Source organism: Pseudarthrobacter ribosi (genome assembly GCF_055412865.1).
Window position 1 is genome coordinate 57672 of sequence record NZ_JBVAYZ010000004.1, and the last position, 54929, is coordinate 112600.

Consider the following 54929-nt stretch of genomic DNA (forward strand, 5'->3'; position numbering starts at 1 on the left):
GCGGATGTCGTCGCCGCGCAAGGCCCTTCGCAGATGAGTATGGATAGGGGCGGTCTGAGTCCGGCGCCGCGGGTATAGGCCGTTTCCGGTGCGGCGTGGTGCGGCGGGAAAGAGGTCAGGGCCTCTTTGAATTGGTAGCGACCAAGCAACCAATATTCAAAAGAGACCCTGACATGACTACCTCTATGTCTGGTTCCGATGGCCGCTGGTGCACGCGCGCGGACACGTTGCTCGGTGTCGAAGGCGTCCACATCAGCTCCGTCACAGCACCCCAGGCGGGCTGGTTCTTTGCGTCGAGACCGGGGAGCACATGACCGGCTCCCCGGACTGCGGCGGCGTCGCGATCGGGGACGGACGCCGGCATGTCCGGATCCACGACATCCCCTGTTTCGGCCGCCCGGTGCGGCTGCTGTGGGCCATACGTGTCTGGCGCTGCCCGGACCAGGACTGCCCGAGAACGACGTTCACCGAGGAGCACCCGCCGGCCGGCCCCCGGGCGAAACTGACAACACGTGCTCTGAACTGGGCAACCGATGCGCTCCAGCGTTTCGACACCTCGGTCTCGGCCCGGCCCCACCAGCTCGGCGTCTCCACACCGTCTGGCACGGGATCAGGGTAGAAGCCGCGCGGCGGATCGCTGACACAGGCCGGTTGAAGGGCGCGGATGCCCTCGGCGTCGACGAGCATGCTGGGCCCACACCGGGCCGCCCGGCACCGGGATGGTCACTGGGATTGTGGATCACACCCGTGACGCTTACGGCGTTGTTCACGCCAGGCTACTGGACCTCGTTCCGGGACGTTCCGGGACGGCCTACGCGGACTGGCTCAAAGACCGCGGCGCCGGATTCGCGGTCGGGATCAGGACCGCCGCGCTGGATCCGTTCCGCGGTTACGCCAACGCGATCCGCGACGAGCGGCCCGGAGCCATCACCGTTCTGGATGCATTCCCTCTCGTGAAGCTGGGTTCGGCCATGGTCGAAGAGGTCCGCCGCCGGGTCCAGCAGGACACCCTGGGCACGCGGCCGCAAGGGCGATCCGCTCCACGGGATCCGCCGGACCCTGCAGATCGGCGGGGACCTTCATATTCGACACGGCGGTTGAACCTGTGGTGACCGAGACAGCAGGCCAGGGTGCAGCGGTGAGGGCATCCTGCACGAGCGTGGAGCCGCGAGTGGCCGAGTTCTCCGACGGTGTTCTGAGCACGCTTCGCGGGTCGCTCGGCGTAGGCCGGGAAGAGCTGCACCCTGCGTACCCTCCGATGATCCCTTTCCCAGGGAACTGGCACCCCATTCTCGTCTTCGCAGCACAAACGACCTTTGACTCATTCGTTTTCGACCCGGTCCCCATGCGCACGCTGATGGATGCCCAAAACTGGGCTGGCACCGTTGCAATCCACTTCCGTCAGCGTCCCGAGGGTGCCAGAGTTGAGCGATGAATGAGGAAGCGGGAGGCAACGTGCCGCATACTCTTGAAGCTGTCCTGCACGACGGCACCGCCATTCACGTGTCCATCCAAGGAGCGGGTCGTTCCGTGCTGCTCCCGGTCCGGATCGAGCCTTACCCGCCGTCGGAAGCGGAGACGATGCGGCGGTGGGGTGCGGACCCTGAGCTGGGGCCGAACTTGGCCGCCGGCCTTTCCCCCTCGTATCGCGTCATCTCGGCGGACTACGAGGGTCACCGAATGGAACACCCCGCGCCGGACACCCTGACGCCGGCCAATGTTGTGACCGACCTGCTGGCCATCGCGGACGCGGCCGGTACGTTCGCGTATTACGGGTACTCGTGGCTGGCGCTGGCCGGGCTGCAGCTTGCCGTCCGCACGGACCGGCTCTGGGCGCTGGCCATGGGCGGCTTTCCGCCTCTCGACGGCCCGTACCAGAGCATGCTCTCGATCACGCGCTCGGCGCACAGGATGGCCACCGAAGCGGCCGCGCAAAGACAACCCTCCGACGTCGAAGCTGGTGTTGCCGGGATTGACGCAAGCGACATTGAACCGGGCGACTGGGACGCCTTCCCGATCCAGACGTCGCCGGCGCAGACCCGGCAATTCGTCACTTTGTATGAGGCGCTTCAAGACTTCGACGACTCTAAGGTGACGCTGCCGCCGCGTCTTGCACGGCTGGCTTTTGCCGGCTCGGCAGACAGGATCGACTACGGTCCGGCCTGGGACAACGTGCAAGTGAGAATCGGCGAGCCCCTCGCCGCCCACGAACGCGAGCTCACTGCCGCCGGATGGGATGTGCGCGTCCTCCCCGGCCTTGATCACATCAGCACAATGAACAGCAGTACCGCGTTGCCCCTGCTTCAAGACTGGCTCCGGAATCTTTAGCGTCAGCCGAAGTGCAGGTGCGGGCATGCGGCTTTCATCGAGATCATCGCGCTGGCTCCTGCTTACTACGCGAACTGCGCAGCGGTTCGGGCTGCCAGGGCAGCGCCGATACGCGCCGGCCAGCCCGGCTACAGTCGAAGCCTGGACCGCGACGGCGACGGCGTCGGCTGCGACAAGTAGAGACCCTCGTGGGCTAGATGGCCGCACACTTCGATGCTCGGAAAGTAGATGTCAGGTAATGAGGAACCCCCGTTAGTCATTGTGACTAACGGGGTTCCTAGCGAACAAGACGTCCCTCACCACCAGCGGTGGCGGCATCATGGGTTCTGGCATGCGCACTTCGGTGTGCCTACCTCCGCTTCTCCGGTGGCCGGTTTTCTCACGGACCTTCATGTCGATGCAACAGCCGGCGAACTCGGGTTTCAGTCGATGAGCACCGGGGCCTTGGCACGCTCCGAGGATTCGACAACGGGCAAAACGTTCCCCGAGCGGTGGTGAAGCCAGTTAGCCACCGCCAGAAGCGCCACCAGTGCGAACGTGCTTAGGAGCTGGGGACGGGAATCCTCGCCGATGAAGCCCACCGTGAAGATCGCCGCCAGGATGAGCAGGCCAAAGCACGTAAGCCACGGGAAGCCGGGCATCCGCAGGGGAAGCTCCGTTCCCTCGCGGTCGGCACGGAGGCGCAGCGCGAGCTGGGCCAGGAGCGCGGACGTCCACACCAGCAGGCACGTCGAGCCCACAATGTTGAGCAGGACCGGAAGCACCTTCTCGGGGAAAGCCAGCTCCAGCACAACCGTGACAACGCCGAAGGCAACGCTGGCCAGGACTGCGACAACCGGGACACGCGCCTTGGACACCGAGGCAAGCAGGCGCGGCGCTTCACCGCGCTCGGCGAGAGAGAACGCCATCCGCGAGGCACCGTAAAGGTTGGCGTTGAGGGCGGAAAGCAGTGCCGCCACAGCCACCAGGGTGATGGCGGTGGCCGCGCCGGGCATGCCGGCGGCGTCCAGCACGGCGGCGAACGGGCTCTTCAGCCCCGCCGAACCCACGGGAACCACCGCCGCGATCACGAAGATGGCGCCGATGTAGAAGATGAGGATGCGCCACAGCACGGTCCGGACCGCCGTCTTCACGCTGCGGGCCGGCTCAGCGGTCTCAGCTGCCGCCACGGACACGATCTCGGTGCCGCCGAACGCGAACGCCACCACGAAGAGTGCCGTGGCGATCCCGGCGAAGCCGCTGGGTGCGAATCCGTCTCCGGTGAAGTTGGTCAGGCCCGGCGACTGCACGCCCGGCAGCCAGCCGAAGAGCAGGGCAGCGCCCACCAGGAGGAACCCGACGATTGCTGCCACTTTGAGCAAAGCGAACCAGAACTCGAACTCGCCGAAGTTCTTCACACTGGTGAGGTTCACAGCGGTGAGCACCACGATGAATACGAAGGCCATCAGCCACACCGGCAGCGCCGGGAAGATGGTGGCCAGCAGGCCGGCCGCACCGAGCGCTTCGGCCGCGATGACCACCACGAGCTGGATCCACCAGAGCCAGCCCACCGTGGCGCCGGCCACCGGCCCGTAGGCCTTGGCGGTATAGACGGAGAAGGCACCGCTGTCCGGATTGGCGGCGGCCATCTCGCCGAGGGCCCACATCACCAGGATGATGAGGGTGCCGGCTACGAGGTAGGAGATCAGCACGGCCGGGCCGGCAGCCTGGATGCCGGCGCCGGAGCCGATGAACAGGCCCGCGCCGATGGCGCTTCCGAGCCCCATCATGGTGAGCTGGCGGGGTTTGAGTGCGGCGCCCAGTGCGCGGCCAGACGTCTTTGTCTGTTGTTCCATGGGGAGTCCTCTGGTTGTAGGTGGAACGGATTGGGGTTTCAGGTCAGTCGCTTATTGAAGCAGCGTGGGCTGCCAAAAGCCGGAGCACGCGGTCGTTGGAGTCGGGGCCGGCAACGGTGATCCGGATGCCGTCCCCCTGGTACGCCCGGACCAGGATGCCCGCGCGGTCAAACGCGTCCACCAGCCTCGCCTGGAGCAGCTCATCCGCACGGATCCACAGGAAATTGCCCTGGCTCGCCTGCAGTTTCCAGCCCTGGGCGTCCAGCTGCGCGGCCATCCGGGCACGTTCCTGCCTGACGGCGGCGACGCGCGCTTCCATCTCCTCCCCCGCGTCCAGCGATGCGATGGCCGCCTTCTGGGCCAGTGCGCTCACCGAGAAGGGAAGGGCGGTCCGGCGAAGTCCCTCGGCGATGGCGGGCGAGGCCACGGCGTATCCCACGCGCAGCCCGGCCAGTCCGTAGGCCTTCGAGAAGGTGCGCAGGATGCAGACGTTCGGGTACTGGCGGTAGAGCGCCAGGGAATCGGGGCCGCTGCCCGCTTCGGCGTATTCCACGTAGGCCTCGTCGATCACCACAAGGATGTCGGAGCGGACGGACCGCAGGAAGGCCTCAATACGTTCATGGCTGATCGGCACGCCGGTGGGATTGTTGGGGGTGCAGAGCAGGATAACCTTCGTGCGGTAAGTGACGGCCGCGGCCATGGCGTCGAGGTCGTGCCCCTCGGCGTCGTCCAGCGGGATGCGGACCGGCCGGGCGCCTGCGAGCTCCACCAGGATGGGGTACGCCTCGAAGGAGCGCCACGCGAAGATCACCTCATCCCCGGCGTCGCACAGTCCGGTGATGATCTGCTGGAGGACGCCCACGCTGCCGGGTCCCACTGCGACCTCCCCGGCGGTGACGCCCAGGTGCCGGGCGAGCCGTTCGCGGAGTTCGACGGCGGCACTGTCCGGGTAGCGGTTCATGGTGCCGGCCGCTTCGGTCACCGCAGCGGCGGCAGCAGGCAGCGGAGCGTAGTGGCTTTCGTTGCTGGCGAGGGCTGCAACGTCCAGGCCGGCGCTGCTCCGGCCCGGGACGTAGGGCGGAAGTCCGGCCACCGCGCCACGAAGGGTGGGAAGCGCGGTGTCCGGTGCGGTCAGGATCTGGTCACGGGTCATGAGGAACGATCATGATTGTGACCCGGCCCACAATGCAAGATACCCTCAACCCATTGGGACTTCTGCTCAACATCTACTGTCTGTGGTGAAAATATGACCATCCCGAACCCCCGCACCCTGGATTCACTCGACGGCAGGATCATCCTGGCCCTCGACAAGGATCCCGAAGCCAGCGCCCTGGCACTCTCGCGGACGCTCGGCGTCGCGCGGAACACGGTCCACGCCCGGCTGGCACGGCTCGAGCGCAGCGGCGCCCTCCGCTCCTTCAGCCGGAGGCTGGATCCCGCCGCGCTGGGCTATGACCTGATGGCCTTCCTCTCCCTGTCCATCAGCCAGACCCGGACAGGCGCGGTGGAAGACGGGCTCGCCGCGATCCCGGAGGTCATCGAGGTGCACGCCACCACCGGGGACGCGGACCTCATGGCCAAGGTGGTGGCACGCAGTACGGCCGATCTCTACCGCATTACCAACGAGATCCTGGAAATCGAGGGGATCCAGCGGACCAGCACGGCCATTTCCGTGCTGGAACTCATGCCGCCCCGCTACGACGGCCTCCTGGGCAGGCTGTCGACCCAGGAATCCCGCCCTTCCACCTGACCGGGAGATGCGCACCACAAGTGCGCAGATTTTCAGTTCCGGCCGCATCTTACTGCCAAATATCCCAATCGAACTGCACTCTCTTGCCTATCTGTGAACCAGCCCACATGATTCCTGCATGACTTCACTTACCGTCTCCGGCCGCGTGGCGCAGGTCCTCAGCAGCTATCTCAGCGATGTTTTCGGTGTGATGGGCAACGGCAACGTCTACTTCCTGGACGCCGCGGAGCAGCTGGGCCTCCGCTTCTCCCCCGTCCGCCATGAAGGCGCCGCCATCGCCGCGGCAGACGCCTACTACCGGACGTCAGGACGCCTCGCCGCGGGCACCACCACCTACGGCCCCGGCTACACCAACGCACTCACCGCCCTCGCCGAAGCAGTCCAGGCGCAAATCCCCGTGGTGCTGGTCACCGGAGACGCCCCGAGCAGCGGCGCCCGGCCCCAGGACGTGGACCAAGCGGCGATCGCCGCAGGCCTCGGCGCGGCCACCTTCACCGTCACCCGCGACGCCGCGGGCTCCATCACACAGCAGGCGGTGGAGTACGCACTCACCAAGCGGACCGCCGTCGTGATTGCCATTCCCTACGACCTCGCGGCACTCGAGGCTGCGGACGAAGAGCTTCCCGCGCCGCTGGCACCCGCGGTGAGTGAGGACGTCGACGGCGGCCTCGGGCAGGTAGCCCGCCTGCTCGCCGGGGCGAAGCGCCCGCTGATCCTCGCCGGCCGCGGTGCGCATCTCGCCGGCGCCGGCCCGGAGCTTCGGGAGCTCGCCGACCGTCTGGGCGCGCTGACCGCCGGAACCGCCCTGGCGCTCAACCTCCTCGAAGGCGACGGATACCTCGGCGTCGCGGGCGGCTTCGGCACGGACACCGCGGCCGGACTCATGGGCGAGGCCGATGTGGTCCTCGTGGCAGGGGCAAGCCTGAGCCCCTTCACCATGCGGTTCGGGCACCTGCTCGGCCCGGACAGCACCGTCATCCAGATCGACGCCGCCCTGCAGCCGACGCACCCCCGGGTGGATACGTTCGTCAGCGCGGACGTGAATTCTGCTGCGGGACGCATCCTGAAGATGCTGGATGGCCCGGCCGCGCCGGACGCCAGCCCCGCAGAAGCCTGGCGCGCGGAAGCCCGCAAACGCCTGGCTGAAGGACCGGCCCACCATCCAGGCTCAGCGGAGACCCCGGACGGCCGGCTGGACCCGCGCTCCCTTGCCACGGCACTGGATGCAGTGCTGCCGGAGCGCCGCACGGTGGTCCAGGACGGCGGGCACTTCGTCGGCTGGGCACCCATGTACTGGCACATCCCGCGACCGCAGGACCTGGTCATGGTGGGCACGGCCTTCCAGAGCATCGGGCTGGGCCTTGCCAGCGCCGTCGGAGCAGCCCGCGCGGTGGAGGACGGCCGCACCCTGGTGCTGGCCTCCGGCGACGGCGGTTTCCTGATGGGCCTGTCCGACCTCGAATCGCTGATTGGCGCGGCCAGCAGCGCCGTCGTGGTGATCTACAACGACGCCGCCTACGGAGCCGAAATCCACCAGTACGGATCCCAGGGCCTGACCGAGAAGCCCATGCTGATCCCCGAGGTGGACTTCAGCGGCATCGCTCGAGCGCTCGGTGCCGAATCGGCGATCATCCGCTCACTGGCGGACCTTTCCGCGCTCACGGACTGGATCGACGCCGGCGCCAGGGGAACCTTCGTGGCCGACTGCCGGATCACGTCCAGCGTGCGGGCCCCGTGGCTGAGCGAGTGGATGGCGGCCAAGCAGGAGGCGAAGGCGGCGGTGGCGGGGTAGCTGCCCGGCTGGCACGAAAAAGGAGGCCGACGACGACACCCAGTGTCGCCGTCGGCCTCCTTTCGTGTCCGGCGGAGGTGCTATCCCCCGCAGGACCCTGGACCCTAGGCCGCCGTTGGAAGCGTTACGTAGCTGCCCTCGATGACGCTGGCGGCAACAACGGGAGTGCCGTCCACTGTGACATAGCTGCCACGGGTGACAGGGGGCAGGTTTCGGGCGCCAGCGACGGTGACATAGCTGCCCTCGACGCCGGCGGGGACGCTGCCGGCGGGGAGAGTCACGTAGCTGCCGCCGCGCACTGCGGTGTCGGCGACAGTGTTAGCTGTAGCGGCCTTGAGGGTGGTTTCGGTGGTGGCTGAGGAGGTTTCGGGGCGTTCGGTCAGCAAAGTCATGGGTTCTCCGTGGGGTTTCGGGATGAGGGCCATACAGGTTCTTGTGCCGCTCAAGCAGGAGGGCGGTTGCGCGTTGTGTCGCTTGCCCCGCTGGCCCGGGTATGTTCACCGGTGCGGTACTCAAGGGCTACGGTGGCCTGTACCTAACTTTACAGGCTTATCGTGAGCTACTCGGAATAAGGTGGGAAGGCTCACGTTTTTACGCAGGGCGGCTACGGATGGCTTCGTACGGCGGTGGCGGGCTGATTCACAGGTCCTCCCCCTAACATGGCCCACATGAAAGCTGCCCGGGACGCACGCTCTGCCGCCGTTGTGATCAACGCCGGATCACGCCGAGGGGCGGCACACGAACTTGCCGTGGACACGATGCGAAAGGCAGGCGTGCCCATCTCCGCCGTGCACCACGTGCTGTCCGGGGTAGACCTAGCCGGGACGCTTGACCGGGTGCTTGCGGACGGGCACGACCTGGTGGTTGTCGGTGGTGGCGATGGGACTGTGTCCTACGCCGCCGGTCGGGTTGCCGGCACCAACGTTGTGCTCGGCGTTCTTCCGCTGGGCACCGCCAACGACCTCGCCCGCACGCTGGAGATACCGAACAATCTTGTCGAGGCCTGCGCTGCCGTCGCCGAAGGGAAGGTGGTGGACATCGACCTCGGCCGGGCCAACGGTGAGCCGTTCCTCAACGTCGCGTCCGTGGGCCTGTCGGTAGCAGTTACCGAAGGTCTCAGCCCCCGCCTGAAGCGGTACATCGGGCCATTGGCGTACAGTGTCGCCACGCTAACGGCTTATGCCCGGCACAAGCCGTTCCGGGCCCGTCTCGAGTTCCCGGGAGGGGACCACGAGCCGCTGGAGCTCGAGGACCTGCTTCAGGTGGCGGTCGGCAACGGCCGGCATTACGGCGGCGGCAACACGGTCTCCCCCACCGCAGGGATCGATGACCACATCCTCGACATCTACGCCATCCTGGCCGGCCCGCTCCGGGAGCACGTGAGTATCGCGCGGTTGCTCAAGGACGGAAGCTTCATCAAACACGACCGGGTGTACCACCTGACCAGCCGGCATGTCCGGCTGGTCACCGAGCCGCAGATGCCGGTGAACCTCGACGGCGAGATCGCCGCCACCACCCCCACCGACTTCACCGTCCAGCGCAACGCCGTCCATGTGGTGGTGCCCCAGAGCAGTACCAGCGCGTTGTTCGACGGACCGGGCGCCGCGAACTGGCCGTCCTGAGAGCGTTGTTTCCGAAACAGGCACGCCTCCGGCACCTCCACCCTTACTGTTGATGAGGCAAGTCACGTAACCGTTTACGTAAACCGTTTGCGTACCTGCCGCCAGACCGCAGTAGAGCCAAGGAGAATCAGTGGTAACCATCAGGGACGTCGCCGTGCACGCGGGCGTATCCCCCGCCACCGTCTCCCGGGTGGTCAACGGGCTGGTGGGCTACTCGGACGAGACCCGCGAGCGCGTGGAGGACGCGGTCCGGAAGCTCAGTTACGAAACCGATTCCCTCGCGCGCGGGCTGAAGACCCGGCAGACCTCGGTCATTGGACTGCTCGCGCCCATGGTGTCGGATGCACTCGCCTCCCAGGTGATGCAGGGCGTGGAGGAGGAAGCGCAGGAGCGCGGCTACGCCGTGATGCTGGGCCGCACCGGTGCCAAGTCGGCCTATATCGCCAGTTACCTGCGGACCCTGCGCACCTACCGGGCAGCCGGCGTCATCCTGGTGTCCGCGGTCATCAAACCCGAGATCCGGCAGCTGCTGGGACCCACAGTCCCGGTCATCTCCGTTGCCATCAGCGACAAGTCGGGCTCACCCAGCGTGGCCATCGACGACGAAAAAGCAGCCTACGACGCAACCCGTCACCTGCTCAAACTCGGCCACCGCCGCATCGGGCTGCTCACCGGCGACCCCGAGTCCATCTTCGTTGCCCAACCCCGGCAGCGCGGCTACCTCAAGGCCATGGCCGAGGCCAAGTGCGAACCCGTCACCGCCACGGGCAGCTTCTTCTACGAAAGCGGCGCCCCCGGTCTGGACCACCTGCTGGAGCAGGACCCCCGCCTCACCGCCGTCTTCGCCGTCAGCGACGAGATGGCAGCCGCCGTGGTCAACGAACTGCAGAAGCGCGGCCGCAGGGTCCCGGAAGACGTCTCCGTCCTCGGCTTCGACAACACCTCCACCGCCCTGCACGTCCACCCGCCGCTGAGCACCATGGCCCAGCCCCTGGAGGAAATGGGCCGCATGGCCGTCAAGAAACTCCTCCGCTCCCGCGACCTCGGGCCGCGGATCATGCCCCACAAACTCATCGAACGCGGCTCCACCGCCCCGCCGCCAGCCGCCCAACAGACCTAGCACCAACACACCGAATCCCCAGCCAAGGCGACAGCCGGCACTTCCTCGTGCCGCCGTCGTCGTACTCCCCTGCGCCCTAAAGCAGCCACCCAAACAGGCAAGAACCCCCACTGAAGGAGCAACACATGAGGCAGCGTCGCCACACCTGGCAGACACTTTTCACCACCACCGCACTGGTCACGGCAGCCGCCGTCGGCCTCACCGCGTGTGGAGGTTCCGCCACGGAGCCGAAGGCCGCCCAGAGCGCGGCAGCCTTCGAGGGCAAGGGCCCCATCAACTACGTCTCCAACCGCGACGCCTCCGGTGCCGCGAACAAGAGCATCGAGGAGTGGAACGCCGCCCACCCGGAGGAGCAGGTCACGTTCATCGAACTGCCCGATTCCGCGGACCAGCAGCGCCAGCAGCTCATCCAGAACGCGCAGATCAAGTCGGACACGTTCAGCGTGCTGAACCTGGACGTCGTCTGGACCTCCGAGTTCGCCGCCAACAAGTGGATCCTGCCGCTGCCCGCGGACGCCGTCCCCACCGAGAAGATGATCCCCGCCACGGTCAACGCCGCGACCTACCGGGACTCCCTGGTCGGCGCCCCGTACTACACCGACGGCGCCCTGTTCTACTTCCGCTCGGACCTGCTGAAGGCCGCCGGCATCGCCGCCCCGCCCAAGACCTGGGACGAGATGAAGACCGCCTGCAAGGCGATCCTGGCCCTCCCGGAAGCGGCCGGCATGTCCTGCTACACCGGCCAGTTCGACAAGAACGAGGCCCTCACGGTCAACTTCTCCGAGGCCGTGGCCTCCGCCGGAGGAACGGTTGTCGACGCCGAGGGCAAGCCCACCGTGAACACCCCCGAGGCCAAGGAAGGCCTGAACCTGCTGGTGGACGGCTTCAAGGACGGGATGTTCCCGTCCGACGCCATCACCTACCTCGAGGAGCAGGGCCGCCGCGCATTCCAGGACGGCAAGCTCGTCTTCATGCGCAACTGGCCCTTCCTGCACGCCTCCCTGAGCGCCACCGACGGCTCCAGCCAGGTGGCCGGCAAGTTCGGCATCACCTCCATCCCCGGCACCGACGGCCCCGGCGTCTCCACCCTCGGCGGCCGCAGCCTCGCCATCTCCCCGTTCACCCCGAACAAGGCCACCGCGCTGGAGTTCGTCAAGTTCTTCACCAGCGAGGAGCAGGCCCAGAAGCGCCTCGCCCTGTCCTCCCGTGCCCCGGTCTACGCCTCCCTGTTCGAGGATCCCGCCGTCGTCGCCAAACGCCCGTTCTTCCCCACCCTGCTGACCTCGCTGAACAACGCCCAGCCGCGGCCCAAGGTGGTCCAGTACGGCGCCACCACCAAGGCGATCCAGGAAGAGGCCTACGCCGCCATCACCGGCGCGAAGGACACGGACACGGCCCTGAAGGACATGCAGGCCAAGCTCACCGAGCTGACCAAGTAATCAAGCCGTAGCCCCAGCAGTTCAGACCACACGCCTGGCCGGCCGGTCCACCCCGGCCGGCCAGGCACGCTGCAACTCCAGTTAGGTACCCCGCATGACGACGACGACCGCCCCGCCCGCCGGCGCGCAGACCGGCACGCCCCACGCCCCCGGGCCCCGCAAACGCGGCAACCGCTCCCCCGGTGAAGGCCGCATGGCCGCGATGCTGCTCTCCCCCACCCTCCTGGTGCTGGCCCTGGTGATTGTGTACCCGCTGCTCTCCGCGGTGCACCAGTCCCTGTTCCGCGCCGAATCCGGCCTGGACGCGGACGGCTTCGTCTCCGACGTCGAATCCTTCGTGGGCCTGGCCAACTACGCCGACCTCTTCGTCGGCGAATCCGGCCGGCGCTTCCTGAACGCCTTCGCCAACACCACCTTCTTCACCGTCACGACGGTGTTCCTCGAGACCGTCCTGGGCCTCTGCCTGGCCCTGGCCATGAACCGCGCCTTCCGCGGCCGGTCCTTCCTCCGCGCCAGCATCCTGGTCCCGTGGGCCGTCCCCACCGCCGTCTCCGGCCTGCTGTGGCGCTGGATCTTCCAGTCCGACGGCATCGCCAACACCCTGCTCGGCAGCGAAATCCTCTGGACCGCAGAAGGCAACGCCTCCAAGCTCGCCGTCATCATCGCCGAGGTCTGGAAGACCGCCCCGTTCATCGGCCTCCTGGTCCTCGCCGGCATGCAGATCATCCCCGGCGAGGTCTACGAAGCCGCCCGAATCGACGGCGCCGGCTGGTGGCGCCAGCTCGGCTCCATCACCCTCCCGCTGGTCAAGCCCACCCTGCTGGTCGCCGTGCTGTTCCGCATGCTCGACGCCCTGCGCATGTTCGACCTGCCCTTCGTGCTGATCGGCCCCGGCAAGGAATCCGTGGAAACGCTCTCCATGCTGGCCTGGGACGAATCCAACCAGCTGCGCTACGGCTCCGCCTCCGCGTTCGCCGTCATGCTCTTCCTGTACGTCGCCGTCGTCGCGATCGTCTTCGTGAAGGTCCTCGGCGCCGACGTCACCGGCGCCAAGGAACTGAAGCTGCTGTCGAAGAAGAACGCCCGGAAGAACCGCCTCGCGGCAAACCAGACACAGGCGACCGCTGAACAGTCGAACTCTGACCAGAAGAAGGCCGAGGCCACCCGATGACCATCTCCGACCTCCGCAACGCCGCTGTTGATTCCGGCGCCGCCGCCCCCGCCACACCGCCGCCGTCGAGCCGGCCAAAAGCCAAGCGCACCTGGCGCTCCTACAGCGTCTACGCCGGCCTGGCGCTGATCTTCGCCTACTGCCTGGCCCCGTTCTACTGGATGCTGGTCTCCAGCCTCCGCCGCACCGCGGACATCTTCGATAACACCCTTCTGCCGGCGCCGTTCTCGCTGGAGAACTACGCCAAGGTTTTCGACGGCTCCACGATGTTCGGCCAGGCGCTGCTGAACTCCCTGATCGTCGCCGGCACCACTACCACCTTCGCGCTGGTCCTGGGCGTGTTCGCCGCGTACGCCATCTCCCGGCTGAACTTCCGCTTCAAGTCGGTGATCCTGGGCGTCATCATCGCGACCTCGATGTTCCCCGGCATCTCCGTCGTGGTGCCGCTGCTGCGCCTCTTCACCGACGTCGGCTGGATCAACACCTACCAGGCGATGATCGTGCCGAACCTGTCCTTCGCGATCCCGCTGGCGGTCTGGAACCTCACCACCTTCATGAAGGCCCTGCCGTTCGACCTCGAGGAGGCCGCCATGATCGACGGCTGCACCAAGTGGCAGGCGTTCCGCCGGGTGCTGCTGCCCCTCGCCGCGCCGGGCGTCTTCACCACCGCGATCCTGACGTTCATCCACAGCTGGAACGAGTTCATCATCGCCCTGTCGATGATCAACGACCCGAAGATCCAGACCGCCACGGTCGCGATCTCCAAGTTCACCGGCGCCACCGAATTCCAGGCGCCCTTCGGCGAGCAGATGGCCGCCGGCGTGATCGTCACCGTCCCGCTGGTCATTATGGTGCTGATCTTCCAGCGCCGGATCGTCGAGGGCCTTACCGCGGGCGCCAGCAAATGAGCCCTGTTGAATCCGGCACCGTCGAGGAAACCACCCTCACGCCCGACGTGCAGTGGTGGCAGTCCGCCGTCATCTACCAGGTCTATCCGCGCTCCTTTGCCGACGGCGACGGCGACGGCGTGGGCGACCTCGCCGGGCTGACCGCCCGGCTGCCGTACATCGCTTCCCTCGGCGTCGACGGGATCTGGATGACCCCGTTCCAGCCCTCCCCGCAGGTGGACCAGGGCTACGACGTGTCCGACTACTGCGGCGTGGACCCGCTGTTCGGCACCATGGAACAGTTCGATTCCCTCCTTGAGCAGGCGCACGTGCTGGGCCTGCGGGTGCTGCTCGACGTCGTCCCCAACCACTGCTCCTCGGAGCACCCGCTGTTCCAGCAGGCCCTCGCGGCCGCCCCGGGTTCCCCGGAACGGGACATGTTCCACTTTGTCCCCGGTCCGGAGGGCATGCCCGACGACGGCGGCGGCCCGGGTGCCGGGCCTGCCGACTCCCCCGACGCCGGCGCTGCCGAAGGCGATGTCCCGCCGAACAACTGGCAGAGCGTCTTCGGCGGCCGCGCCTGGAGCCGCGCCAACCCGGATTCGCAGACGGACAGGGACTGGTACCTGCACCTCTTCTCGGCCGGGCAGCCGGACTGGAACTGGCGCAACCCCGCCGTCGGCGACTACTTCGACGGCGTGCTGCGCTTCTGGTTCGACAAGGGCGTGGACGGCCTCCGGATCGACGTCGCCCATGCCCTGTTCAAGGCCGAGGGCCTGCCCGACTCCCCCTCCGCCGGCGGGGTGGTGGACGGGCTGCGGTCCAACCCGCAGGTCTCGGACCAGGAGGAAGTCCACGAGGTCTACCGCCGCTGGCGCACCCTGGCCGAGGAGTATGAGCCGCACCGCCTGCTGGTGGGCGAGGTCAACCTGGAACCGGCCCGCGCCGCCCGCTATACCCGGCCCGACGAGATGCAGCAGGCCTTTGCGTTCGCGTTCGTGAAGCTCGGCTGGGATCCTGCGGCCTGGGCCGCCGCCGGGAACGAGCTCGAAGCCGCACGCCGGCTGCACGGCGCCACCCCGACGTGGGCGCTGGAGAACCACGACATCGTCCGCTCCGTCACGCGTTTTGGCGGCGGCGAGGTCGGTGCCCTGCGGGCACGCGCGGCGCTCGTGGCGTTGCTGGGCCTGCCCGGCCCCGCGTACCTGTACCAGGGCCAGGAGCTCGGGCTGCCCGAGGTCGACGTCCCGCTTGAGGCCCGGGTGGATCCGATGTGGGCCCGCGGCGGCGTCTGCCGGGACGGCGCCCGCGTGCCGCTGCCCTGGACCGAAGCCGCCGCGCTCAACCATGGCTTCTCGCTCACCGAGCCGGCGGCCGAGCCGTGGCTTCCCCAGCCCGCGGCCTGGGGTACCCACGCGATCGAACGCCAGGAGCAGGACCCGAAGTCCTCACTGGCGCTGGTAACCAAGGCGCTGCAGCTGCGCCGGCTGCTGTGGAAGAACGAGGTCTTCGGCCCGAACGACGGCGGCACCTGGCGTGTCGAAGCCGGAAACCTGCTGATCTGCGAACGCAGCCCCAACTTCTTCGTCGCCGTCGCCATGTGCACCGAGCCGGTGCAGCTGCCGGCCGGAACGGTGCTGCTCAGCGCCGCGCCGCTGGCCGAGGACGGCTGGCTGCAGCCGAACAACGCCGCGTGGGTGTGGAAGGGCTGAAGGTCCAGTGGCCTGAACGGTGTGGGGAATGGCCTGGTCAGGGCGCACGGTGCTGCTGGAGTGGTGGGCGGTCGGTGTCCAGTCGAGACTGCTTAAGATCCCAACCCCAACGCCGGAGTTCGATCAACGCCGGAAAGCAGTCCCGCCGCAGTCCGGTCACGCCTCATATCTTGGCGCTGGTATCGGCTGCTGATTTCGTCGATGAATCCCCAGCCTTTTTTGAATCATCGGGCTTCGGAGAAGGGCTCCAATCATCAAGCCCCTTGAGAGGTCGCTCGAACAGGAGAATAACAGCAGGTGATGCGGCGAAGAGCGCCATAACAAAAACGAATAGGCTCAATTCGTATCCATTGCTCTGAGGTATTCGGGAGACCTGAAACCAGATCAGCAATGCCGCAAAGATAGTGGTTGCAACCAGCATTGCCGGAGCCCATTTTGCTATCGATCTCATTCGCTGCATCGCTGCGACTGACTCCTGCGCCAAGGCGACAGCCTGCGCACCCAGTTCCACACGGTTCTTTTCGATCCTGATGTTTTCGAGAGAGTGTCGGACCTCAGCCTTACTTAGCTGCACCTTTCGCTTCAGTAGGCGTCTTGCGAACTCTCGCTGTTGTTCTATGTCGAGTACTGAGAAGAGAGCCGCTTCCGAGGACACTGTCCAAGCAACCGTAAGGTTGTGGTCATTTTGCCTGCGATTTAAGTCTTCAATCAGCTTCCCGGATAGCCTAGCTTGCTCCCCCTTGGAGTCTAAGTTCGCCCAATATCGTTCGGGGATCACGGCGGGTGCGGGCGCAACGAGTCCGGCCGTCCCCCCGTCCCCGGAAGTCTGCTTCTTGGCCGGAGCATTACCGACTTCCTCCTCCGTGGTCTTCTCTTCGGCGCCGGGAGTGGGGAGCGAAATCTCCATAATCTTGCCAATTCTGTCATCAGATGGGCTCTTGATGTATCGGAATCGATAATCACCCAGATCATGAGTCACGTTGTTCGCTGAGGACAGAGGTCTCGTTTTGCCGTTCAGAACGATATATGTTCGCCGCATTCGATCCACCATTCAACGAGCAGGAAGTTTGGTCTGGCTCTTTAGTTCGTGATCCATAAGCGCAGTGGTGGTCGGCGACCGAAACGCGCGGCTACTACGGCACGGTAGGTGCATTGTGACCTCGCACTGTACAGATGTCAACGGCGAACGCTGACCCAAACGCAGCCAAAACCGTCGGTGACACCTGCAACCTTGTCGAGCGACTACAGCGCGGAGCGCAATGCTGATCCGCTGGCAAAACTGGGTAGCCAGCCGAGCGTTGTCCCTTGTTCCACCGGAATCTGCGTCCCTTTAAGATCGAAAGGTTCACATCCACGGTCATCAGGTATGCGAATGACGTGCGTAGTGCACATTCCGGGCAGCCCGAAGATTCTTCAGGCACAGTACAAACTTAGCGTCACACGCGAGTGAGGGGACTTCGCGGGCGACTCCTGACGGACAGTCAGCCGCGCTTGTCGGTTAGGGCCTAGAAGTTGTACTCCCAGGCCGCCTCGCCCAACTGTGAAACCACGAGTGTGCCAGTGGTTCCCGGCACGTCGAGGATGACCTTGCCGGTAACCTTCTCATCCGGGCCCACACCGTTCACGGGCAGCGTGGCACCGTTAGCCAGGCAGCCGAACGTGGCCGCTGTGCCCAGGCTTCCGTTGAACGTGGTGCCCGTGGCCGCATCGATGAACTTGAAGTCGTTGGGCGAGAAGCCGAACATCGGATACGACGCGGATGCCAGGTCCGGCGTCGTGGTGATCGAGATGTCGAGCGCGATCAGGTGGCCGTTAGTCGGTGCCGTAGCGTATGGCTCCGTGCACGTCACCGGCTGGATAGCGCTGACCACGAAGTTGGCCCACTGCTTCTTGGTGGTCGGATCGGAAGTGCCCGCCGCTTGGCCCAGAGTCTTGACAAGATTGCCCCGGGTTGACTTCGTCGCTGCAGCCGGAGTGGACGCGGCAGTAGTAGCTGCCGCGCTGGACGTAGATGCGGCCGACTCGGTGGAAGCATTGACCGGTGTAACTGTCGGGACTGTGGGACCGCTTGCAGGTGCCCCGCAGGCAGCCAGGGATATGCCGAGCCCCAGGGCTGGAATCAGGGCAAGGGCAGGAAAGCGCTTTCTGTCGTTCAATTTGTGTCCCCCAATGATGCATTCGGTTTACGTGCGTTGCGCACGATTGCAGGAATCATCTCACGCGATGACAAGTCGCGGAGCCACCGTATGAATCGTTACGAGTATCCGTCTAGAGAGGAACGAGCGATCCGCTCGCCACTCTCCCCAATACCTTCAACTGCAAAGATCGTTCGTATCTTCACGTGGCGGAAGTTGGATCAGCTGCGACAGCTCTGAGTAGTAGGCTCAGGTCAATTCAGAACGGAAAGCAGGCAGCTTGTCCGGCTGACTGATCAGGTAGGTATTTGGGGATGCTTCGTAGAGCCGAAAATGTCACGTATTCCGAGGAGCGGGTCAGCTTCTGGACTGGTCGCGGTCGGGCGATACTGACTGTTGGGAAGAGCGTCTTCGAGCTCGGCAAGTGGACACGGGAAGAGTTCCAGGAACGCCTGGACTTTCAGCTCCGGCGCCCCCTGAGAATCACCACGATCAGTGGGGGTCCAGCGGCGTGGGTCGAGGACGACCAGGCGGTTTGAGCTGGAGTCCCCATCGAAGACCGAGTCCAGCGGAGCGTTCTCATTGTCCGGTTTATCGACGTAGAAAACATCATCAAACGAGCCTTTGTTCGCCTGTTTCTGCGCAGTCTCCCACACAAGCTCGTCGCGTTCCTCAGGCTTCACTGTTGCCATAGCGGCGGTGAAATACATGCGCAGAGTCTGTTTAATGGACAGGTAGAACCTAGCCGGTGCATTTGATGGCGTGGTGATCTCGAGCGCATCCAGGCCTTCGTCGCCGGTTAGAGCGTTGAAGACGTCCTCGGCTGCCGTGTACATCGCCGCACCAGAGTTGGTCGGCTCGAATACTGCTGCTAGCAACTCCGCTTTGATGGCCCCTCGGCGTCCTTGAGACCGACCGACTAGCGAGTAGCAGAACAGAGCGGTGGCCATCCGGACTGCGGGCGCGTCTTGGCCGAGGCTGACTCCGTTGCGGGTTAGTACTTTGTCGACACCGACGGCTCGGCCGCCGCTGCCGTCGCTGCTGGTGACGTCGGTGCTTGCAACGGCGCGGTAGCCCTGGATCGCGCGGTCGTTACCGAGAAGGAGACCGGAGGACAGCAGCTGTTCGAGGGCTACGGTGAGCGGGATGTCACCTACCCCGATGAGTGCCGGGGCCCAACGGCCAGCCTGGTGCTCAGCAACCCAGTGAAGTGCGGTACGGGCAAAAATCGCCACCGTAGAACGGACCCTTTGGAAGCCCTGCACCTGCGACCACTCGTCGCGCACAAGACGCATGAGGTCGGGATGGAAGGGGTAGCTGCCGGCGACCCGCTCCGGCAATCCCACGGTGCCGCGGTTAGCGCCGAGCCTGTCGAAGACCGACTCGCGCCATCCGCCCTCTGCGCTGCGTGCAAAGTCCCCTGCAAGCTCATCGGTTGGGAGATCTCCGGCGGCAGGAAGCTCGAACAGCCTGCGGCGGATGATTGAGGCGAAGTCCTGCGCCTCGGTGACCGCGACTGTTGAGCCATTCCGGACCAAGCGCTGGGCCACGTAATCCCGGAAATCTTCGGCCTGGAATGGGTAGCCGCGCTCGTCAAGTTCGGAGCGAATCATCACCACGACGGCAGCCACTTGGGGTACATAATCACAGGCGTCCATAAGAGCGTTAAGGAACGGGAAATAGGAGCAGAAGGCATTGGGACCCCAAGAGACGAAACCGACAAGGAATCGCTGAAGTCCACCGAAAAGTTGGAAGAGGCAAATCGGACTAGGACAGGGGCTTCAGCATCCGGTCTCGCTCCGGATGGTCCCTCTCTGTTCAACCGTCGGCATTACACCGCCCGGACATTTTGATCGTCGACACCCTGGGCGACAATCGAACTCACCCTGCGCTGCTGGAGGATCCCGATGTCACCTTCTGTGGCGCGGGAACTTCCGGACCGTCAGGAACGTGGTTCGGCTTGCCAGGGTACAAGCGCTGCGCGGCCTCAGCACGTAAAAGGGCATCGCCGCAGTCGCCGATGTCGACGGCGATATGTGCCTGATGTAGTCCCCGAGTTATGTTGCTATTAAGGGGCGCTGCTGCACCGCGCCGCTCGATCCGGGCACGTATGTTCCCGTCGGAATTGAGGCTTCCTGGATCCTGCGAAAACTTCTCTGGAGCCAAGCGCCGAACCAGTCGGGCATGCCGTCTGGCGTGTTATAAGGATGGTTGGCTGCGAACCGGTCCTCGCCTATCGCCGCGAGAACGACGAATTCCAGTCTACTAATCTGCCCCTGACGCGACCCCGACGCGGCACGGCTCACCGCATCATCGTCGTACGGCGAGATGCATTCATCCAGCTGATCCAGAGTAAGGAAACCCATTCGCTTCAACATCCCGGCCGTCCACTCGTAGCCGAATTCTTTCATGCGACCGTCCGGACCGTAAGTCTTGTCAAGGTAGTTTTTGAGGGAGTCGGGTGTGATCTCCACCTGAGACAGCCTGCCTTCCTCGATCGAAGTCGCAGCCTGCTGGCGCACCTCCTCATGGGCATCCGCGATGGCTTGGAACTCCCGATCTCCGATTTCGATCATTCCTGCAAGAGCCATAAATCGGCGACCGATCGATTCGGGGAGAACATCGACTGACTTGTACTGGATGTCGTGCTCGATCTCCGCCCATGCATGCTGAAGGATAGTCCTGAGCTGGATTTCAGCACGCATTCCGCGAAACCGAGCATATTCCGGCAACGAGAGACGTCCTTCCGTGAGCCCTACCAGGAAGTGATAGCTCTCGTAACCCGGCTTGCCCGAGCTCCTGAGATATGAGGACCTGTTCGCCCGCTCAACCACTTCGAACTGGTCCGCAACGACTCTCTGAACCTCTTGAATGTCCTTGAGGAAGAATGTAATAACACGGCACCCAGCCATGTCTTGAATATCGTCAAGTGGATTCGGGTACCTTGGGATGCCCGGCTCCGCGTCCTGCGCCCTGGATGCTTTCTTTCCGAAACTCTCGGCAGACTTCGCCCGCTGTTCAATTGAGTGAACCTTGATGCGGGATTCTTCCAAGGCCTTGAACATTAGGGTTTGGACCGTTAGGGCAAGGTCCTCATAGCCGCCTTGAACCCTGCGATATTCCTCTTCGGCTATCCGCCGATGCTCGAAAAAGTCGAACTCGTCGATGGCGTCTTCGGCCGAGATGCTCGGCAGTGCTGTGTTGGTCACATGGACATAATTGCAGACCGCATGGCAGTCTCATTAGTCCCGGGCTCGGACCGTGTCGCAACGGGCGTATATACGGCTTGTCGCCTTCCCGCCTGCGTGGCACCAGAGACCAAGATGTTGAGTCCGCTCGCAACGGCTGCCCCCAGGAAGCGCGCCACCTGCGGCGTTAGGGTGCCCAGCTCCACAAGATGCTCCAGCCAGCCTGCCTTGACCGCGAATCTCCGGTCGTTGATGGCCCAGCGCCGGCGGGCAACGTCAGGGAGTACCACTTGAAGCCGCGAGCCGACCTTTATCTATCCCCGGGGCCCTTTTCCTAGGCCCCGGCGTGGAAGGTATCGGTAACTGCCAACTACAAAGGCCAGCGCGGATCGTGTCCAGCCCGCTCCTATATTAACAGTCGGCCGCCGGAACCGGGCGCAGTCCGGACGAAGATTAACAACACGGCGCCCTGGAAGTCCGCCTCAAAATTGACAATCTTGGAATACCGCCCCTTGACGGAAGTCAACAAATCCGGCCTTCCCAGATGAGCGTGATTAGGGCGGTTCGAGACTGGCACCGCGGGGAGGCCGTTTCCGGTGCGGCGGGAAAGAGGTCAGGGCCTCTTTGAATTGTTTGCGATCAAGCGACCAATATCCAAAAGAGACCCTGACGCGAAGATTTCGTGACCACGGCGGTGACCTTAGTGGTGGTCGGCAGCATGCGAATCGGCCAGTCTACTGGAGAGGTTCAACGTAGCATTCGCTGATGTGGTGGAGGCGTGGCTGATTCGGGGAGCCATTCTCGTGTCAGTGACTCAGCGGCTCCAATACAAGCTCGGGGCGCGTACAACCCCTGCGGTCTCGGCGCCAGGACGTGTCATTTACAAACGTCCAGAATGAAGGCCACAATGAGTCAAACTCACGGCGTCATGCGTGGGAGAGGCAGGCACCGGCCGTTTGCGGCGGCCGGCCAATCGGAGGAGCTTTCATGACCATACCGAGAATGACTTCCGAAGCCGACGCCTCCGGCCTGACGGCTGAAATCTGCGACGCCGACCGCAGCTCGATCGGCTACGTGCCGAGCCCCACAAAGCCCATGAGCCTCAAGCCGGAGGCCTACCTCGCCGGGGAGTCCCCTGACAAGGCCATCAGCACCTCGCTAGGCCTCCGCCGCTGCGAACTGGGCAAAAAGACACTAAAGATCATTAGCGAAGAGCGACTGCGAGCCATCGCTAGGGGCTTCCGCAATGCAGACCTGCCCGAGGCTGAGGTGGCCATGATGTACCACGCAATGAAGCTCAGCACGGATGCGGCGACCACGACCGACAGCAGGTCCGATCCCGGCCTCTGCTCTACTCCAACGCATGTGGTTAGGAACGAACGATGAAGCCCTTCACTCATGACCTCCTTGCTGGACTTATTGGCGGGGCACTGAGCGGTGGGCTTCTTTTAGCTGTGGCGCTCACGTGGGAAAACAACATAGCAGTTCGCCAAGAACGAGCTGCGGATTTGAGATTTGTCAGAGATGTCTACATTCAAGGTGCGACTGCGATGCCTTTCCAGGGCGTGGACCTCGAAGGGATGAACCTGCAAGGTCTTCACTTCGGCTGCAAGGACAAGGAAATAGTGGAAAGATGTTTCGTTTATGCCGACTTCTCTGAGGCAAACCTAAAGAATGCCAATATGTCCAAGATGGACTTGTCCTGGGCGAACTTCGGAGGCGCAGACCTGGAGGGAACTGACTTCAGCAGTTCAGATCTGGGCGGGGCAGATTTTCGTGGCGCCCGCAACCTGGAGAAAGCCAACCTTACGAACACTTGCAATGGGGCGATACTATGGCCAGACGGATTCCGGGCCCCTCCTGTTCAATACGAGAACTGCATACCCCAAGGCTTCTGACGAAGACGGGACAACAGAACTTCTGCCCTCGCTCCGAACACCCCCGAAGATGCGCGGCCAGCCACAGTGAGGGGTCAGGCGAGGAGCGAATTGCGCAGGGCGGGACATCTTCGCGAGGGAGTAGCTTTCTGGCACAGGCGCGCGTGGCCAAGGACCGCGCGTCTTTGGGAGGAGTTAGTCTCAGAAGCCCTGTGTTCATATGAACCGATACGTGCCGGGACGTGCTGTCACGTTTAGGCCCGGGAGAAGCCTCAGAAATCCGCACAAAAGGGTAGGGGACTGCGTATGTGGATGTTGCCGACAGCATCATTTTGGATCGCGATGCTGATAGTGTCCTCCTAGCCTTTATCGGGCGACTTGAAGCTGGTTTAAGACGAAAGAGCCGGAGATGATCAATACTGTGGTTCACTCAAAACTTCAATTGGAGGACCTGCCTAGCGGCACAATCCTGCGGGAGGCCGGAGAACCCGTTTCCTGGGTGCTGCGCGAGCCCCAGTCCGGATCGATTCGGTATGTACAACTTACCCAAAAACACAACGCTCAGGTGCAGTTTCCACTGAGAGTCTCGTGGCAACCCGACGGACCACTCCGCGACATTGATTTGGCCCGGTCATCCGACATTGATAACCAGGGCAACCCAATCCGCGATTACCTGGAACGCGTCTGGATCGCACAGAAACTGGTCGCATCACCCCTCGTCGTCGGCGCCCTCTAGTCGAACAATCCGGGGCACACAGGAATCGAATACGCACATTCTTCGGTTCTGCTTTTAGTAGCACAATCACGAGATACCAGATTGAGGTTCTAAAGTGCCTAGCGGGACGCGATCTCAATGATGGCGTTGACGGCGTATTTGCCGAGCTCGCTGTCGCTTGCCAGGTCTCTTCAGCCGGATTGCTGAAGATTGAGTGCCTCTCCTTCCGTGGGTCTGAATGAGGAAGTGAGCAAGCCAAAATCACGACCGAATACTTTTAGTCGAAGCTGGAGCGTCGCGTGCGGAGGCTGTGACGCCCGGACTATGGCTCTTGATGCGCCACGCCACAGCGCCGGTACCGGCCCAGGAAAGCAGCGGCTCTTGCTCTACAGAGTCGGCTTTGGTGGGCTCGCTGTAAGTCGGAGGGCTGCTGACCGTGTCCTCTACGGTCGTCTTCCAGTCCTCGCTGTTTTTACATCCTTGCCGCTTGCGACTGCGCTTTGTCGGGGCAACAATCGACGAATGATGCCGCTCAGTTCGCAACGTGCTCGTTCGAAACGTCTCCCAGAAGCTCCTGAAGGAAAGACGGTTCAGGGCACCTTGTCCTCCCTGCCCACAGGTAATACCGGGGAGGCCCGACTTCAGAGCAATGAGCATGTCCAGGCTCTCGGCCTCCCTGACCTCTCCGACCACGAGCCGGTCCGGCCGCTTGCGCAGGGCTTCCTTAACGAGCCCTACCCACCCGCCTCAGCGCGGTCATGGAAGAACGCGGCCTGACAATCCCTGAGGCTTACTCCGCGAAAGATCGAGCCACCGGCCGCCCCGTCGTGAGCCCCCCGCAGAGCGTGCACGAGGCCGTGAGCGTCGCTTGCCCGTTTCGGTGCCCGTGACGTTGAACGAGGCGTCCAATTTAATCGTCGCTAATGTCCCGTCGGCCTTCCGGATATGTGCCTCGTAGGCAGCCCCAGTCCGACGGACGATGCCGGCAGACGAAGGCTGCGTCGGTCAGAGCCACCTCTGGCGCTGTGCGCGCCATTGTGTTCCCATTGACCCGGTCATACCGTGAAGAGACGGTCAGCCGAAGTGCAGGTGCGGGCATGCGGATAACATCCATATCATCGCGCTGGCTCCTGCTGTGCTTCCTGGCCGCGGCAATCCTTGGCGGCGCCACGCCGCCGGCACCTGCCCCCTCCGCCGCGCCGGCCACCGGACCCGCGAATCCCGAGCAGGCCTACGCGGAACTGGACTCCTTCCTGCAGGAGCAGATCGAGGTCCTCGGACTTCCGGGCGCTGCCGTCGCCGTCGTGAAGGACGGGGTCCGGGTGCACGTTGCGGGCTTTGGCCGCGCTGATGACTCCGGACGGCCGTTGACCCCGCGGACGCCGGTGCTGCTGGCCTCCACCAGCAAGACCCTCACCGCCATCGCCGTGATGCAGCAGGTTGAGGCCGGCCGGCTGCGGCTGGACGAGCCGGTGCGGACCTACCTGCCCTGGTTCACGCTGGACGACAGCCGTTCGTCAGCCATCACCGTCCGCCACCTGCTCCATCAGGCGAGCGGCATGGCCTCAAAGGACACGGCCTTCGAGGCCTCCGACGCGCAGGGCCCGGAAGCCCTCGAAGACGGGGTGCGGGCCCTGGCAGAATCCCCGCTGGCCGGCGAACCGGGCACGGCCTTCCGGTATGCCAGCGCCAACTTCAACACCGCGGGCCTCCTCGTGCAGACCGTCTCCGGCCAGCCGTTCGGCGACTACCTGGAGCAGCACGTCTTCGGACCCCTGGCGATGGCCGACAGCCATCCGACCCGGGCTGATGCCCGCGCAGACAACGCGGCTGCCGGCTACTCGCGGTGGTTCGGCGCCTGGTGGCGCCAGACCGACGTCCCCGCTCCCACCACCGGAATGCCGTCGTCCACGATGTACTCCTCGGCCGAGGACCTGAGCCGCGAACTGATGGCCCTGCTCGACGGCGGCCGGGACGGCGACGCCCGGATCCTCCAGCCCGAGAGCATCGAGGCGATGTTCGAGCCGCGCGTGCAGGTGGACGGATCCAAGCACTACGCCATGGGCTGGTTCGCCCGGCCGCTGGTGGAGTCCGCCGATCCCGCAGCACCGCCCGTCCCGGAGGGGACGTTGCCCCTTCTCCTGGAGCATCAGGGGGAATGGGGCAACAGCCACACCTACCTGGCCATGGTTCCGTCCGCCCGGCTTGGCGTCGCCCTGGTCATCAACGGCAATGACGCGGCTGCCCCGTCGCGGCTGAAGGCGATCGACACCAACCTCCTGCGGATTCTCCACGGCCAGGCGCCGGTGCCGGCGGTGGTGCACGAGGACTGGCTGCAGAGCTACAGCTGGGCCGTCGCGCTCGGACTGCTGCTGGCGGAGCTGCTCAGCCTGTGGCTGGTGCTGCGTTTCCTGGTGCGGCGGCGATATGCCCCTGCCGGGCATCGGCGCATTCTCTTGGCCTGGGCCGCCGCGGCACTCGCCCTCGACGGGTTCGCGCTGTGGCTGTGCCTCAGCTACGCCCCCGCCCGCTTCGACACCCACCTGTTCGTCGTCGTCCGCCAGTTCCCCGACGTCGGCGTCTTTCTGGTGCCGGTTCTTGCGCTGGCGATCCTGTGGCCGGTCCCCCCGAACGGTCTGGCTGCTGGTGACGATGCGGGGGTCGCGGGCAGCACCCTGAGAGGAGGTACTGAACGCTTCCGCGACTGCTTCACCGGAAGCGGAACCGCGGGACCTTGCCGGGCTCCGTAGATAGACTGCAGTGGTACGTGTCCCTCGACTATTAGGAGAAGTTCATGAGCTACAGCGGAAGTCAGTCCGAGAAGCCGGTAGCAGCCGGTGACCTGGACCGCAGCCATATCGGTCATACTGTGAGCTTTGAATCTAACGACTTCACAGTTGTCTTCGGAACACTCTCCGGCGTTGCCCGGACGGACGCCATGGTGTACCTGTCCCTTCAGGGAGTGGGCGGCGGCACGCACCTCAAGGACGAGTACGACCTGCCCGTCAGTCAGAACGTCTATCTCCAGAAGGATCCCCTGAGCAGCGCGGGAAAAACCCTCTCGGAGGCGGAACGGGTCATCAAGGAGAAGTTCGACGAGATCAAGAAGAACCTCCGGGACCGGGAACAGAAACCCGGTTCCGAGTAACCGGCATCCAGCCACAGGGGAACCCCGCAGCGCCCGCGCTGCGGGGTTCTCTTTTTGTTCCTGCGCGCCCGGGGCGGGTCCCGAGGACGCGGCGGCGTTCTTCCAGTTCCTCGGCTGACGACGCATGCCTCCCTAAGAAACCGTTGTTGTCGGTAGTTCACCCGGTTGCCCCGGCATCGGCACTAATCCTCGCATCGGTCCTAGCAGTTTCAGCGCCTCCGGACCAACTCTCCCGAAAGTCCGACGCCGCCGGAGAACTGTGGTTGGAAACAGAACGGGCGCTGCGTTACCGGGGGACCGCCGGACTGCGGACTGCGTAACCCTTCGGCAACTTTCATGAGGCTCGAAAGTAGATGAGCTGCATCCTTCGCGGCGTCAGAAGGCTCATGAACCAACCCGATGGACTCAGGACAGTCACTGCCTCAGCGGCGGGACGGTTCGGCGCCTGCGTGCTTGAGCGTGTCCGCCAGGAGCGGCCCGTTCAGTCACCGACAGCTTCGCGGCCGCGGCGTACGATGAGCGGGTCCGGGCTATACACGACCGCTGTGTCTTTGTCGTCGTAGTCGAACTGGTTGAGGAAGAAGCGCAGGGCGTTGATCCGCCCTCGTTTTTTGTCGTTCGATTTGATGGTGATCCACGGTGCGTGGTCGCTGTCGGTGCGCAGGAAAGTCTTTTCCTTTGCCTCCGTGTAGTCCTCCCATCGGTCCAGGGAAGCAAGATCCACGGGTGAGAGCTTCCAGCGCCGGACAGGATCGATCTGTCGGATCGCGAAGCGGGTACGCTGCTCGTGCCGGGTGACGGAGAACCAGAACTTGGTCAGGTGGATTCCGGAGTCCGCGAGCATCCTCTCGAAGAGCGGCGCCTGCCCCATAAATGTCTCGTACTCCTCGTTGGTGCAGAAGCCCATGACCCGTTCCACGTTGGCACGGTTGTACCAGGACCGGTCGAACATCACGATTTCGCCTGCGGTTGGGAGGTGCTGGACATAGCGCTGGAAATACCACTGGCCTTGTTCCCGCTCCGATGGTTTGCTCAGCGCCACCGTCCGGGCGTAGCGGGGATCGAGGTGCTCGGTGAATCGCTGGATTGTCCCGCCCTTACCTGCGGCATCCCGGCCCTCGAAGACGATAACGACTTTCAGGCCGCGGTCCTGACCCCAGTACTGGAACTTCAGCAGTTCGATCTGCAGACGGTATTTTTCCAGCTCGTACTCTTCCCGAGACATCCGCTCCCCGTAGGGATAGTCTTCCCGCCAGGTCTGGATCGCTGAGCCCCCGGGGTCGATGAGCTCCGGGTCCTCGCCGTGGCCGCCGCTGACCGTGTAGCCCTGCTCCACTAGATGGTCGATGGCCTCACGCAGGTTATCCCTCACCCACCACGGATCATCGGGCGTCCACGGCCCGTCCGTAAGCGTCATCCGGGTCTCCCTTCAGGCACCGCCCCAGAGTCGAGGAAGTCTAACAGGACGACTGGCGCGCCGGAACCTCGGCCAGGCATCACTGGCCAAGCCAGCATTGATCCACGATGCTATCTCGGTTGGAGTGAATCGATCATGGGACGGCCGGCAACGGCGTTATCCTAATGTGACTTAGCCCGGGTGGCCGGGGTAGTCTCTACGGGTGCCCTGGTTTAGTCAGGGCATTCCCGTGCAGAATGCCGAGCCCTGCCGCTCATCGGGATCCGTTCTAGAATCCAAATGGCAGGGACGGGGGACCCACTTTTTACCGGTCTTGGCTTCAAGACCTAGGGGTTAAGTCCTGCGGCTCCCGATCATTACGGGGCAGGACCGGGTGACTCCCATCCGAACCCGACAGCTCACCCCGCAGGCATGGGAGAGGCACTCACCATGTCACGCATGTCCATTCCGGCGCGCCACCGCGCCACCCCGACACAGTCCCCCGCTCTACAGGGACTGTCGTTTTCCCTGAAAGCCCACGCATCATCCCTGGCCAGACCGGCCGCCGTCGTCGCCGTCGCATCAGGCCTCGCTTTCGGAATCGGAGCACCTGCACAAGCTGGCGCGTACGCCCCGGACGGTTCCGCCAGCCCCAATGTCCAGGCACAGGCAGCCACCGCACCTTCCGCTAAGGGCAGCCATCACACCATTGCGCCCGGTGACACTCTCGGTGCCATTGCCGCTCGATACGGAGTGGGACTGAACGCGGTCATATCCGCCAACGCGCTCTCACTCTCCTCCGTGATTTACCCCGGGAATCAGATCCTGATCCCTGCGGCGGGACAGAGCCCGGCAACGGCCCAGGCCAGCCCGGCGGCTCCCCAGACTGTCCCGCAGGCGACCCCGCCGTCGGGCATGGGCATCAATGCCGCGTCCGCATCGATCACGCCGAAGGCATCACCTGCTCCGGCGGCAGCACCCGCAGTCCAGGGCAGCGCAGTCGGTGCCGCCCTCGTTGCCTCAGCCCAGGCGCAGCTCGGAGCCACCCAGGACTGCACCATCCTGGTGGAAAAAGCCCTTCGGTCCATCGGTAAGCCGGTAGGCGATATCGGCCCCGCAAAGTTCCACCAGTACGGAACTCCTGTAGCAAGCCCTCAGGCCGGTGACCTTATGATCAGCTCGGGACACGTGGGAATCTACATCGGTGACGGGCAGGCCATCAGCAGTGGCATGAACGGCGTCAACGAAACCATCGTGCACCCGGCCTCCTGGCTCGGAGGATCCACCTTCGTACGCGTAAACGCGTAGCAGCCAGATCGAGTCCGGACAACAGTGGCAGGTGCAACGCACCTGCCGCTGTTGTCTCACAGGACGCCGGCCGGCGGTAAGCGGACCTTCCGCCTTCGGGTCTCCCTGGTTCCCGGCAGAGGCATAAGTTTGTCGTACGGCCTGCCGGCGGGACTGCTCAAAGTCGTGCGCACGTTCACGCTTACGGACTACACCGGGATGACCCTTCTGCGGGCTACGGATACGGCCGGCGGCCCACTCAGGGGCTTGGCCGGGAAGACGCCCGGAACCGACCTTGCCCTGACCGGGTTCCTCGACGCGGTCAAATTCCGGGCCGAGCTGCTCAGCTTTCACTTCGAAGGCGGAGTCCTTCCCGGCCCGGCGACATCCGCCGCTCCGGATGCCGGGACCTGACGCCCGCAGCTCGGGCCATTCCCCGCGTCGCACCCAACGTGTTCATTGAACGTTTATGACAGCACCGTAGGGTTCAGCCGATGAACGTTCAACCCCGTCAGCCCCTGGACCGAGCCGCGCATGGCACCGGCCCGAACCGAACCGATGGTGGGCGCTGAGCCGCGCACCTATTTCGTCCATGCCGCTCGGCCCGGCAATACAGTCTCGGCGGGCCTGCTTGCCGAGGGGTCAACAGTGGATTCCGTACCCCGCATGCGCTACGCCCGGAGTGTCTCATTCTCCTGTCAGGGGTGGTGGAAGGGGATCAGCAGCCCGATCGCGCCGGCGATGGAGAGGGCAGCGCGGAGGTGGTTGGCCGGATTCCAGGATTGCTGGTAGCCGTGCCACTCCCGGTCCGACCGGCCGCCGGTCCTGGACAGACGGTTGTTCAGAGGCACGTTTATGACCATGGTGGATGCCCACCCTGCCAGGTAGGCTGCCGCCCCGGCGACTCTGACGGGTGAATGGGTCAGTGGTTCCGTGGCCTGGACGGCGAGGACGGCTCCGCAGGCCGCAGCGGTGCCGAAGAACAGGATCATGAACGGCGGCCTCACAGCCTTCTCGTTAATGGACACCATGGCTGCGATGGCGTCCTGCGCCGGCCGCCGTCGGAGGGCGGGCATGACCACGGTGGAGAAGGCGAGGTAGAAACCTCCAGCGACCGCGGAGCCGGTACCCGCGATCACGGGCAGCCACCCGTTCACCGCAGTTCCGCACTGGCCGGCGCGTCCCACACGCCGGTTTCAACGGTGCGCCTCGCATACGTGCTGAAATCGGTGGGGTTCCGGTCCAGGGCACGGGCGAGGTCTGGGGACAAGGAGGCGTTCCGCCCGTCGAGGATCTCAGTGAACAGCCCGGCCAATGGCAGCGCTTCTTCGACAGGGACCCCGTCGTGGGCGAGATCGTCCGCAAATTCCTCCGCCGTGCAGGGCGCGAACGCGATCGGACGGCCTGTGGCGGCGGACAGTTCAGACGCGACATCCCGGAGGGTAAGCAGACGGGGGCCGGTCAGCTCCAGCAGCCGTCCAACATGGCGGTCGCCGGTGAAGGTGTCGGCGGCAACCTCAGCGAGGTCGTCCAGGTCCAGGAAGGGCTCGGCTATGCCCCCATTGGCCGGCAGCAGGAGCCTGCCCCTTCGGACCGGACCGAGCAGAAAGTGCTCACTGAAATTCTGGGCAAACCAGGAGCAGCGCAGCACCGTCCACTCCAGCCCAGACCGCTGCACGGACTCCTCGGCCGCCCGGGCACCGGCCTCGCCGCGGCCGGACAACAGCACCAGCCGCTGGACCCCCGCGTCAGCTGCAGCGTCGGCGAAACGGGCGATCAGCTCAGACGCCCCGGGAAAGGCCAGATCCGGGCTGTAACAGAGATACGCTGCCCTGACTCCGTCGAGAGCGCGAGGCCAGGTGCCGGTGTCGTCCCAGTCAAAGGGAACCGGCCCGTGCCGGGTACCAATCCTCACCGCCACGTGGCGGTCCAGGAGGCGACGGACGAGCCGGGCGCCAGTACGGCCGGTTCCTCCGGTGACAAGAACAGGAGCGGGAGTAAATTTCATCGTCATATCTACCAGACTGCCCCACCCGACTTGGACCATGAATGCGCAGGGATCGCTAATTCATCCGTCAGCGTCTAGCCTGAGTGCATGGATCCGTTGACACAGTTCCTCACCGGGCCCCGGGCCCAAGCCGCGTTCACCCTGCGGGTCGTCATGGACCCGCCCTTCTGCATTGACGTCCGGGATGGGGCTGCGCTGACGGTGATCGTCGCGGTGAGCGGTGACGCCTGGATCTCCGTCGAAGGAAGCGACCCCCGTTCCCTGAGTCCGGGACAGGCGGCCACTGTCCGGGGCCCGGCTCCGTACATGGTGACGGACACGCCGGGCCGGGCACCGACAGTCGTGATCGACGCCGGTCAGTCCTGCCGTTCGCCCGCCGGGGACCACCTGGAACTGTCGATGTCACACGGCATACGCACCTGGGGCAACAGCCCCCGCGGGGACACCGTCCTGTTGATCGGCACCTACCAGACGGCGGCAGCGGCCGGCCAACTGATTACCTCAGCCCTGCCTGCCTTGGCCCTTTTCGACAAACAGGAGATCGATCCGGCACTACTTAGCATGCTCGAACGCGAACTTACCCACCCCGGGCTGGGGCAGGAGAGCGCCCTGGACCGGGTCCTTGACCTACTGCTTCTGCACCTGGTGCGCGTCTGTGTGGAACGTGCCGATAACATGCTGCCCAGCTGGGCAGCAGGCACGCGCGACCCCATCGTTGCCCGGGCTCTGGCCTCCCTGCACGAGGACCCGGCCGCCCCGTGGACCGTCGCCGAGTTGGCCCGGCGGACCCATGTTTCCCGGGCAACCATGGCCGCCCGGTTCCACTCCGCCGTCGGCCAGCCACCGATGGCCTATCTAACGACCTGGCGCCTGGCTCTGGCCGCAGACAGACTGTCCTCCAGCACCGCTACCACCGCTGTCATCGCCGAAGAGGTCGGCTACAGCAACGCCTTCGCGTTCAGCGCCGCTTTCTCCAGGGTCTACGGCATCAGCCCCACCAGTTACCGGCGAACCGCGAACAACTTGGGCACTCGGGAGGACAGCCCTTAGAAAGACGCTCAACGTCCCAGGCAGCACGTCCCGGGAATCATCCGATCGCCAGGACCAGATAGAGAGGGCCGTGAGGACGGCCGCGGTGGGCGTCATGACCAGGCGCTCCGGTTTGCTCCGGAGCCGGTAGAGGATATGCGGACAACGGCGAACTCGCACGGGCAAACATCGACCGCGAGGGATGTCGACGTCGCGCGCTACTGGCTCGGCGATCCAAAGCGAAAAGCCTGAACCCCCTAGACATGTGACTAATTAGTCACCTATTCTGGAGCTGTGGACGCCGTATTCAAGGCCCTGGCCGACGCCACCCGCCGCGATCTCCTGGATGAGCTCTTCCGGAACGACGGGCAGACCCTACACGCCCTTGAGGCCCGCTTCGCGATGACCCGCTACGGCGTGATGAAGCACCTCAGGGTCCTGGAGGACGCCGGCCTGGTGGTGACCCGCCGTCGGGGGCGGGAGAAACTCCACTTCCTGAATCCGGTGCCCATCCGGCTGGTCCACGACCGCTGGGTGAGCAAATATGCCGAACCATGGGCCGCTGGCCTCAGCGACCTCAAAACCAGATTGGAAAGTCCCATGGAAAAGATCTTCGAAATCTATATCAAGACCACCCCGGAGCGGCTCTGGGAGGCGATCACGGACGGCGAGATCCGCAGCAAGTACCAGTTCGGGTCCGTCATCACCTCGGACTGGACGCCGGGATCCCGGTTCGAGATGGCACCCAAGGGCGGGGAACCCCTGGGCGAGGGCGAGAACCTGGAAGTGGACCCGCCCCGCCGGCTCGTCCAGAGCATGCGCGCGCTCTGGGGCGAGGACGTCAAGGCCGAGGGCACGTCCCGGGTCACCTGGGAGATCGAACCGGTGGGCGATTCCTGCCGCCTGACCGTCACCCACGACCAGCTCCGCGAAGGCGCCAACGACCAGCTCTACGGCGGCTGGCCGATGATCCTCTCCGGCCTGAAGACCTGGCTGGAAACCGGCGAGCTCCTCACCACTCCCGGCTCCCTCATGTACACCTGAGGCGGCCGGCGAGCGCACGCCGGGTGCCGCCGCCGTGGTGAAAACGGGCAGGCCTGTCGGCGCGTCGGCCCGCACCTTGCCGCCCCATAACCGCGGCGGTAGCCTGAAAAGCAGATGACGGGCCGCGCAGCGCCCACAGGCTCAGACCCGCCACCGGGAACGGGGAGGCGCGATGTCTACGCTCGCAGACGGCCGGGAAGCCTACGCCGAACGGCGCTGGCCGGACGCCGTCGGGCAGTACACGGCCGCCGACCACGACGCCGAACTTCCGGCCCGCGATCTGGAACAGCTGGCCACCTCCGTCATCCTCACCGGCCGGGGCTCCGAAGGGGTGGACATCTTGGCCCGGGCGCACCTGAAGTACCTCGCCGACGACGACTACCCCGCTGCCGCCCGCTGCGCCGTCTGGACCGGGTTGAACCTCATTCTGCTGGGCGAACCGGCCCGCAGCGCCGGCTGGCTCGCCCGCGCCCGCCGGATCGTCGAGGACCTGCCCGAGCCCTGCCGCTTCGAGGGTCTGCTGTCCGTCCCTGCCGGGCTGGGCGCCCTCTACCAGGGCGACGGCGCCACCGCCGCGGAAGCTTTCACCCGGGCCGCCGACCTCGGACGGGCACGTGGCGACGTCGACTCGGCTGCCCTCGGTACGCTGGGCCTGGGGCAGACCAAGGTCATGCTGGGCGAGTTCGACGCCGGCCTGGCCCTGCTCGACGAAGCCATGGTCGCCGTCACCGTCGGGGAGATCTCCCCGGTCCCCGCCGGGATCATCTACTGCGCGGTGATCGAAACCTGCCATCTGGCCTTCGACCTGCACCGCGCCCACGAGTGGACACGGGCGCTGGACCGGTGGTGCGACGCGCAACAGAAGCTGGTGGCCTTCAGCGGCCAGTGCCAGATGCACCGGGCCGAGCTGTACCGGCTGCACGGCGCCTGGACCGAGGCGATCGACGCGGCCAAAACGGCGCAGGACTTCGCCTTCCGCGGCGACCGAATGGCCATCTACGGCGGCTTCTACGAACAGGGCGAAATCCACCGGCTCCGGGGCGACTTCGACACCGCCGAGGCCTGCTACCTGCACGCCCAGGAGACCGGTTTCCCGCCGCAGCCCGGGCTGGCGCTCCTCCGCCTAGCCCAGGGCAAACCGGAGCAGGCCCAGTCACTGCTCCGGCAGGCCATGGACGGCGCCGACCCCGCGTACCGGCGCCGGATGCTCGCCGCCCGGGTGGAGATCGAACTGGCAGCAGGCGACACACCGGCGGCCCGGGCCGCCGTGGAAGAGCTGGTCTCGCTGTGCGCCTCGATCGACATGCCCCTGCTGCACGCCCTCGCCGAGCAGTCCGAAGCCGCTGTCCTCTTCCACGAAGGCGACCCCGCGGCCGCCCAGGTCCCGCTGCGCCGCGCCTGGTCCCGCTGGCTCGGCCTGGACGCACCGTTCGAAGCAGCCCGCTGCCGCGCCCTGCTGGCCAGGCTGTGCGCCGCGCTCGGCGATGAGGAATCCGCCCGGCTGGAACGTGAGGCGGCCCGGGCCGTATTTGCCGAGCTGGGCGCCGCGCCCGCGCTGGCGGGGCTTGAGCAATCGGTGCTCGCAGCGCCGGACGCCCGGTCAGCCGCGACGGGGACAGTCCCGGCGCCACCCGCCGGGAACGACGCCCAACACGCCGCCGACGCCGGGCCGCTCACCGCCCGCGAAACCGAGGTGGTCCGGCTCGTCTCCGCCGGACTGAGCAACCGGACCATCGCCGCCGAGCTGTTCATCAGCGAAAAAACGGTGGCCCGGCACCTGAGCAATATCTTCACCAAGTTGGGCCTGACCTCCCGGTCCGCGGTCACGGCTTACGCCTACCAGCACGGACTCGCCTGACCCGCCTCCCTGCATCAAAGTACCCATTCCCCGCCCGCGGGATTTCCCCCGGCAAATGGGTGATTCGCCCGATTCGCCGCCGCGCGCAGAAAAATAGCGTTAATGGCATGAACGTTTACGTGCTCGCAGGAATGGTTTCCACCGGCCTCTTCGCGGTGAGCTACCTGCCCATGCTGCTCAAGGCCCTCCACACGAGGGATCTTGACTCCTACAGCCTCGAACTGCGCTTCCGGTCCGGACCCGCCGGCCGCCCCGCGCCGCAGCGGGCACAGCGTTCATAAGCAACCCCACCGCACCTGCAACACCCAGGAGGAACCACCATGAACACCACCCGAGCAACCGACACCGGCGGCGCCGTCGGCACTGCCGCCGTCGACACCGTCATCATCGGCGCCGGACAGTCCGGACTGGCGCTGGGCTACTATCTGGCGCAGCAGCACCGGGACTTTGTCATTCTGGACGCCGGCACACGGGTTGGCGACGCGTGGCGGAGCCGCTGGGACTCGCTGCGCCTGTTCACCCCCGCCAAGTACGACGGCCTGCCCGGCCGGCCCTTCCCGGGCGACCCCCTCGCCTTCCCCACCAAGGACGAGCAGGCGGACTATCTGGAGGACTACGCCTCCCGGTTCCACCTGCCGGTCCGGCCCAACACGGCCGTCACCCGGCTGAGCCACGACGGGCAGCGGTTCCACGTCACGGCCGGGACACAGCGCTGGACGGCGGCGAACGTCATCCTCGCCACCGGCGCCTGCCAGCTGCCCAGGACGCCGGGCTTCGCGGCGGAACTGCCGTCCGACGTCGTGCAGCTCCACTCCCACAACTACAAGAACCCGGTTCAGCTCAATCCCGGTCCTGTCCTGGTGGTGGGGGTGGGCAACTCCGGGGCGGAGATCGCCCTGGAGACCAGCCGCACGCACGAAACCTGGCTGGCCGGCAAGCCCAGTGGCGAGCTCCCGTTCCGGCACGGCCGGACCGCGGCCCGCTTCGTGTTCCCGGTGATCCGCTTCGCCGGGCTGCACATGCTGACCACCAGCACGCCGGTGGGGCGCAGGATGCTGCCCAAGATTGCTACCATGGCCAGGCCGCTGATCCGCACCAAAGTCGCGGACCTCGGCGCCGCCGGCGTCCACCTGGTGCCGCGGGTCACCGGAGTTGAGGATGGTGAAGTAATGCTCGACGGCGGTCAGCGCCTTCCGGTTGCAAATGTCATCTGGTGCACGGGCTTCACCGAGGCCTACCCCTGGCTGGACATCCCGGCGCTGCGCGCGGACTGGCGGGAGCAGCAGCACCGCGGGATCGTGGACGCCCTTCCGGGCCTGTACCTGCTGGGGAAAGAGCTCATCTTCGCAGAAGCATCGGAAACCCTCCCGGGTGTGGGCCGGGACGCCAAATACCTGGCGAAACGGCTCGCCGCCACCCGGGCTCCGCAGCCCGCAGCGGAGGTCCGGAGCGGGCTGGCGGCATAACGGGCGCCGGCACGTCCTAACCAGGGCAGACCGTATGAAGGGGCGATAAGCCGCCTACGCCGGCATGCTTCCGTCAGCGTCCGCAGGATGACACAGTGGAACGATGAATGAGGAAACTGGCGGACTGGTCCTGAACCTCGAATGCACGCTCGATGCTCCCCCGGAAGAAGTCTTCCGGATGCTGACGGAATCGACCGAACTGGTGAAGTGGTGGGGTCCGCACGGCTTCACTATCCCCGCAGCCGAACTGAACCTCACGGAAGGCGGCGGCTACGGATTCCGCATGACGCCACCGGACGGCGAACCGTTCCACCTCTCAGGCGAGTTCCTGGAGATCGATCCGCCCTGGCGCCTGGTGTACACCTTCCGCTGGGAGGAACCGACACCCGACGACCGGGAAACCGTCGTCGACCTCTCCCTCGGGATTACCGGCGAGGACACGCGCCTGGTGCTCTCGCAGGGACCGTTCCTGACGGAGGAGCGGCTGGCCCTGCACCGCGACGGGTGGACCGAGTCGTTCGAGAAATTGCAGGCAGTACTAGGTGGCCGCACCTGAAAACCGGCCGCGTCAATCGTCCCGGCACGTGCGTCCAGGATGAGAACGTGGGAATGTTGCTGCCATGGCAGCTTTCAGTCAGTCCGATGACCTCCACGGAGCCCAGTTCGTCGACGTGAATCTGCGGGGAGCCCGGTTCATCCGGTCTGACCTGTCCGGCGCGGTGATGCGCGCGGTAGACGCGGCCGGGGCCGACATCGATGCCCCGTGGCTGTTCGATGGCGGGAACTTCCTGCGCGTCAACGGCGTCGATGTGGTCCCTTTCGTCGAGGCCGAACTCAACCGCCGCTTTCCGGGCCGCGCCGAACGACGCGCGGGCGATCCCGATGGTCTTCGTGCCGCCTGGGCCGTGCTGGAGCGGACCTGGTCGGCGACGCTCGAGCGGGTCGCGGCGATGCCGGCGGGAACGGTGGATGTCTCGGTGGATGGCGAGTGGTCCTTCGCGCAGACCCTGCGTCACCTGGTGATGGCCACCGACACGTGGCTGGGCCGGGGAATCCTGGAGATCGAGCAGCCTTATCACCCCATTGGTCAACCCAATGCAGAGTACGAGACCGACGGTTACGATCTGTCGGTCTTCTCGACCGTCGAACCGTCGTATGCCGAAGTGCTCGAGGTCCGGGCCGGCAGGGCAGCCATGGTGCGCGACTACATCGCCGCTGTCACCCCTACTGAACTGTCCTCGGCACGCCGCAATCCGTGGGCCCCCGAACAACCGGTAACTGTCCTCTCGTGCCTGCACACTATCCTCAACGAGGAGTGGGAACACCACCGCTACGCCGTCCGCGACCTCGAGGCGATCGGGGCGGGGCTCGATCCCTAAGGCTGGCGTCGGCAGTCCATCTCGCCTTCCTGGGGTGGGAACCGGCTCCCGCCTTGAAGGCGGGAGCCGGTTGCCTTCGGCTTCGCTGCTGGCGGCAGCGAAGCTTGGCGTCGTGGACCGGCGCCAGACTCCGGCCTACGCGCGCTGGGAGATGTTGAGAATGTTGCCCTCGCTGTCCAGGAACCAGGCGGCCTTCCCCCAGTCAGCGGTGGCGACGCCGTTCTCCGTCTTCAGGCCGGGAAAATCGTACTCTTCAAAGACGACGCCGCGGCCTCGCAGTTCCTCCATCTCGCCTACGAGGTTGTCGGTTTCCCAGCCCATCTGGGTATTCTTGGCTGTCCCTGCATTCTCTGTCTGGTAAATGAGGAAGCCCGTGCCGTTGCCGCAGCGATACATCACGCTGTCCTCCTCCATGGAATCGGAGGGTTCAATTCCCAGCTTGTCCCGGTAGAACTCCTTCGCCCTGTTGATGTCCTTCGCGGCGAGGACAGCAATGATGCTTGAATCCTTGAGCATGATGATTCCCTTCTGTGCACTGATGTATCGCAGCGATTGCACCCCCCGGTTTGGGTCCCCGGAACTTCCTTGACCGGGGACCGTGACCGCCCCTTGCGCCGAGCCGGGGCAGCCACCTGGGACTCTTCAACGCCGCGCCACCCATCACCAGCGCGAGGGGTCCCCGAAGCTTATGTGGCCATTATGGAACGATACGGGCCTGCCTTAGCGTCGCTTGCGCGTTTCGGTGCCCGTGATGTTGAACGAGGCGTCCAGCTTTACCGTCGCTTTTGTCCCGTCGGCTTTCCGGATATGTGCCTCATAGGCCGCCCCCTCCGCATCGGTTTCCACGCGGACTATGGTCGCCCCAGGGTTAGCGGCCTTCACTGCCGCTTCCACCCGGGCGGCAGTGTCGCCTGTCAGAAGCTCCTCGGTCATGCCGTTGGCTTGGTGTCCACCCTTGCTCTGGGAAACAGACAGTGTTGTAGAGGTCGCTGCGCCGTCCGGAGCGGCCATGGCGAGATACATGCCGCCGCCGGCGAGAGCGGCGGTTAATGCTGCACCCGCTGCGACGTTTCGAACTGTTTTCATCACGTGCTCCTGATTCTGCGATCAGGCCCATCGGTGCTTTCGCTGACCGCTGTGTCGTCCTGGCCATCGCGTCCCAGCAACGCCCCGCGCGGGTTGATCCAGACACTGTGGATTCTACGCATTTGTGGGGGCGAGGACTAGGAGAACGGCACGGCGATGAAGTGTTCACCGGAGGTCCAGTTCCCCGATCGCGGCAGTCCATCTCGCCTTCCTAGGGTGGTCGGGTCGCCGGCGCAGCGCCGGCACCCGTCACCCAGGAGGAACCATCACCATGCGCACACCCCTGACTGCCGCGGCCACCGCCGCGCTCGTCGCCGCCCTGGCGGGCCCCGCCGTCGCCGCTTCACCCGCCGAAGCTGGCGCCGCGCCGTCGTCGAACGCTGCCGGAACGGCTGCCGTAAAAGCGAAAGCCAGCATCAAGACCAACGAGCGCAACGGGTCCTTTGACCTGCAGTCACACCGGGGAGGCCGCGGCGAGTGGACCGAGGAGTCCCTGGCCGCGTTCGCCAACTCGCTGAAGCTGGGCGTGACCACCCTGGAGCTGGACACCCACCTGACCTCTGACGGCAAGGTCATCGTCTGGCACGACGACACCATCCAGGCGGACAAGTGCCTGGACACGGCGCCGGCCACCCCGGGCGACGCCGCCTTCCCCTATGTCGGCAGCCGGGTTGCCGAACTCTCGCTGGCCCAGATCAGGACGCTGGACTGCGGGTTTACGCCGTTGAAGGGGTACCCGGGGCAGGACGTGATCGAGGGCAACCGGATCGCCGAGCTCAAGGACGTGTTCCAGCTGGTGCGCGACGCCAGCGCCGAGAAAGTCCGCTTCAATATCGAGACCAAAGTGGAAAGCAGCCAGATCGGCGGCGAGGGCATGGTGTCGCTGACCAAGGCCGTGGTCGCGGAGATCCGGGCCTCCGGCATGGCGGACCGCATCACGGTGCAGTCCTTCGACTGGTCATCGCTGAACCTGACCAAAGAAATCGCCCCGGAACTGCCGCTCGTTGCCTTGTCCAGCGGCGACGCCTGGCTCGCGGTCGGCAAGTCCGGCGCCAGCCCCAACCTCGGCGGCATCGACATCGACACTTACGGCGGATCCCTCGCCAAGGCGGCGGCGGCCCAGGGCTACGACGCCATCTCCCCCGCCTTCCGCTCCGTCACCCCCGGCATGATCGCGGAGGCCCACGAACTCGGCCTGCCGGTCGTCCCCTGGACCGTGAACACCACGGCGGACATGCACCGCCTGATGGACCTCGGCGTGGACGGCATCATCACCGACTACCCCACCCGCCTGCGCACCGTCATGGAAGAGCGCGGACTGAAGCTGCCCAAGGCCTACGCACCGAAGGCCTAAACGGCGACGGCGGGTGGCTGACTCCGCTTATCGCGGTCTGTGCGCCGCAGGGCTGAGCTCTGCGGACAAGCCGCACGCAGAAAGGCTGTCTGCGTTCCCTTTCGGAACGTGGACAGCCTTCGTTGTGCCCGACGGCGGTCGTTCCGGCTGCCGTCGGGCTTCGGTTTTACTCAGGCCATGGCCATGGCGCCGATCTGCCGCATGATGCTCATGTTGTCGGTGGTGCCCCAATGCTCGGCTACCTTGCCGTCCTCGACGCGGATGATGTCGGTGCAGTCGAATTCCACACTCTTGCCCGTTGCCGGGATGCCGGCCAGCTCGCCACGATGGGTGCCCGTCAGCACCACGTGGCATGCCTCCAGGTTCCCGGCGCTCAGCGAGGGCGTGATCTCTTTGACCTTGATGTCCGGGAAAGCCGAGCGCATCGTGGTTACGAAGAACTTAGCGCCCTCCCTGCCCGGCGGCTGCCCGGGGAGGCCCTCCTCGTGATCCACGTAGCTCTCCGCCGCCAGCTCATCAACGAGGTCGAGATTTCCGCTCTCCAGTACCTCCCTGTAAAACCGCTCGATCAGTTCAATATTTTCAGGCATTTTCGACTCCTTGTAGGCGAGAGACCGAAATGGGATCCCCCAGCGCGTTACTCGGGCATGCCGTACGAGCCCACGCCGCAGGCTGCCATTCCGGGAAAGGGGCCGCGCGGAGCGCCGAGAAAAAACTGTAAAAAAAGTTGTGTGGAATGGGCGAATCGCCCTGTTAAGGCAGAAGATATTCCGGCGTTCCGAGCCTGTCAAGAGGCCTGGGCTACCGCCCAGGGCCCCTCCGATTTTTGTCACACCGGCCCCGTAGTCTGCGTTCACAAGCTTGAACCGTCCGGCAGGGGATGACGTGGCTGACCTGATCCACAAAGCAATCGGCAGGACACCATTCTCGCCTGCAGCAGCTGCCCCGGTTCCCGATTCATTCGAGCCGAATGACCCTGGCTGGCCGGAATTACTGGCGGCCACCGGCGGGGTCACCGACGACGCCGTCGGGGACTACCTGCGCCGGCTGCGCCGCTACGACTTGCTCACCGCCGGGCAGGAACTGGAACTGGCGCAGGAGATCGAGGCCGGGCTTTTCGCGGAACAGCTCCTGGCCGACGGTACCTCGCGGGCCGGCCAGGACAGCGGGGAGTTGAGGACCATCGTCTTGATGGGCAAGCGTGCCGCAGACGCGCTGCTCCACGCCAACCTCCGGCTCGTCGTGTCGATCGCCAAGCACTACACCCGCCGGGGCCTCGATTTTGAGGACCTGACCCAGGAAGGAAACCTGGGACTGCACAGGGCCGTGCGCACGTTCGACTTCACCAGGGGTTTCAGGTTCTCCGTCCACGCCACGTGGCAGATCCGGAGCGGCATCACCCAGGCGCTGGCTGATCAGTCCAGACTCATCCGGCTGCCGACTAACGTCATCGACCAGCTGCGGAATTCCTATTACCCCGACGCGACAGATGCGCTCTTCCATGAACAGATGAAGGCGCGGCTCCATGCCGTACTCGGCACGCTCGAGAACCGGGAGGCCCGGGTCATTGCGATGCGCTTTGGCCTGACCAGCGGCGGAGCGATGACCCTGGAGGCCGTGGCGAACGCTTTCGGCACGACCCGCGAACGCATCCGCCAGATCGAGATCGGAGCGATGAGGAAGCTTAGGGACCCCGCCCGGTCCGATCTTCTGCGGCCGTATCACTGTGACGGCGAGGGCCCACCGGGCGGGGAGGCTGCGCCGCCGGAGTCCGCGCCGGCGCCCCCTAGCCCCGCCGCTCCCGCCACAGCAGCGACACCACCAACACCACCGAGCCGAGTCCCAGCATGACAAACACCATCAGCCCCCAGTTGGCCTGGGTCACCCCCGGGCCGTAGAAGATGCCGATCAGCACCGTGGCCGTGATCGCCCCGAGATACCGGCAGGTCTGGAAGATCCCGGCGGCCACACCCCGCTCCTCCGGCCGGGTGGAGAGGTACATCCCCTGGTTATAGGCGATGCTGGCCACCCCGTAGGGCACCCCCAGGAACGCGGTCAGGGCCAGCACCAGCGGGATGGCGAACGAGGCGGTCAGCAGCCACAATGCCCCGGAGGCGGCCATGAGCATGATGACGCCGGCGATCAGCACCCGTTTCACCCCGAACCGGTCGATTCCTCGGACGGCCACCGGCGTCGAGATCACCGAGACCGCGGCCAGCGGCAGCACCAGGAGCCCCACCACGGCGGGCTCGTAGCCGCCGGCTTCCTGCAGCAGCTGCGGCAGGCCGAAGAACGCGAAGTAGTAGACGCCGCTGAATAGGGCGAACCCCAGATAGACCAGCAGCAGCGGCCGGTTCCTGCCCAGCAGCCGCAGGTCCAGGAACGGCGGGGCGAAACGCAGTTCGCGCCACACGAACAGCACGGCCAGCAGGGTGCCTCCGCCCAGCAGCCACCAGCGGTAGTCCGGCAGCACGTTGAGCAGCGCCATCATCACCAGGACCATGGAGCCGACGAAGGCCAGGATGCCGGGGATGTCCGAGTCCCGCAGCAGCTCCGAGGCCCGGCCGCGTTCCCGGTCCTCGTCCGCCGAGGCGAAGCGGCGGACCAGGAGGATCGCTGCCAGCGCCAGCGGGACGTTGATGAGGAACAGGGCTTCCCAGCCGACGAAGCCCACCAGCAGCCCGCCCACCACCGGCCCGACGGCGGCCGCGGAGGTGTTGGCCATCTGGATCCGGCCCAGCGGCCGGGTGGATTTCACGTTCGCCTGCTTCGCCAGGGCCCCGACCATCACGACCGCGCTCGGGTACGCGGCGGCCGTGCCGAGGGCCATCACGGCGCGGGCCACGCAGAGCACGGCGAAGTTCGGTGCGAACGGGGCCAGGGCGCAGGTCACGGCCACCAGGGCCATGCCAATCATAAAGAGCCGCCGCGGGCCGAAGCGGTCCGCGAGCCGGCCCATGAGTGGCTGGCCCGCCGCGGAGGTGAGGTAGAAGGAGGTGATCACCCAGGTGACGGTGGCGACGTCGAGCCCGAAGTCGGCGCGCAGTACCACCAGGGCGACGGCGATCATCGAGGAGTTCAGCGGGTTCAGGGCCGTGCCCAGGCTGAGTCCGGCGACGGCGAAACCCGTCCGGGGAGAGTTGCTCACGGCAACAGTCTGTCCCACGGTGCCGGCCAAAATCGAACCGGACGTCAAATTCCGCGGCGGCGGACCTGCTGACGCGTCACGCAGGGCAGGCTTTTGGCCCAGCGGCGGCCGGGAACCCGCGAACTAAAGCGGAAGTCCCCGCGCCGGGACGGTAAGAGACTGCTGCCTGTGACGCTGGCATCACCGTTTGCGGGCGATCACGTCGTAGATGTGCCAGTGTTTGGGGGCGGCGGGACGACTGCCCGTCGTCGGGGGCCCGGCTTAAGACCAGGCCGGGCCCGCCACGCGCGCTCCACTCCCCGGTGTCAGAGGACCTTGGAAAGGAACGCCCTGGTCCGGTCGTGCTGCGGATCGCTGAGGACCTGGCGGGGAGGTCCGGCCTCCACCACCACGCCTTCGTCCATGAACACCAGCGTGTCCGCCACTTCGCGGGCGAACCCCATCTCATGGGTCACCACAATCATGGTCATGCCGCTTTTGGCCAGTTCCTTCATAACGTCGAGCACCTCGCCGACCAGTTCCGGGTCCAGGGCGCTGGTCGGCTCGTCGAAGAGCATCAGCTTCGGGTCCATGGCCAGCGCACGGGCGATGGCCACCCGCTGCTGCTGCCCGCCGGACAGGTGCGCCGGATAGGCGTCCCCTTTGTCGCCAAGGCCCACACGCTCCAGCAGTTCCACGGCCCGGGCGGTGGCTTTGGCCTTGGAAGTACCCTTCACCCGCATGGGCGCGAGGATGATGTTCTCCACCGCGGTCAGGTGCGGAAACAGGTTGAACCGCTGGAACACCATCCCGATTTCCTGGCGCTGGAAGGCTGCTTCCTTGAGCTTCAACTCGTAGAGCTTGTCCCCCTTTTGACGGTAGCCAACCAACTGTCCGTCGACCGAAAGCCGACCGCCGTCAACCCGTTCCAGGTGATTGATGCACCGCAGGAACGTCGATTTTCCCGAACCGCTGGGGCCCACAATGCAGAGCACCTCGCCCGGGTCGACCTCGAGGCTGATCCCGCGCAGCACCTTGTTGGTGCCGAAATTCTTGGAGACCCGCTCCGCGAGCACCATCGGCGCGTCCGTCATCCTTTTCCTCCAAAATCAGTGCTGATCGGCGGGGCGGGCTCGCCGGGAACCGCCGTTGGTGCCGGTCCCGGCGTCGCCGGTTCCTTGCCCGTCTTGACCCGACCGGTTCCGCGGGAGAACCGCTTCTCAATGAAGTGCTGTCCCACCATCAGGATGGAGGTGAACAGCAGGTACCAGAGGGAAGCCACAATCAGCAGCGGCACCGGAGTGAACGTGACCGCGGAAATACCGCGGGACACGCCGTAGAGGTCGATGCTCAACGGAATCGCGGCCACCAGCGAGGTGGTCTTGAGCATCGAGATCACCTCGTTCCCGGTGGGCGGAATGATGATCTTCATTGCCTGCGGAACCACGACGTACCGCATTGTCTGGCCCCAGGACATGGCCAGTGCCGTCGAGGCTTCCTCCTGGCCCTGGTCCACGGACAGCAGCCCGGCGCGCACGATTTCGGACATGTACGCCGCCTCGTTCAGGGCCAGCCCGATCACGGCGGTGATGAAGAGGTTGGTGAAGACCTCATTCGGGACGGTGACCCAGGGCTCCGTAAACGGAATGCCCAGGGTGAACACCGGATAGATCAGGGACACGATGCCCCAGAAGACCAGCTGCACGTAGACCGGGGTTCCCCGGAAGATCCAGATATACAGCCAGGCAATGCTCTTCAGCACCGGGTTCGGCGAAAGCCGCATGATGGCCAGCAGCAGGCCGATCACGATTGCGCCGATCATCGAGTAGATGGTCAGCCACAACGTCACCCAGGCGGCCTGGCTGATCCGCCGGTCGAAGATGTACTTGCCCACGTCCGGCCAGCCATAGTCAGCGCGCTGGGCGGCGTCCAGCACAAAGACCGCCAGCCCGAGGACGAGGAGTACCGCTACCACGTTCCGCCAGGGGTGGCGCAGCGGGATGGCGACGATCGCTTCCGGCGGCGCGTCGCCGTCGTGCCGTCCCCGGCCGGCCCGCGGCGTCCTGCCGGACTCCCCGCCCCTGCCGGGTTCCGCCTCAATCATCCGGTCGGATTCCGGCTCGCTCATCGGCTATCACCCTTTGGCTGCGACATTGAGGTCCGCCGTCTTGATGCCGCCGGCTTCCACGCCCCACTTGGCCAGGATCTTGTTGTAGGTGCCGTCGTCGATCAGCGTCTGGAGGGCCTTCTGCAGGACGGGCGTGAATTCGCTGCCCTTGGCTACCGGCATCCCGTAGGGTGCCACTTCAAAGGCGTCGCCGGCGGTCTGCAGCTTGTCCTTGGTCTGGGAGATCGCGTACAGGGTCACCGGGGAATCGGCGCTCATAGCGTCCACCTGTCCCACCACCAGGGCGTTGGTGGCCTGGTCCTGGGCGTCGTACTTGAAGATGGTGATGGCGGGCTTGCCGGCGTCGGTGCAGGCCTTCGACTTCGCCGGCACCTCGTGCGTGTCCTCGTAGGTGGTGGCCTGGACGGCGACCTTGAGTCCGCAGGCGTTCTCTGGGTCCACGGTCTTGCCCTTCGGGGCGGCCCACTGGATTCCGGCGGAGTAGTAGTTGACGAAGTCGACCTGCTGTTCGCGTTCCAGGGTGTCGGTGAACGAGGAGACGCCGATGTCGTCCTTTCCTGCCTTCACCGCCGGAAGGATGTTGTCGAACGTGCCGATGTCGAAGTTGACCTTCAGGCCCATGACCTGCCCCAGGGCGTTGGTGAGGTCCACGGCCCAGCCGGCCGGCGCACCGTTGTCGTCCTTGAACTCGTTCGGCGGGTAGTTGTTGGCCATGCCGACGTTGAGCACGCCCGCGGTCTTCATCTTCTCCGGGAGCATCGCGGCGATGGAATCATTCTTTTTCACCTCGACGGCGTCGGCGCTTCCGGATGCCGCGCCGGTGGCGGCCGGTTGGCTGTTGTCGACGCAGCCGGAGAGCGCGAGTGCCGTGGCTATGGTGAGAACGGGAAGTACGTATCGGGTGCGCATGGTTTCCTTAGCTGTTCAGAGTGGCCCTTGTTCCCGCAAGTCTGCGGGAGGAGGGCGCCGGGTGCCTGCAAGTTCAGAACTCTTTAGTGCGTGTTGCCTGACGCTGTTGTTTCAAGGGTTTCTCCGGAATGACGGATGTCCCGCAGAATTTCCCCGCCTCGAGCTTTCAACTCCGAAATGCTGGAAACGCCCACTAACGTCATCGTACGCCGCAGCTCGTCCGCGAAAATCTCAATGACGCGCCCGACGCCGGGCGAGCCCGCCGCCACCAATCCGTACAGGTAGGCCCTCCCGATCGAGCAGGCATCTGCGCCCAGCGCCAGCGCCTTGAGCACGTCGCTGCCCCGGCGGATCCCCGAGTCCACGTAGATCTCGATCGAATCCCCCACCCGCTGCCGGGATTCCTGCAGCACATCCATGGGGCTCAGCATGTGGTCGAGCTGGCGGCCGCCGTGGTTGCTCAGCTGGACGGCGTCCAGGCCGATCCGGGCGGCCTGTGCGACGTCGGCCGGGTTGACGCAGCCCTTGAGCACGATCTTGCCGTGCCAGGCCTGCCGCAATGCAACGAGTTCTTTCCAGCCGCTGGTCGCATCCGAGTGGCCAAGGATGTGCTGCCACATGGACGGGGTGACGACGGAGGTGGCAGCCGCACTGCGCGGATCCAGGTTCGGGAAACTGATGCCCTCCGACTTCAGGAAGTTGATCCACCAGGAGGGGCGGCGGGCGATGTCCGCGATGGTGGACAGGGTCAGTGCGGGAGGTGCGGTGAAGCCGTTCTGCAGGTCCCGTTCCCTGGCGCCGAGGGCCCGCGTGTCGACGCCGACAATCAGTGTGTTGAATCCGGCGGCTTCGCAGCGCGCCAGTTTGTCCTTCAAGGCCTGGGCGTCGGAGGTGAGCCCGAAGTTGAACCAGCGGTCGAGTCCCGGGTGGTTCTCCGCAATTGCTTCCATGGCCACGGTGCTCAGCCCGGCCAGTCCGTAGGGGATGTGTGCCCGGTCGGCGGCGGCCGCGACGGCCAGCTCGCCCTCGGGATGGAACAGCCGGGTTGCGCCGGTGGGCGTCAAGGTCAGGGGCAGGGCGCTGCTTCTTCCGAGCAGGGCGGTGCTGGTATCGGGTCCGGAGACCGGACCCCAGCTGGGCATCAGCGCCCAGGAGTCAAAGACGGCGCGGTTGCGCCGCAGCGTCACTTCGTCTTCGGAGCCGCCGTCGAGGTAATCGAAGATCCCGGCCGGCAGGACCCGCTGTGCCGATTTCCGGTATTCCTCGACGTTGAAGGCGTTGGCCAGGACCCGGCGTCGGCGTGAGAAGACGGGGGCCTTCACCTGGATGAGCTGACGGGCATCGCTGATTTTCAATGAGGGCCTTTCCTTTTGCTGTCCTGCGTTAGGGTTCAGCGTAGGAAGTGGAGTGCCGCGCAACTATGGAGATAGCGACAAATTAAGGGGCTTGTCATTAGCAGCAACTACCAGACAGCGGACATTGGTAAATCGGCGACGGCGGCTCCCCCGGCGGCGAGGCACCCGCTGCCTACCCTCGCCGACGTCGCCCGCTCGGCAGGGTCGGAAATTGTCAGCCTGATCCAGATGCCGGCAGATGACCAGCAGATCGTCGCGGGCGCTGTGCTTTATGATTCGACGGCCCTGCCGGCCAGGTTCCCCGGTGCCGTTGCGTTGGCCATCGGCTTGTCTCTGTCGGGGAAGCGTCTCGGCGCCAAGGTCCGGGAGCTCGGCGATGCCGGATACGTGGCCGTTGTCTACAAGTCCAACGGCAGCCCGGACAAGGCGTTGCGGGCGGCAGCCCGGGAAGCGGGGATCGCCCTCTTCCGGGCCTCAGACTCGGTCCCGTGGAACCAGATCGCGGAGATCATGGACGCCGCCGTCGTCCCGCACCGGCAATCGGGCCGCACGCTGGTGGACATCCGTCCGGGGGATCTGTTCGATCTCGCCAACACCGTGGCCGCCCAGGCCGGCGGCGCCGTTGCGATCGCCGCTCCCGACCAGACGGTCCTGGCGTATTCAACGCTCCCGGACCAGCCCATCGACGAGACACGCAGGAGCTCCATTCTGCGGCTGCAAGTACCGCCTTCGGTGGAAACGGACAAGGACTACCGCCGCGTCCATGCCGCCACCGGTGTGCTGCAGGTGGCGACGGCGGATCCCCTGCTCCGGCGCACGGCCGTATCCATCCGGGCCGGTGACGCCGTCCTCGGCTCGCTCTGGCTGCTCGAACGGGCGGAACACCACAACGAGGACACGAACCGGATCCTCCGGGACGCCGCCAATGTTGCGGCACTCCACATCCTGCACAAGCGCACCACCTACGTCTCGAACCTCACCCGCCAGATCGATCTGGTCCAGCCGTTGCTGTTCGAGCCGCAGCGCGCCGAACTCGCCGCCATCCGGCTCGGAATATCGGCGTCCTCGATCCGCGTTGCGGCCCTGGGCATCTGGCCGTCGGATGCCATGGCGTCCGAAACCCTGCAATCCCGCCTGCGGCTCTTTGATGCCATCCGGACCGCCTGCGCCATCCGGCTGCCATCGGCCGTCTGTGGGTTCTCGGACGACGTCGTCTACATCGTCCTGCCGCAGACCGCGGGATCGTCCCGGCAGTTTCAGCGCGGCGCGATTCTGAAGATTGTGCAGAATGCGCGGCGTCTGCTCTCCCGGCCGGTGCTGGCCGCACTGGGTGTGGCGGCCACGATCGACCGGCTCGAGGAATCCCGGGTCAACGCCGAACTGGTCCTGTCCGAGCTGGTGCGGAGCGTTGCCGAGGGACGCATAGCGGCCGATTCCGATGACGTCGTCGCCGACGACGAATCCCTCGGCGCCAGCCTCCATTTGCGCCAGATGGTGACGTCGTTGACGGCGTCCGGACAGCTGCCCGGCGCCCACGCCCTCCGGATCGCCGAGTATGACGAACACCAGAAGAAGTCGTTCGAAGAAACCATCTACGCCTACCTGAGCTGCAGCGGTAACGCCGTGGAAGCCGCCAAATCCCTGGACGTGCACGTCAACACGGTCCGCTACCGCTTGTCCCGTGTGGAGCCCCTCTTCGGCATTGACCTGGACGATCCCGAGACGCGCCTGCTGATCTGGCTGCAACTCTGGGCGAGGCGCAACTAGGCCTTCCGCGTGATCCGCCGGCTGTGTGGCCCCTAAGCCGCGACGTGCTCCGCCGCCGGATGCCCCCACGCCAGCTCCCGGAGCCGGACCAGGTCCAAAGCCGGCTGGGCAGGCGGGACACCCGGACGCTTCCGCGGAACCACGACCCGCAGGGCGCCAGGTTCGATGGTGCACCGCACCGGCGTGGGAATCAGCAGCGCCTCGCCGTCCACACCGACCGGAATCTCGGGCACATCGGCGTCGACCACCACCTCCACCGCGGTGCGCTGGATCAGGCCGCGCTTGGTGGCCCGCCGCAGCAGGCCGACAGCCTCACGGGTGGTCGAGGCGGAGAGCGCCACCGCCCCCAGCACGCCCCGGTCAAGCCGGGTGCGGCGGCCCAGGCCGGCGAGGTCGTGGCTGCCGTACGGGCCATTGCTCACCAGCACCGCCTGCGGCCCGTCCACGGAGGTGCCGCCAATATCGGCGTGCAGCCGCGCGCCCTTGGCGCCCTTGATCAGGTCCGGGAGCATCTGCAGCACGGTGCCGGCCTTGTCATCGCGGTACTCCGGGCTCTGCACCACCTCGGCGTAGACACCGAAGGAGGAATTGTTGACGAAGGTGCGGCCGTTGATCTTGCCCAGGTCGACGTGCAGCTCCACCCCGTCACGGAGGGCATCCAGGCAGCCTGTGGGGTCCTCTCGGTCCAGGCCGAGATCCAGGGCGAAATGGTTGCGGGTGCCGGCGCTGATCACCAGGAACGGAAGGTTGTGCTCGGCCGCGATGCCGGCCACCAGCGCCTGGGTTCCGTCACCGCCCGCGACGCCGAGCAGGTCGGCTCCCCGCGCCACGGCATCCCGGGCCAGGGCCGCGACATCCACCTTGCCCGGACCCTCCAGCAGCGCCACCTCGGCCCCGAGCTCCTCCGCCTTCCGCTGCAGCTCGAACTTCACCACCTTGCCGCCGCCAGACCGCGGGTTCATCACCACGAAGGGATGCCGCGTGGTGGGGGCAGGGTACTCGGTCATCTTTGACCCTGCCCGGCGCTCGCGGAGGGCCGCGCGGGCGCAGACCAGCGCCACAAACACCAGCCCCACGGTGATCATGACCTCCAACAGCAGGCCCGCTTGAATGTAGAGGAAGAGAACCACCAGCGGGGCGAGCACCGCCAGCGCCAGCGCACACCAGCGCAGGGCACCGCGGCTGACGAGGAACCAGTAGATCCCAGCCACCATCACCACGAGGCCGCCGGCAGCGGTTACCAGCAGGGCAACAGTGCCCGCCAGGCCAGCGGCCACCAGCGGGACCAGCGCCGCGCAGAAGACCGCGACATAGGCCGCCCGCGCCCACCACCGCCGGGTCTGTGGAACCTCTTCGAAGGGAACGCCAGCCATCTGTAGCTCCTTGCGGTACTCCGGCCCCGTCCGATCGGCTCGACCGGTCTCCCGGCCGGCGGCCCATCCGTCAGGTCTTGATTTTCGCGACGGTCATCAGGATCGCCGAGTCCTCTTCCGCTTCCAGGCTGTGCAGCCCGTCCGGCACGATCAGCAGGTCCCCGGTCTTGCCCTGCCAGGATTCATTGCCCGCGCGGAGCCGCACGCAGCCGCGGAGCACAAACACCGTCGCTTCGCCGGGGTTCTGGTGCTCGCTCAACTGCGTCCCGGCCCGAAACGCCATCACTGTCTGGCGGAGCGTTTTCTCATGGCCGCCAAACGCTGTATCTGCAGCCCGCCCGCTGGGTGCCGCCACCGCAGCCGCCATCTGCTGACGGGCGAGGGCATCGAGCGATATCTTCTGCATGGGGCCACCCTACTCAGAAACGGGCCCGCTGCCGAGGGACCTTAGCCCCGGTCACGCCTGGACCCGCCTTTCCTCTGGGCCCCGGCCTGGTCATGGGGCACGGCCTCGACCCCACGCGGCGACCGTCCTACGCTTAATCCATGCCCCGGGTGAGCGTCAACGGCGTCGAGCTGTACTCCGAAGAGCGCGGCGCAGGGCTGCCCGTCCTCGGTTCTCACGGGACGCCCAGCTCCGCGGTGCCGTGGGAGGAACCGGCCGCCTAGCTGGCCGCTCACCGCGGCCGAGAGTGTCTTGGTCCCCGGCGGTCACCTCATCAACCCGGCCCACCCCGCAGTGCTCGAGTTTCTGGCCCGCTTCACCGGGCCTAGTACACCACCCGGAAATTACTGAACGCCCCCGTGGCCCGGGAGACCCATTCCTCCACGTTCTCCACCCGCCCCGGCGCTTCCGGCGAGCGCAGCCAGCGCCGGAACTCCAGCACCACTGACTGGGGTCCCTCCGCCACGATGCCCACCGAACCGTCGGTGTTGTTCCGGACCGTGCCGGTCAGCCCCAGCTCGTCCGCCTGGCGCACCGTCCAGTAGCGGAAGCCAACAGCCTGCACCACGCCGTCCACCCGCGCCGTCAGCCGGACCCACTCACCGGAATCGCCCCTCGGAAACTCAGCCATGCACCCAATCTAGCGCCCATCCCCGCGGCCACCGCCAGGGGAATCGTGCACTTTCCACATAGGGACCTTTGCCCCTTACCTTCCGCAGTCCTGAGCCGGAAGGATGGTCAGATGCGCTGCGGGGACTAGTCGAGAAAACGGCTTGGCACATGGAAGTGCCCCACCCTCCCGCCGTGCTGCGTTGCCCGAAAGGACACACAAGATGGCAGGACAATTCGAGATCTTCACGGACGCTGAGGCCAACGTCCGATTCCGGCTCCTCGGCGCCGACGGAACGGTCCTGGCGATTTCCAAGGCTTTTGAGGACAAGCAATCGGCCGCGGACGGCATCATGGCGGTCCGCGAATGCGCGGGCACAGGACTCATCAAGGAAGTCCGCTCCAACGCCTGGGGCGGCACCGGCAAGACCAGGGCCGGCCTGCCCACACCGGCCCACCGCCGGCACCGGCATATCCCCGCCGTCTAGGCGGCGAATCGGCAACACCCCGGGCGGGCAAGCCCGGCACCATCGGGAGCCGCAATGGACGAAGCACGGGTCCACATCAGCGGCTTCCGAATGGACTTCGGCGACACCACCGTGGTCCGCGACCTGTCCTTTGACGTGCACGCCGGCGAGACCTTCGGCTTCCTCGGCAGCAACGGCTCCGGCAAGACCACCACCATCCGGGCCCTGCTCGGCATCTACGAGCCCACCGCCGGGATCCTGCACATCAACGGCCGGGACTTCAAACCGGAGCACGGCGACCGGCTCGGCTACCTTCCCGAAGAGCGCGGGCTCTACAAGAAGGAAAAGGTCATCGACATCATGACCTACTTCGGCCGGCTCAAGGGGATGGGACGGCGCACCGCCAGGCAATGGTCGCTCGAGTACCTGGCCCGGGTGGCCCTGGCGGACCGGGCGAACTTCGTGCTGGACAAGCTCTCCAGCGGACAGCAGCAAAAGGTCCAGCTCGGTGTCACCATCATGAACAATCCCGAGCTGCTGATCCTGGACGAACCCACGAAGGGTTTCGACCCCGTCAACCGGCGCCTGCTGATGGACATCATCGCCGAGCAGAGGCAGGGCGGCGCCACCGTGGTCATGGTGACCCACCAGATGGAAGAAGTCGAACGGCTGTGCGACCGGGTCATCCTGCTCAAGGACGGCACCGCGGAAGCCTACGGGACCATCGACGAGGTGCAGAACAAATACGGCGGCCGCATCATCCGGATCCGGCACACCGGCGCCATCCCGCCCTCGGCGCACTACGACGCGGTGCTGCAGGAAACGAACTACTCCGAGCTCTCCATCACCGATGCCACCGACGAAGCCGTCATCCTCAAGGACCTGATCGACGCCGGCGTGACCGTCAGGAGCTTCACCACCACCAAGATCTCCCTGGAGGACATCTTCATCCGGGTCTACGGCGACCAGAACAGCCCTGCCACGGCAGGGACCTCCGGCACCGCACCGGGCCCCGCCCGGGACGGGGCGTAGTGCCGTGGCGCAGCACAATCTAGGTACGGTACTGAGTTTCGAGTTCATCCGGACCGTGACCAAAGGCCGGTTCTGGATCGGCACCCTGTCCGTCCCGCTCATCATTGCCGTGGTCTTCGGGCTGATCTTCCTCAGCAACACCACCACGGACACCGCGGCCGCGGCGCAGAAAAGCGCCCAGTTCAGCATCTCCTACACGGACGCCTCGGGCCTGATCACCGCCGAGGACGCCGCGTTCTTCGGTGCCACCGCCGCGGACTCCCCCGACGCCGGGATCACCGCCGTGCAGTCCGGCGCCGTCGACGCGTTCTTCGACTACCCGGCGCAGCCCGAGTCGGCTCCCGTACGCGTCTACGGCGCGGACCTGGGCCTCTTCGAGAACGGCAAGTATGCCGCCGTCGCGCAGGCCATGCTGACGCACGCCGTCGAACAGCGGATCGGTTCGCCGCAACTGTCCGCGCTTGCGGCGGGGCGGGTGCAGATCGAGACCGTCACGTATGACGGCACCGAGGAATCCGGCGGCCTGGGCTCGGTGATCCCGCCGATGGTGTTCCTGGTCATCTTCTACGGGCTGATCGTGCTGCTGGCCGGGCAGATGCTCAACTCCACGCTCGAGGAGAAGGAAAACCGCGTCACCGAAATGATCCTGACCACGCTCAAACCGACGACGCTCATCACGGGCAAGGTCATCGCGCTGTTCGCGATCGGCCTCGTGCAGATGCTCGTGTTCCTCTCCCCCGTCCTGATCGGCCGGCTGTTCTTCCCCGAGGAGCTTAGCCTCACGGCCCCGGATCTGCCCCCGCTGATGCTGGACCCGGTCCGGATGACCGTTGGCCTGCTGATCCTCGTCGGCGGTTTCGCCCTGTTCACCACCACCCTCGTGGCCATCGGCGCCGTGATGCCCACCGCCAAGGAGGCCGGAAACTTCATGGGCGTCATGATGGCGCTGATCTTTGTGCCGTTCTACGCTGTGTCCCTGGTGGTCTCCGATCCGCAGTCCATGATTGTGCAGGTCTTCACCTACTTCCCCTTCTCCGCCCCGGTGACCGCTCTGCTGCGCAACGCCTTCGGCTCCCTGGGCCTGCTCGAGG

The 54929-nt window shown here is 65.7% G+C and carries 54 protein-coding genes, 2 pseudogenes and 1 riboswitch (1 of these 57 only partly in view); of the genes and pseudogenes, 33 read left to right on the plus strand and 23 right to left on the minus strand.

All coding sequences use genetic code 11. From position 1 onward, the window contains the following. Nucleotides 1-310 precede the first annotated feature (310 nt). From ACZYZ5_RS05365 to ACZYZ5_RS05380, 4 genes are all read left to right on the plus strand, one after another. The gene (locus ACZYZ5_RS05365) at nt 311-619 is read left to right on the plus strand and encodes a transposase family protein (protein ID WP_463899797.1); all 309 of its coding nucleotides are present in this window, start codon (nt 311-313) and stop codon (nt 617-619) included. Between the two features lie 115 nt (nt 620-734). Then, on the plus strand, nt 735-1112 hold the full coding sequence (locus ACZYZ5_RS05370) for a transposase (RefSeq protein WP_463899799.1): 378 nt from the start codon (nt 735-737) through the stop codon (nt 1110-1112). A 319-nt stretch (nt 1113-1431) separates the two neighbouring features. Then, a complete protein-coding gene (locus ACZYZ5_RS05375) occupies nt 1432-2328 on the plus strand; it encodes an alpha/beta fold hydrolase (protein WP_463899802.1) in 897 nt (298 codons plus the stop codon). 51 nt (nt 2329-2379) lie between these two features. After that, nucleotides 2380-2508, plus strand: coding sequence for an excalibur calcium-binding domain-containing protein (locus ACZYZ5_RS05380; RefSeq protein WP_463900174.1), 129 nt, complete (start codon nt 2380-2382; stop codon nt 2506-2508). Between the two features lie 242 nt (nt 2509-2750). On the opposite strand, the gene ACZYZ5_RS05385 is transcribed toward ACZYZ5_RS05380, so the two are convergent. Then, nucleotides 2751-4163 (minus strand): amino acid permease, encoded by a 1413-nt coding sequence (locus ACZYZ5_RS05385; RefSeq protein WP_463899803.1) that lies wholly within the window; start codon nt 4161-4163, stop codon nt 2751-2753. Nucleotides 4164-4206: 43 nt separating this feature from the next. Then, nucleotides 4207-5316, minus strand: coding sequence for a histidinol-phosphate transaminase (hisC, locus tag ACZYZ5_RS05390; RefSeq protein ID WP_463899805.1), 1110 nt, complete (start codon nt 5314-5316; stop codon nt 4207-4209). 93 nt (nt 5317-5409) lie between these two features. On the opposite strand from hisC, the gene ACZYZ5_RS05395 reads away from it, so the two are divergent. Next, complete coding sequence (locus tag ACZYZ5_RS05395) at nt 5410-5913, plus strand: Lrp/AsnC family transcriptional regulator (protein WP_463899807.1); 504 nt, start codon at nt 5410-5412, stop codon at nt 5911-5913. 118 nt (nt 5914-6031) lie between these two features. Then, entirely contained in the window at nt 6032-7705 is a 1674-nt protein-coding gene (locus ACZYZ5_RS05400) for a thiamine pyrophosphate-binding protein (RefSeq protein WP_463899809.1), read from the plus strand. A gap of 104 nt (nt 7706-7809) precedes the next feature. Here the strand turns inward: ACZYZ5_RS05400 and ACZYZ5_RS05405 are convergent, their stop codons facing one another. After that, nucleotides 7810-8097: a hypothetical protein gene (locus ACZYZ5_RS05405; protein WP_463899811.1), complete on the minus strand. Its 288-nt coding sequence runs from the start codon at nt 8095-8097 to the stop codon at nt 7810-7812. Nucleotides 8098-8373: 276 nt separating this feature from the next. Between ACZYZ5_RS05405 and ACZYZ5_RS05410 the strand changes: the two genes are divergently transcribed. From ACZYZ5_RS05410 to ACZYZ5_RS05435, 6 genes are all read left to right on the plus strand, one after another. Then, the gene (locus ACZYZ5_RS05410) at nt 8374-9327 is read left to right on the plus strand and encodes a lipid kinase (protein ID WP_463899812.1); all 954 of its coding nucleotides are present in this window, start codon (nt 8374-8376) and stop codon (nt 9325-9327) included. A 130-nt stretch (nt 9328-9457) separates the two neighbouring features. Further along, complete coding sequence (locus tag ACZYZ5_RS05415; RefSeq protein ID WP_463899813.1) at nt 9458-10447, plus strand: LacI family DNA-binding transcriptional regulator; 990 nt, start codon at nt 9458-9460, stop codon at nt 10445-10447. Between the two features lie 125 nt (nt 10448-10572). Next, the gene (locus tag ACZYZ5_RS05420; RefSeq protein WP_463899815.1) at nt 10573-11886 is read left to right on the plus strand and encodes an ABC transporter substrate-binding protein; all 1314 of its coding nucleotides are present in this window, start codon (nt 10573-10575) and stop codon (nt 11884-11886) included. Nucleotides 11887-11980: 94 nt separating this feature from the next. After that, nucleotides 11981-13057, plus strand: a complete 1077-nt coding sequence (locus tag ACZYZ5_RS05425) for a carbohydrate ABC transporter permease (RefSeq protein WP_463899818.1) — start codon at nt 11981-11983, stop codon at nt 13055-13057. Next, nucleotides 13054-13965 (plus strand): carbohydrate ABC transporter permease, encoded by a 912-nt coding sequence (locus ACZYZ5_RS05430; protein ID WP_463899819.1) that lies wholly within the window; start codon nt 13054-13056, stop codon nt 13963-13965. The genes ACZYZ5_RS05425 and ACZYZ5_RS05430 overlap by 4 nt, the downstream gene beginning before the upstream one ends. After that, a complete protein-coding gene (locus ACZYZ5_RS05435; protein WP_463899821.1) occupies nt 13962-15656 on the plus strand; it encodes an alpha-amylase family glycosyl hydrolase in 1695 nt (564 codons plus the stop codon). The genes ACZYZ5_RS05430 and ACZYZ5_RS05435 overlap by 4 nt, the downstream gene beginning before the upstream one ends. A gap of 163 nt (nt 15657-15819) precedes the next feature. Here ACZYZ5_RS05435 and ACZYZ5_RS05440 read toward each other — a convergent pair whose 3' ends face one another. From ACZYZ5_RS05440 to ACZYZ5_RS05460, 5 genes and pseudogenes are all read right to left on the minus strand, one after another. Beyond that, complete coding sequence (locus tag ACZYZ5_RS05440) at nt 15820-16563, minus strand: hypothetical protein (RefSeq protein ID WP_463899822.1); 744 nt, start codon at nt 16561-16563, stop codon at nt 15820-15822. A 598-nt stretch (nt 16564-17161) separates the two neighbouring features. Further along, nucleotides 17162-17527, minus strand: coding sequence for a hypothetical protein (locus ACZYZ5_RS05445; protein ID WP_463899824.1), 366 nt, complete (start codon nt 17525-17527; stop codon nt 17162-17164). Between the two features lie 560 nt (nt 17528-18087). Beyond that, nucleotides 18088-19422 (minus strand): DUF499 family protein, encoded by a 1335-nt coding sequence (locus ACZYZ5_RS05450; RefSeq protein ID WP_463899827.1) that lies wholly within the window; start codon nt 19420-19422, stop codon nt 18088-18090. Between the two features lie 426 nt (nt 19423-19848). Continuing rightward, nucleotides 19849-21000, minus strand: coding sequence for a GTP pyrophosphokinase (locus tag ACZYZ5_RS05455; protein WP_463899829.1), 1152 nt, complete (start codon nt 20998-21000; stop codon nt 19849-19851). 83 nt (nt 21001-21083) lie between these two features. Beyond that, nucleotides 21084-21284 (minus strand): annotated as a pseudogene (locus tag ACZYZ5_RS05460) (CpaF family protein); the annotation flags it as partial. Between the two features lie 697 nt (nt 21285-21981). Between ACZYZ5_RS05460 and ACZYZ5_RS05465 the strand changes: the two are divergent. The 3 genes from ACZYZ5_RS05465 to ACZYZ5_RS05475 all read left to right on the plus strand — a co-directional run bounded on the left by ACZYZ5_RS05465 (nt 21982) and on the right by ACZYZ5_RS05475 (nt 23592). Further along, nucleotides 21982-22365, plus strand: coding sequence for a hypothetical protein (locus ACZYZ5_RS05465; RefSeq protein WP_463899831.1), 384 nt, complete (start codon nt 21982-21984; stop codon nt 22363-22365). After that, entirely contained in the window at nt 22362-22877 is a 516-nt protein-coding gene (locus ACZYZ5_RS05470; RefSeq protein WP_463899834.1) for a pentapeptide repeat-containing protein, read from the plus strand. Before ACZYZ5_RS05465 ends, ACZYZ5_RS05470 begins: the two co-directional genes overlap by 4 nt. A 388-nt stretch (nt 22878-23265) precedes the next feature. After that, on the plus strand, nt 23266-23592 hold the full coding sequence (locus ACZYZ5_RS05475) for a hypothetical protein (protein ID WP_463899836.1): 327 nt from the start codon (nt 23266-23268) through the stop codon (nt 23590-23592). A gap of 600 nt (nt 23593-24192) precedes the next feature. Here ACZYZ5_RS05475 and ACZYZ5_RS05480 read toward each other — a convergent pair. Beyond that, nucleotides 24193-24303, minus strand: a pseudogene (locus ACZYZ5_RS05480) (ATPase, T2SS/T4P/T4SS family); the annotation flags it as partial. A 365-nt stretch (nt 24304-24668) separates the two neighbouring features. On the opposite strand from ACZYZ5_RS05480, the gene ACZYZ5_RS05485 reads away from it, so the two are divergent. Together ACZYZ5_RS05485 and ACZYZ5_RS05490 are read left to right on the plus strand one after the other, a co-directional pair. Continuing rightward, entirely contained in the window at nt 24669-26321 is a 1653-nt protein-coding gene (locus tag ACZYZ5_RS05485) for a serine hydrolase domain-containing protein (RefSeq protein ID WP_463899837.1), read from the plus strand. Nucleotides 26322-26365: 44 nt separating this feature from the next. Beyond that, nucleotides 26366-26719 (plus strand): hypothetical protein, encoded by a 354-nt coding sequence (locus tag ACZYZ5_RS05490; RefSeq protein ID WP_463899839.1) that lies wholly within the window; start codon nt 26366-26368, stop codon nt 26717-26719. 481 nt (nt 26720-27200) lie between these two features. On the opposite strand, the gene ppk2 is transcribed toward ACZYZ5_RS05490, so the two are convergent. Continuing rightward, entirely contained in the window at nt 27201-28136 is a 936-nt protein-coding gene (gene ppk2, locus ACZYZ5_RS05495) for a polyphosphate kinase 2 (RefSeq protein ID WP_463899840.1), read from the minus strand. A gap of 256 nt (nt 28137-28392) precedes the next feature. Then, nucleotides 28393-28563: riboswitch (cyclic di-AMP (ydaO/yuaA leader) on the plus strand. Between ppk2 and ACZYZ5_RS05500 the strand changes: the two genes are divergently transcribed. Both ACZYZ5_RS05500 and ACZYZ5_RS05505 read left to right on the plus strand, forming a co-directional pair. Further along, complete coding sequence (locus ACZYZ5_RS05500) at nt 28548-29423, plus strand: LysM peptidoglycan-binding domain-containing protein (RefSeq protein ID WP_463899843.1); 876 nt, start codon at nt 28548-28550, stop codon at nt 29421-29423. (Overlaps the previous riboswitch by 16 nt.) Nucleotides 29424-29552: 129 nt before the next feature. Beyond that, complete coding sequence (locus ACZYZ5_RS05505) at nt 29553-29816, plus strand: hypothetical protein (protein ID WP_463899845.1); 264 nt, start codon at nt 29553-29555, stop codon at nt 29814-29816. 284 nt (nt 29817-30100) lie between these two features. Here ACZYZ5_RS05505 and ACZYZ5_RS05510 read toward each other — a convergent pair whose 3' ends face one another. Both ACZYZ5_RS05510 and ACZYZ5_RS05515 read right to left on the minus strand, forming a co-directional pair. After that, entirely contained in the window at nt 30101-30559 is a 459-nt protein-coding gene (locus tag ACZYZ5_RS05510; protein ID WP_463899848.1) for an anthrone oxygenase family protein, read from the minus strand. Next, on the minus strand, nt 30556-31416 hold the full coding sequence (locus ACZYZ5_RS05515; RefSeq protein WP_463899850.1) for an NAD(P)H-binding protein: 861 nt from the start codon (nt 31414-31416) through the stop codon (nt 30556-30558). Before ACZYZ5_RS05515 ends, ACZYZ5_RS05510 begins: the two co-directional genes overlap by 4 nt. Nucleotides 31417-31497: 81 nt before the next feature. On the opposite strand from ACZYZ5_RS05515, the gene ACZYZ5_RS05520 reads away from it, so the two are divergent. The 7 genes from ACZYZ5_RS05520 (at nt 31498) to ACZYZ5_RS05550 (ending at nt 38186) form a co-directional block, all read left to right on the plus strand. Further along, complete coding sequence (locus ACZYZ5_RS05520) at nt 31498-32460, plus strand: cupin domain-containing protein (protein ID WP_463899851.1); 963 nt, start codon at nt 31498-31500, stop codon at nt 32458-32460. Nucleotides 32461-32733: 273 nt separating this feature from the next. Then, a complete protein-coding gene (locus ACZYZ5_RS05525; protein WP_463899853.1) occupies nt 32734-33483 on the plus strand; it encodes an ArsR/SmtB family transcription factor in 750 nt (249 codons plus the stop codon). Between the two features lie 172 nt (nt 33484-33655). Further along, nucleotides 33656-35341 (plus strand): helix-turn-helix transcriptional regulator, encoded by a 1686-nt coding sequence (locus ACZYZ5_RS05530; protein WP_463899855.1) that lies wholly within the window; start codon nt 33656-33658, stop codon nt 35339-35341. Nucleotides 35342-35448: 107 nt separating this feature from the next. Then, nucleotides 35449-35622: a hypothetical protein gene (locus ACZYZ5_RS05535; protein ID WP_463899857.1), complete on the plus strand. Its 174-nt coding sequence runs from the start codon at nt 35449-35451 to the stop codon at nt 35620-35622. Between the two features lie 39 nt (nt 35623-35661). Continuing rightward, nucleotides 35662-36807 (plus strand): flavin-containing monooxygenase, encoded by a 1146-nt coding sequence (locus tag ACZYZ5_RS05540; RefSeq protein ID WP_463899859.1) that lies wholly within the window; start codon nt 35662-35664, stop codon nt 36805-36807. A 103-nt stretch (nt 36808-36910) separates the two neighbouring features. Beyond that, complete coding sequence (locus ACZYZ5_RS05545) at nt 36911-37363, plus strand: SRPBCC family protein (RefSeq protein ID WP_463899861.1); 453 nt, start codon at nt 36911-36913, stop codon at nt 37361-37363. Between the two features lie 64 nt (nt 37364-37427). After that, nucleotides 37428-38186 carry a DinB family protein gene (locus ACZYZ5_RS05550; RefSeq protein WP_463899863.1) on the plus strand — a complete coding sequence of 253 codons (759 nt, stop codon included), beginning with the start codon at nt 37428-37430 and terminating at the stop codon, nt 38184-38186. Between the two features lie 135 nt (nt 38187-38321). Here the strand turns inward: ACZYZ5_RS05550 and ACZYZ5_RS05555 are convergent, their stop codons facing one another. Continuing rightward, nucleotides 38322-38702 carry a VOC family protein gene (locus tag ACZYZ5_RS05555; protein ID WP_463899865.1) on the minus strand — a complete coding sequence of 127 codons (381 nt, stop codon included), beginning with the start codon at nt 38700-38702 and terminating at the stop codon, nt 38322-38324. Nucleotides 38703-38906: 204 nt separating this feature from the next. Further along, complete coding sequence (locus ACZYZ5_RS05560) at nt 38907-39272, minus strand: PepSY domain-containing protein (RefSeq protein WP_463899866.1); 366 nt, start codon at nt 39270-39272, stop codon at nt 38907-38909. A gap of 271 nt (nt 39273-39543) precedes the next feature. On the opposite strand from ACZYZ5_RS05560, the gene ACZYZ5_RS05565 reads away from it, so the two are divergent. Next, nucleotides 39544-40626: a glycerophosphodiester phosphodiesterase family protein gene (locus tag ACZYZ5_RS05565; RefSeq protein ID WP_463899868.1), complete on the plus strand. Its 1083-nt coding sequence runs from the start codon at nt 39544-39546 to the stop codon at nt 40624-40626. Between the two features lie 170 nt (nt 40627-40796). On the opposite strand, the gene ACZYZ5_RS05570 is transcribed toward ACZYZ5_RS05565, so the two are convergent. Continuing rightward, entirely contained in the window at nt 40797-41216 is a 420-nt protein-coding gene (locus ACZYZ5_RS05570) for an ester cyclase (protein WP_463899870.1), read from the minus strand. A gap of 295 nt (nt 41217-41511) precedes the next feature. Between ACZYZ5_RS05570 and ACZYZ5_RS05575 the strand changes: the two genes are divergently transcribed. After that, nucleotides 41512-42477: a sigma-70 family RNA polymerase sigma factor gene (locus tag ACZYZ5_RS05575; RefSeq protein WP_463899871.1), complete on the plus strand. Its 966-nt coding sequence runs from the start codon at nt 41512-41514 to the stop codon at nt 42475-42477. Here the strand turns inward: ACZYZ5_RS05575 and ACZYZ5_RS05580 are convergent. The 5 genes from ACZYZ5_RS05580 to ACZYZ5_RS05600 all read right to left on the minus strand — a co-directional run bounded on the left by ACZYZ5_RS05580 (nt 42413) and on the right by ACZYZ5_RS05600 (nt 48145). Next, nucleotides 42413-43774: an MFS transporter gene (locus ACZYZ5_RS05580; protein ID WP_463899873.1), complete on the minus strand. Its 1362-nt coding sequence runs from the start codon at nt 43772-43774 to the stop codon at nt 42413-42415. The two genes, ACZYZ5_RS05575 and ACZYZ5_RS05580, sit on opposite strands and share 65 nt — an antisense overlap. 305 nt (nt 43775-44079) lie before the next feature. Continuing rightward, the gene (locus tag ACZYZ5_RS05585) at nt 44080-44847 is read right to left on the minus strand and encodes an amino acid ABC transporter ATP-binding protein (RefSeq protein ID WP_463899875.1); all 768 of its coding nucleotides are present in this window, start codon (nt 44845-44847) and stop codon (nt 44080-44082) included. Further along, a complete protein-coding gene (locus ACZYZ5_RS05590) occupies nt 44844-45881 on the minus strand; it encodes an amino acid ABC transporter permease (RefSeq protein WP_463899877.1) in 1038 nt (345 codons plus the stop codon). Before ACZYZ5_RS05590 ends, ACZYZ5_RS05585 begins: the two co-directional genes overlap by 4 nt. 6 nt (nt 45882-45887) lie before the next feature. Next, the gene (locus tag ACZYZ5_RS05595; protein ID WP_463899880.1) at nt 45888-46790 is read right to left on the minus strand and encodes an ABC transporter substrate-binding protein; all 903 of its coding nucleotides are present in this window, start codon (nt 46788-46790) and stop codon (nt 45888-45890) included. Between the two features lie 83 nt (nt 46791-46873). After that, nucleotides 46874-48145, minus strand: coding sequence for an alpha-hydroxy acid oxidase (locus ACZYZ5_RS05600; RefSeq protein ID WP_463899882.1), 1272 nt, complete (start codon nt 48143-48145; stop codon nt 46874-46876). A 228-nt stretch (nt 48146-48373) separates the two neighbouring features. On the opposite strand from ACZYZ5_RS05600, the gene ACZYZ5_RS05605 reads away from it, so the two are divergent. After that, complete coding sequence (locus tag ACZYZ5_RS05605; protein WP_463899884.1) at nt 48374-49912, plus strand: PucR family transcriptional regulator; 1539 nt, start codon at nt 48374-48376, stop codon at nt 49910-49912. A 32-nt stretch (nt 49913-49944) separates the two neighbouring features. Here ACZYZ5_RS05605 and ACZYZ5_RS05610 read toward each other — a convergent pair whose 3' ends face one another. Together ACZYZ5_RS05610 and ACZYZ5_RS05615 are read right to left on the minus strand one after the other, a co-directional pair. Then, nucleotides 49945-51285 (minus strand): diacylglycerol/lipid kinase family protein, encoded by a 1341-nt coding sequence (locus tag ACZYZ5_RS05610; RefSeq protein WP_463899885.1) that lies wholly within the window; start codon nt 51283-51285, stop codon nt 49945-49947. A 70-nt stretch (nt 51286-51355) separates the two neighbouring features. Continuing rightward, nucleotides 51356-51691, minus strand: coding sequence for a cupin domain-containing protein (locus ACZYZ5_RS05615; RefSeq protein ID WP_463899887.1), 336 nt, complete (start codon nt 51689-51691; stop codon nt 51356-51358). 140 nt (nt 51692-51831) lie between these two features. On the opposite strand from ACZYZ5_RS05615, the gene ACZYZ5_RS05620 reads away from it, so the two are divergent. Further along, complete coding sequence (locus ACZYZ5_RS05620; RefSeq protein WP_463899889.1) at nt 51832-51954, plus strand: hypothetical protein; 123 nt, start codon at nt 51832-51834, stop codon at nt 51952-51954. Between the two features lie 101 nt (nt 51955-52055). Here ACZYZ5_RS05620 and ACZYZ5_RS05625 read toward each other — a convergent pair whose 3' ends face one another. Beyond that, a complete protein-coding gene (locus ACZYZ5_RS05625) occupies nt 52056-52361 on the minus strand; it encodes an acylphosphatase (protein ID WP_463899891.1) in 306 nt (101 codons plus the stop codon). Nucleotides 52362-52563: 202 nt separating this feature from the next. Here ACZYZ5_RS05625 and ACZYZ5_RS05630 point away from each other — a divergent pair, with 202 nt between their 5' ends. The 3 genes in view from ACZYZ5_RS05630 to ACZYZ5_RS05640 are tightly spaced (at most 54 nt apart) and all read left to right on the plus strand, a layout consistent with a single transcriptional unit that may run on beyond the window. Continuing rightward, entirely contained in the window at nt 52564-52827 is a 264-nt protein-coding gene (locus tag ACZYZ5_RS05630) for a YegP family protein (RefSeq protein WP_463899892.1), read from the plus strand. A gap of 54 nt (nt 52828-52881) precedes the next feature. Beyond that, on the plus strand, nt 52882-53838 hold the full coding sequence (locus ACZYZ5_RS05635) for an ABC transporter ATP-binding protein (RefSeq protein ID WP_463899894.1): 957 nt from the start codon (nt 52882-52884) through the stop codon (nt 53836-53838). Between the two features lie 4 nt (nt 53839-53842). Beyond that, nucleotides 53843-54929: the 5' portion of an ABC transporter permease gene (locus tag ACZYZ5_RS05640; protein WP_463899895.1), read on the plus strand. The gene runs 176 nt beyond the window's last position; the window shows 1087 of its 1263 coding nt (coding positions 1-1087); it begins with the start codon at nt 53843-53845; its stop codon lies beyond the right edge, outside the window.

Excerpts from the sequence above, each read along its gene's own strand:
- ACZYZ5_RS05365 (WP_463899797.1), top strand. The coding sequence starts at position 311 with ATGACCGGCTCCCCGGACTGCGGCGGCGTCGCGATCGGGGACGGACGC.
- ACZYZ5_RS05375 (WP_463899802.1), top strand. The coding sequence starts at position 1,432 with ATGAATGAGGAAGCGGGAGGCAACGTGCCGCATACTCTTGAAGCTGTC.
- ACZYZ5_RS05385 (WP_463899803.1), bottom strand. The coding sequence starts at position 4,163 with ATGGAACAACAGACAAAGACGTCTGGCCGCGCACTGGGCGCCGCACTC.
- hisC (WP_463899805.1), bottom strand. The coding sequence starts at position 5,316 with ATGACCCGTGACCAGATCCTGACCGCACCGGACACCGCGCTTCCCACC.
- ACZYZ5_RS05395 (WP_463899807.1), top strand. The coding sequence starts at position 5,410 with ATGACCATCCCGAACCCCCGCACCCTGGATTCACTCGACGGCAGGATC.
- ACZYZ5_RS05400 (WP_463899809.1), top strand. The coding sequence starts at position 6,032 with ATGACTTCACTTACCGTCTCCGGCCGCGTGGCGCAGGTCCTCAGCAGC.
- ACZYZ5_RS05405 (WP_463899811.1), bottom strand. The coding sequence starts at position 8,097 with ATGACTTTGCTGACCGAACGCCCCGAAACCTCCTCAGCCACCACCGAA.
- ACZYZ5_RS05410 (WP_463899812.1), top strand. The coding sequence starts at position 8,374 with ATGAAAGCTGCCCGGGACGCACGCTCTGCCGCCGTTGTGATCAACGCC.
- ACZYZ5_RS05420 (WP_463899815.1), top strand. The coding sequence starts at position 10,573 with ATGAGGCAGCGTCGCCACACCTGGCAGACACTTTTCACCACCACCGCA.
- ACZYZ5_RS05425 (WP_463899818.1), top strand. The coding sequence starts at position 11,981 with ATGACGACGACGACCGCCCCGCCCGCCGGCGCGCAGACCGGCACGCCC.
- ACZYZ5_RS05430 (WP_463899819.1), top strand. The coding sequence starts at position 13,054 with ATGACCATCTCCGACCTCCGCAACGCCGCTGTTGATTCCGGCGCCGCC.
- ACZYZ5_RS05435 (WP_463899821.1), top strand. The coding sequence starts at position 13,962 with ATGAGCCCTGTTGAATCCGGCACCGTCGAGGAAACCACCCTCACGCCC.
- ACZYZ5_RS05440 (WP_463899822.1), bottom strand. The coding sequence starts at position 16,563 with ATGGAGATTTCGCTCCCCACTCCCGGCGCCGAAGAGAAGACCACGGAG.
- ACZYZ5_RS05465 (WP_463899831.1), top strand. The coding sequence starts at position 21,982 with ATGACTTCCGAAGCCGACGCCTCCGGCCTGACGGCTGAAATCTGCGAC.
- ACZYZ5_RS05470 (WP_463899834.1), top strand. The coding sequence starts at position 22,362 with ATGAAGCCCTTCACTCATGACCTCCTTGCTGGACTTATTGGCGGGGCA.
- ACZYZ5_RS05475 (WP_463899836.1), top strand. The coding sequence starts at position 23,266 with ATGATCAATACTGTGGTTCACTCAAAACTTCAATTGGAGGACCTGCCT.
- ACZYZ5_RS05485 (WP_463899837.1), top strand. The coding sequence starts at position 24,669 with ATGCGGATAACATCCATATCATCGCGCTGGCTCCTGCTGTGCTTCCTG.
- ACZYZ5_RS05490 (WP_463899839.1), top strand. The coding sequence starts at position 26,366 with ATGAGCTACAGCGGAAGTCAGTCCGAGAAGCCGGTAGCAGCCGGTGAC.
- ppk2 (WP_463899840.1), bottom strand. The coding sequence starts at position 28,136 with ATGACGCTTACGGACGGGCCGTGGACGCCCGATGATCCGTGGTGGGTG.
- ACZYZ5_RS05500 (WP_463899843.1), top strand. The coding sequence starts at position 28,548 with ATGGGAGAGGCACTCACCATGTCACGCATGTCCATTCCGGCGCGCCAC.
- ACZYZ5_RS05515 (WP_463899850.1), bottom strand. The coding sequence starts at position 31,416 with ATGACGATGAAATTTACTCCCGCTCCTGTTCTTGTCACCGGAGGAACC.
- ACZYZ5_RS05520 (WP_463899851.1), top strand. The coding sequence starts at position 31,498 with ATGGATCCGTTGACACAGTTCCTCACCGGGCCCCGGGCCCAAGCCGCG.
- ACZYZ5_RS05530 (WP_463899855.1), top strand. The coding sequence starts at position 33,656 with ATGTCTACGCTCGCAGACGGCCGGGAAGCCTACGCCGAACGGCGCTGG.
- ACZYZ5_RS05535 (WP_463899857.1), top strand. The coding sequence starts at position 35,449 with ATGAACGTTTACGTGCTCGCAGGAATGGTTTCCACCGGCCTCTTCGCG.
- ACZYZ5_RS05540 (WP_463899859.1), top strand. The coding sequence starts at position 35,662 with ATGAACACCACCCGAGCAACCGACACCGGCGGCGCCGTCGGCACTGCC.
- ACZYZ5_RS05545 (WP_463899861.1), top strand. The coding sequence starts at position 36,911 with ATGAATGAGGAAACTGGCGGACTGGTCCTGAACCTCGAATGCACGCTC.
- ACZYZ5_RS05550 (WP_463899863.1), top strand. The coding sequence starts at position 37,428 with ATGGCAGCTTTCAGTCAGTCCGATGACCTCCACGGAGCCCAGTTCGTC.
- ACZYZ5_RS05555 (WP_463899865.1), bottom strand. The coding sequence starts at position 38,702 with ATGCTCAAGGATTCAAGCATCATTGCTGTCCTCGCCGCGAAGGACATC.
- ACZYZ5_RS05560 (WP_463899866.1), bottom strand. The coding sequence starts at position 39,272 with ATGAAAACAGTTCGAAACGTCGCAGCGGGTGCAGCATTAACCGCCGCT.
- ACZYZ5_RS05565 (WP_463899868.1), top strand. The coding sequence starts at position 39,544 with ATGCGCACACCCCTGACTGCCGCGGCCACCGCCGCGCTCGTCGCCGCC.
- ACZYZ5_RS05570 (WP_463899870.1), bottom strand. The coding sequence starts at position 41,216 with ATGCCTGAAAATATTGAACTGATCGAGCGGTTTTACAGGGAGGTACTG.
- ACZYZ5_RS05585 (WP_463899875.1), bottom strand. The coding sequence starts at position 44,847 with ATGACGGACGCGCCGATGGTGCTCGCGGAGCGGGTCTCCAAGAATTTC.
- ACZYZ5_RS05590 (WP_463899877.1), bottom strand. The coding sequence starts at position 45,881 with ATGAGCGAGCCGGAATCCGACCGGATGATTGAGGCGGAACCCGGCAGG.
- ACZYZ5_RS05595 (WP_463899880.1), bottom strand. The coding sequence starts at position 46,790 with ATGCGCACCCGATACGTACTTCCCGTTCTCACCATAGCCACGGCACTC.
- ACZYZ5_RS05605 (WP_463899884.1), top strand. The coding sequence starts at position 48,374 with ATGCCGGCAGATGACCAGCAGATCGTCGCGGGCGCTGTGCTTTATGAT.
- ACZYZ5_RS05610 (WP_463899885.1), bottom strand. The coding sequence starts at position 51,285 with ATGGCTGGCGTTCCCTTCGAAGAGGTTCCACAGACCCGGCGGTGGTGG.
- ACZYZ5_RS05615 (WP_463899887.1), bottom strand. The coding sequence starts at position 51,691 with ATGCAGAAGATATCGCTCGATGCCCTCGCCCGTCAGCAGATGGCGGCT.
- ACZYZ5_RS05620 (WP_463899889.1), top strand. The coding sequence starts at position 51,832 with ATGCCCCGGGTGAGCGTCAACGGCGTCGAGCTGTACTCCGAAGAGCGC.
- ACZYZ5_RS05625 (WP_463899891.1), bottom strand. The coding sequence starts at position 52,361 with ATGGCTGAGTTTCCGAGGGGCGATTCCGGTGAGTGGGTCCGGCTGACG.
- ACZYZ5_RS05630 (WP_463899892.1), top strand. The coding sequence starts at position 52,564 with ATGGCAGGACAATTCGAGATCTTCACGGACGCTGAGGCCAACGTCCGA.
- ACZYZ5_RS05635 (WP_463899894.1), top strand. The coding sequence starts at position 52,882 with ATGGACGAAGCACGGGTCCACATCAGCGGCTTCCGAATGGACTTCGGC.